Source organism: Pontibacter flavimaris (assembly GCF_001907195.1).
In the GTDB taxonomy this organism is placed as follows: domain Bacteria; phylum Bacteroidota; class Bacteroidia; order Cytophagales; family Hymenobacteraceae; genus Pontibacter; species Pontibacter flavimaris.
This window is the reverse complement of the sequence record NZ_LVWA01000002.1, coordinates 459045-516715: the sequence shown is the minus strand read 5'-3', so window position 1 is coordinate 516715 and position 57671 is coordinate 459045. Positions and strand designations below refer to the sequence as shown.

Annotated in this window: 51 protein-coding genes (2 of these 51 cut by a window edge); 22 read left to right on the top strand and 29 right to left on the bottom strand. The window is 54.8% G+C overall.

Translation table 11 applies throughout. The features are described 5' to 3' along the window. The 7 genes from A3841_RS02130 to A3841_RS02100 all read right to left on the bottom strand — a co-directional run. On the bottom strand, positions 1–1185 hold the 5' portion of the coding sequence (locus A3841_RS02130; protein WP_073850615.1) for a murein hydrolase activator EnvC family protein. 51 nt of this gene lie to the left of the window's left edge; the window shows 1185 of its 1236 coding nt (coding positions 1–1185); the start codon lies at positions 1183–1185; its stop codon lies beyond the left edge, outside the window. 77 nt (positions 1186–1262) lie between these two features. Then, the gene (locus A3841_RS02125; RefSeq protein WP_073850614.1) at positions 1263–2015 is read right to left on the bottom strand and encodes a DUF4292 domain-containing protein; all 753 of its coding nucleotides are present in this window, start codon (positions 2013–2015) and stop codon (positions 1263–1265) included. Continuing rightward, positions 2008–3777, bottom strand: coding sequence for a tetratricopeptide repeat protein (locus A3841_RS02120; RefSeq protein ID WP_235861256.1), 1770 nt, complete (start codon positions 3775–3777; stop codon positions 2008–2010). Before A3841_RS02120 ends, A3841_RS02125 begins: the two co-directional genes overlap by 8 nt. A 3-nt stretch (positions 3778–3780) precedes the next feature. Continuing rightward, a complete protein-coding gene (locus tag A3841_RS02115) occupies positions 3781–4788 on the bottom strand; it encodes a sugar phosphate nucleotidyltransferase (RefSeq protein ID WP_073850613.1) in 1008 nt (335 codons plus the stop codon). Positions 4789–4951: 163 nt separating this feature from the next. Next, positions 4952–5401: a dUTP diphosphatase gene (gene dut, locus A3841_RS02110; RefSeq protein WP_073850690.1), complete on the bottom strand. Its 450-nt coding sequence runs from the start codon at positions 5399–5401 to the stop codon at positions 4952–4954. Between the two features lie 17 nt (positions 5402–5418). After that, entirely contained in the window at positions 5419–6915 is a 1497-nt protein-coding gene (locus tag A3841_RS02105; protein WP_073850612.1) for a lipopolysaccharide biosynthesis protein, read from the bottom strand. Between the two features lie 37 nt (positions 6916–6952). Then, positions 6953–7735: an enoyl-CoA hydratase/isomerase family protein gene (locus A3841_RS02100; protein ID WP_073850611.1), complete on the bottom strand. Its 783-nt coding sequence runs from the start codon at positions 7733–7735 to the stop codon at positions 6953–6955. Positions 7736–7918: 183 nt separating this feature from the next. Between A3841_RS02100 and A3841_RS02095 the strand changes: the two genes are divergently transcribed. Beyond that, complete coding sequence (locus tag A3841_RS02095) at positions 7919–8977, top strand: DUF3078 domain-containing protein (RefSeq protein ID WP_083610140.1); 1059 nt, start codon at positions 7919–7921, stop codon at positions 8975–8977. Between the two features lie 92 nt (positions 8978–9069). Continuing rightward, positions 9070–9420, top strand: coding sequence for a hypothetical protein (locus tag A3841_RS02090; RefSeq protein ID WP_073850610.1), 351 nt, complete (start codon positions 9070–9072; stop codon positions 9418–9420). Positions 9421–9966: 546 nt separating this feature from the next. Here the strand turns inward: A3841_RS02090 and infB are convergent. The 3 genes from infB to A3841_RS02075 form a co-directional block, all read right to left on the bottom strand. Further along, positions 9967–13008 carry a translation initiation factor IF-2 gene (gene infB / locus A3841_RS02085; RefSeq protein WP_073850609.1) on the bottom strand — a complete coding sequence of 1014 codons (3042 nt, stop codon included), beginning with the start codon at positions 13006–13008 and terminating at the stop codon, positions 9967–9969. Positions 13009–13128: 120 nt separating this feature from the next. Beyond that, a complete protein-coding gene (gene nusA, locus A3841_RS02080) occupies positions 13129–14382 on the bottom strand; it encodes a transcription termination factor NusA (protein WP_073850608.1) in 1254 nt (417 codons plus the stop codon). Positions 14383–14389: 7 nt separating this feature from the next. Then, positions 14390–14863: a ribosome maturation factor RimP gene (locus tag A3841_RS02075; RefSeq protein WP_235861255.1), complete on the bottom strand. Its 474-nt coding sequence runs from the start codon at positions 14861–14863 to the stop codon at positions 14390–14392. Positions 14864–15210: 347 nt separating this feature from the next. Between A3841_RS02075 and A3841_RS02070 the strand changes: the two genes are divergently transcribed. From A3841_RS02070 to A3841_RS02060, 3 genes are all read left to right on the top strand, one after another. Continuing rightward, positions 15211–16344, top strand: coding sequence for an endonuclease/exonuclease/phosphatase family protein (locus A3841_RS02070; RefSeq protein ID WP_073850606.1), 1134 nt, complete (start codon positions 15211–15213; stop codon positions 16342–16344). A 104-nt stretch (positions 16345–16448) separates the two neighbouring features. Continuing rightward, positions 16449–17945 carry a cysteine--tRNA ligase gene (gene cysS / locus A3841_RS02065; RefSeq protein WP_073850605.1) on the top strand — a complete coding sequence of 499 codons (1497 nt, stop codon included), beginning with the start codon at positions 16449–16451 and terminating at the stop codon, positions 17943–17945. Then, positions 17935–18948: a M28 family peptidase gene (locus tag A3841_RS02060; RefSeq protein WP_073850604.1), complete on the top strand. Its 1014-nt coding sequence runs from the start codon at positions 17935–17937 to the stop codon at positions 18946–18948. The genes cysS and A3841_RS02060 overlap by 11 nt, the downstream gene beginning before the upstream one ends. 80 nt (positions 18949–19028) lie before the next feature. Here the strand turns inward: A3841_RS02060 and A3841_RS02055 are convergent, their stop codons facing one another. Further along, the gene (locus A3841_RS02055; protein ID WP_235861253.1) at positions 19029–19694 is read right to left on the bottom strand and encodes a hypothetical protein; all 666 of its coding nucleotides are present in this window, start codon (positions 19692–19694) and stop codon (positions 19029–19031) included. A 380-nt stretch (positions 19695–20074) separates the two neighbouring features. Between A3841_RS02055 and A3841_RS02050 the strand changes: the two genes are divergently transcribed. The 4 genes from A3841_RS02050 (at position 20075) to A3841_RS02035 (ending at position 24133) form a co-directional block, all read left to right on the top strand. After that, entirely contained in the window at positions 20075–21133 is a 1059-nt protein-coding gene (locus A3841_RS02050; protein ID WP_073850603.1) for a class I fructose-bisphosphate aldolase, read from the top strand. A 149-nt stretch (positions 21134–21282) separates the two neighbouring features. Then, complete coding sequence (gene accD, locus A3841_RS02045) at positions 21283–22179, top strand: acetyl-CoA carboxylase, carboxyltransferase subunit beta (protein ID WP_073850686.1); 897 nt, start codon at positions 21283–21285, stop codon at positions 22177–22179. 232 nt (positions 22180–22411) lie between these two features. Beyond that, positions 22412–23155 carry an OmpA family protein gene (locus A3841_RS02040; protein ID WP_235861251.1) on the top strand — a complete coding sequence of 248 codons (744 nt, stop codon included), beginning with the start codon at positions 22412–22414 and terminating at the stop codon, positions 23153–23155. 297 nt (positions 23156–23452) lie between these two features. After that, entirely contained in the window at positions 23453–24133 is a 681-nt protein-coding gene (locus A3841_RS02035) for an OmpA family protein (protein ID WP_073850601.1), read from the top strand. 773 nt (positions 24134–24906) lie between these two features. Here the strand turns inward: A3841_RS02035 and A3841_RS02025 are convergent. Together A3841_RS02025 and A3841_RS02020 are read right to left on the bottom strand one after the other, a co-directional pair. Beyond that, complete coding sequence (locus tag A3841_RS02025; protein ID WP_073850599.1) at positions 24907–25425, bottom strand: gamma carbonic anhydrase family protein; 519 nt, start codon at positions 25423–25425, stop codon at positions 24907–24909. A gap of 184 nt (positions 25426–25609) precedes the next feature. Then, entirely contained in the window at positions 25610–26590 is a 981-nt protein-coding gene (locus tag A3841_RS02020) for a radical SAM protein (RefSeq protein ID WP_073850598.1), read from the bottom strand. A 223-nt stretch (positions 26591–26813) separates the two neighbouring features. Here A3841_RS02020 and A3841_RS02015 point away from each other — a divergent pair, with 223 nt between their 5' ends. Together A3841_RS02015 and A3841_RS02010 are read left to right on the top strand one after the other, a co-directional pair. Next, entirely contained in the window at positions 26814–27218 is a 405-nt protein-coding gene (locus tag A3841_RS02015) for a RidA family protein (protein ID WP_073850597.1), read from the top strand. 397 nt (positions 27219–27615) lie between these two features. Continuing rightward, positions 27616–28224: a porin family protein gene (locus A3841_RS02010; protein ID WP_073850596.1), complete on the top strand. Its 609-nt coding sequence runs from the start codon at positions 27616–27618 to the stop codon at positions 28222–28224. Positions 28225–28336: 112 nt separating this feature from the next. Here the strand turns inward: A3841_RS02010 and A3841_RS02005 are convergent, their stop codons facing one another. Beyond that, entirely contained in the window at positions 28337–29863 is a 1527-nt protein-coding gene (locus A3841_RS02005) for an AbgT family transporter (RefSeq protein WP_073850595.1), read from the bottom strand. Positions 29864–30013: 150 nt separating this feature from the next. Between A3841_RS02005 and A3841_RS02000 the strand changes: the two genes are divergently transcribed. Together A3841_RS02000 and A3841_RS01995 are read left to right on the top strand one after the other, a co-directional pair. Next, positions 30014–30922, top strand: a complete 909-nt coding sequence (locus tag A3841_RS02000) for a S66 peptidase family protein (protein ID WP_073850594.1) — start codon at positions 30014–30016, stop codon at positions 30920–30922. A gap of 83 nt (positions 30923–31005) precedes the next feature. After that, positions 31006–31638: a hypothetical protein gene (locus A3841_RS01995; protein ID WP_073850593.1), complete on the top strand. Its 633-nt coding sequence runs from the start codon at positions 31006–31008 to the stop codon at positions 31636–31638. A gap of 103 nt (positions 31639–31741) precedes the next feature. On the opposite strand, the gene A3841_RS01990 is transcribed toward A3841_RS01995, so the two are convergent. Further along, positions 31742–32485 (bottom strand): endonuclease III domain-containing protein, encoded by a 744-nt coding sequence (locus tag A3841_RS01990; RefSeq protein WP_235861250.1) that lies wholly within the window; start codon positions 32483–32485, stop codon positions 31742–31744. Between the two features lie 173 nt (positions 32486–32658). On the opposite strand from A3841_RS01990, the gene A3841_RS01985 reads away from it, so the two are divergent. Together A3841_RS01985 and A3841_RS01980 are read left to right on the top strand one after the other, a co-directional pair. Next, positions 32659–33351 (top strand): MBL fold metallo-hydrolase, encoded by a 693-nt coding sequence (locus A3841_RS01985; RefSeq protein ID WP_073850592.1) that lies wholly within the window; start codon positions 32659–32661, stop codon positions 33349–33351. Between the two features lie 79 nt (positions 33352–33430). Beyond that, a complete protein-coding gene (locus tag A3841_RS01980; RefSeq protein WP_073850591.1) occupies positions 33431–34069 on the top strand; it encodes a DUF2238 domain-containing protein in 639 nt (212 codons plus the stop codon). Positions 34070–34827: 758 nt separating this feature from the next. On the opposite strand, the gene A3841_RS01975 is transcribed toward A3841_RS01980, so the two are convergent. Together A3841_RS01975 and A3841_RS01970 are read right to left on the bottom strand one after the other, a co-directional pair. Further along, positions 34828–35286 (bottom strand): hemerythrin domain-containing protein, encoded by a 459-nt coding sequence (locus tag A3841_RS01975; protein WP_073850590.1) that lies wholly within the window; start codon positions 35284–35286, stop codon positions 34828–34830. A 2-nt stretch (positions 35287–35288) separates the two neighbouring features. After that, positions 35289–36602, bottom strand: a complete 1314-nt coding sequence (locus tag A3841_RS01970) for a hemolysin family protein (protein WP_073850589.1) — start codon at positions 36600–36602, stop codon at positions 35289–35291. A 421-nt stretch (positions 36603–37023) separates the two neighbouring features. Between A3841_RS01970 and A3841_RS01965 the strand changes: the two genes are divergently transcribed. Beyond that, complete coding sequence (locus A3841_RS01965; RefSeq protein WP_073850588.1) at positions 37024–39288, top strand: protein-disulfide reductase DsbD family protein; 2265 nt, start codon at positions 37024–37026, stop codon at positions 39286–39288. Between the two features lie 263 nt (positions 39289–39551). Here A3841_RS01965 and A3841_RS01960 read toward each other — a convergent pair whose 3' ends face one another. Then, entirely contained in the window at positions 39552–40160 is a 609-nt protein-coding gene (locus A3841_RS01960) for a superoxide dismutase (protein ID WP_073850587.1), read from the bottom strand. A 76-nt stretch (positions 40161–40236) separates the two neighbouring features. After that, the gene (locus A3841_RS01955) at positions 40237–40692 is read right to left on the bottom strand and encodes a nucleoside deaminase (RefSeq protein ID WP_235861249.1); all 456 of its coding nucleotides are present in this window, start codon (positions 40690–40692) and stop codon (positions 40237–40239) included. A gap of 189 nt (positions 40693–40881) precedes the next feature. Between A3841_RS01955 and A3841_RS01950 the strand changes: the two genes are divergently transcribed. Beyond that, positions 40882–41529 (top strand): porin family protein, encoded by a 648-nt coding sequence (locus A3841_RS01950; protein WP_170866129.1) that lies wholly within the window; start codon positions 40882–40884, stop codon positions 41527–41529. An 87-nt stretch (positions 41530–41616) separates the two neighbouring features. Here the strand turns inward: A3841_RS01950 and A3841_RS01945 are convergent, their stop codons facing one another. After that, positions 41617–42171, bottom strand: a complete 555-nt coding sequence (locus A3841_RS01945; protein ID WP_073850585.1) for a DcrB/PsbP domain-containing protein — start codon at positions 42169–42171, stop codon at positions 41617–41619. A 257-nt stretch (positions 42172–42428) separates the two neighbouring features. Between A3841_RS01945 and A3841_RS01940 the strand changes: the two genes are divergently transcribed. Further along, a complete protein-coding gene (locus tag A3841_RS01940) occupies positions 42429–42851 on the top strand; it encodes a hypothetical protein (protein ID WP_073850682.1) in 423 nt (140 codons plus the stop codon). A 164-nt stretch (positions 42852–43015) separates the two neighbouring features. Next, on the top strand, positions 43016–43411 hold the full coding sequence (locus tag A3841_RS01935) for a GtrA family protein (RefSeq protein ID WP_073850584.1): 396 nt from the start codon (positions 43016–43018) through the stop codon (positions 43409–43411). A gap of 627 nt (positions 43412–44038) precedes the next feature. Here A3841_RS01935 and A3841_RS01925 read toward each other — a convergent pair. After that, on the bottom strand, positions 44039–45670 hold the full coding sequence (locus A3841_RS01925; RefSeq protein WP_083610153.1) for a glycosyltransferase family 39 protein: 1632 nt from the start codon (positions 45668–45670) through the stop codon (positions 44039–44041). 104 nt (positions 45671–45774) lie between these two features. Here A3841_RS01925 and A3841_RS01920 point away from each other — a divergent pair, with 104 nt between their 5' ends. Both A3841_RS01920 and aspS read left to right on the top strand, forming a co-directional pair. Then, a complete protein-coding gene (locus A3841_RS01920; protein WP_073850582.1) occupies positions 45775–46638 on the top strand; it encodes a glycerophosphodiester phosphodiesterase in 864 nt (287 codons plus the stop codon). Between the two features lie 73 nt (positions 46639–46711). Next, positions 46712–48472, top strand: a complete 1761-nt coding sequence (aspS, locus tag A3841_RS01915) for an aspartate--tRNA ligase (RefSeq protein ID WP_073850581.1) — start codon at positions 46712–46714, stop codon at positions 48470–48472. Between the two features lie 392 nt (positions 48473–48864). On the opposite strand, the gene A3841_RS01910 is transcribed toward aspS, so the two are convergent. Genes A3841_RS01910 through nuoK form a run of 4 tightly spaced genes read right to left on the bottom strand, consistent with a single transcriptional unit; the run spans position 48865 to position 54093 of the window. Beyond that, positions 48865–50253, bottom strand: coding sequence for an NADH-quinone oxidoreductase subunit N (locus A3841_RS01910; protein WP_073850580.1), 1389 nt, complete (start codon positions 50251–50253; stop codon positions 48865–48867). A gap of 41 nt (positions 50254–50294) precedes the next feature. Beyond that, complete coding sequence (locus A3841_RS01905; protein WP_073850579.1) at positions 50295–51746, bottom strand: complex I subunit 4 family protein; 1452 nt, start codon at positions 51744–51746, stop codon at positions 50295–50297. Positions 51747–51758: 12 nt separating this feature from the next. Further along, positions 51759–53723 (bottom strand): NADH-quinone oxidoreductase subunit L, encoded by a 1965-nt coding sequence (gene nuoL, locus A3841_RS01900; RefSeq protein ID WP_083610138.1) that lies wholly within the window; start codon positions 53721–53723, stop codon positions 51759–51761. Between the two features lie 40 nt (positions 53724–53763). Further along, on the bottom strand, positions 53764–54093 hold the full coding sequence (gene nuoK / locus A3841_RS01895; protein ID WP_073850578.1) for an NADH-quinone oxidoreductase subunit NuoK: 330 nt from the start codon (positions 54091–54093) through the stop codon (positions 53764–53766). A gap of 256 nt (positions 54094–54349) precedes the next feature. Between nuoK and A3841_RS01890 the strand changes: the two genes are divergently transcribed. Next, complete coding sequence (locus tag A3841_RS01890; protein ID WP_083610136.1) at positions 54350–55387, top strand: DUF6929 family protein; 1038 nt, start codon at positions 54350–54352, stop codon at positions 55385–55387. 81 nt (positions 55388–55468) lie between these two features. Here the strand turns inward: A3841_RS01890 and A3841_RS01885 are convergent, their stop codons facing one another. The 4 genes from A3841_RS01885 to A3841_RS01870 form a co-directional block, all read right to left on the bottom strand. Continuing rightward, entirely contained in the window at positions 55469–55987 is a 519-nt protein-coding gene (locus A3841_RS01885; protein WP_073850577.1) for an NADH-quinone oxidoreductase subunit J family protein, read from the bottom strand. 4 nt (positions 55988–55991) lie between these two features. Beyond that, positions 55992–56501 carry a NuoI/complex I 23 kDa subunit family protein gene (locus tag A3841_RS01880; protein WP_073850576.1) on the bottom strand — a complete coding sequence of 170 codons (510 nt, stop codon included), beginning with the start codon at positions 56499–56501 and terminating at the stop codon, positions 55992–55994. An 83-nt stretch (positions 56502–56584) separates the two neighbouring features. Beyond that, a complete protein-coding gene (gene nuoH, locus A3841_RS01875; protein WP_073850575.1) occupies positions 56585–57640 on the bottom strand; it encodes an NADH-quinone oxidoreductase subunit NuoH in 1056 nt (351 codons plus the stop codon). Between the two features lie 3 nt (positions 57641–57643). Continuing rightward, positions 57644–57671 carry the end of a 2Fe-2S iron-sulfur cluster-binding protein gene (locus A3841_RS01870; RefSeq protein WP_073850574.1) on the bottom strand. It continues 953 nt past the right edge of the window, so only the last 28 of its 981 coding nucleotides appear in the window; its start codon lies beyond the right edge, outside the window; it ends in the stop codon at positions 57644–57646.

Sequence of the window (57671 nt, the reverse complement as noted above, 5' to 3'; positions counted from 1 at the left end):
GATCTGAAACTGCAACTCGGTAGTGCCGTCGCTGTCGGTATACACGGTGCCTATTATGTCTTTCAGCTTGACGTCCTGCCCCGGCTTAACCGTTACCGTCTTTAGCTTGGCATACACGGTAAAGTACTCGCCATGCTGCACCATCACAATATTGTTCATGCCTGGTACGGAGGCCACCGTGAGTACCTTTCCTTCGAATATGGCGCGGGCGGCGGATCCCTGGGCGGTCTGTATGTCTACACCGCGATTCTCTACTACCACGCCTTTGAGCACCGGGTGGTTGTGGCGGCCAAACTTCTGTGAGATGAAGCCACGCTCCACAGGCCAGGCAAGCCGGCCTTTGTTTCCGGCGAAGGAGGAGGAAATGAGCGCCGCCTCCGGGGTAAGGGTTACCTTGTTAGGGCTGCCGCTGGTTTCCTTGCCCGCCGCGCGCGCTGCTCTGGCTGCCCGGGCAATTTCCTCGCGCACAATGTCGGCAATCAGGTTGTCGAGTTTCTTGACGGCCTGCTGCCGCTGTGCCACTTCTTTCTTTAGGCTGCTCTCCTGCTGGCTCAGGCGCGAGATCATGGTACTCTGTTGCTGCTGCAGGCCTTTCAGGTTCTTGTTTTCGGACAGTTGCTTGCTTAGCAGGCGCTGCTTCTGCTCCCGCTTGGTCTCCAGCACGGCCAGTTGCCCGTTCAGGGCGGCCTGCACCTTGCTTATCAGCTCCACCTGTTTCTTGCGGGCCTCGGAGTACTGCTGCAGGTAGCGCAGGCGCATCACAAACTGGTTAAAAGAGTCGGAGGCGAATAGAAACATGAGCTTGTTGTAGCTGTTGGCTGTCTTGGAGGCAGCGTATACCATGGTGGCGTATTCTTCCTTCAGCTTTTGCAGGTCGTTTTGCAGGGCTCCCACAATGCCCTCGGTCTCCTTTACATCAGACTCGAGCAGGTTGATCTCCCGGGAGATGTTCTCGATTACCCCTTGCTGCACCGTAATCTTCTCCTTGATGGCGTTGAGCTGGCCAATGGAAGCCTGCTTCTGCTTGGCGGTTTGCTGCAGAATGCGGTTTGCTTCTTTTATTCGGGTGAGGTTTTCCTTTTTCTCCTTCTCCAGCTGCGCCTTGGACTTTGCTTTTTGCGCCACAGAAACCAGTGGCAGGCTCAGCAGAAAAAAGAAAAAGGCTACTCTGTAAAGGGCCTTCATCAAAACGTATGGTTCTTCTACTCTCAGTTTACAAATATGGTGATTCTAAAACGGAAGAACCAACCGGGGCGGGAGATTTAATTAAAGCTGAGGTGGGTATAGTCGCCTGGCACGCCAAACGGAAAAGTGAGGGGCTCCTGAGAAACGGTAACGCGGCTGTGCTTCAGGGTGAAGTCGGACACCTGGCCCTGCTGCAGCACCTGTGCCACCAGCTCGTAGGCAAACGGCACCTGGCCGATCGGCGTGAAGTTGTTATACCTTACCGTGATGGTGTTGCCGGTGGTATTGTCTTTGGCGTTAAGCTGCTCCAGCTTGTTGTTCAGGGCACTGATGAAATAGTCGAGGGTGAGGTTCTGGCGCTGCTGCTGCACATGGTGGCGGTCCTCCAGGCTGATCACCTTCTCAGTGCCCATGGATTGGTAGTTGCCCAGCAGGATAGCCTGCAGCACATCGAAACTCACATCCACCTGCAGCTTGCTGCGCAGGAGGCGGTAATCGGTGGCCGCATACTCTTTCTTCAGGCGGTTCATAAAGTATACCGAGTCCTGCGTCAGCATCATGCGGGCGGCCTCAATGCCCAGGCCGGGCAGCACCGACACCCAGATCACGCTGTCTTTCTGCATGCGTATACTTACACCGGAGGAGAGGTTGTCGTTCCTGTCGTTGAGGGTGACCTGGCCCTTGCTGCTGAGGTAGGAGAAGTCGAGGTTGTCAACTTTTACGGCGCCAATGGTGGTGGTAGCGGCGGTGGCTGAGGTAGGGACAGTATCTTTCTTACAGCTTGCCAACAGTAGCAGGCCGCACACGAAAAGCAATAATTGCTTACTCATAAAGTTTCTTCTCTTTTATCTTTCGGTCGATAAAGGCGGAGGCTTCCCCTTTTAGCTTGGCTTTCTGCCACTGGCTCACAGCTTCTTCCTGCTTACCCAGCTTAAAGAGCACATCGCCGTAGTGTTCCACGATGGTGGCGTCGTCGGAGATGGCGACGGCCTGCTCCAGGTGCTTGCGGGCCTCGGTGTAGTTGCCCATCTTGTACAGCACCCAGGCATGGGTATCCAGGTAAGTGGGGTTGGTCGGGTGCTGCTTCACCAGCCGCTCCGACATCTGCCGGGCTTTGTCCAGGCTCTCGCCCCTCAGCGATAGGAAATAGCTGTAATTGTTGAGCACGTGCTCGTTATTCGCGTCCTGCGCCAGCACAGCCTCGTAAGCGGCATCCGATTTCTTGTAGTCCTTCAGGGAGTTGTAGCTGTCGCCCAACTGCATGTTAAACTGCATCACCAACTCCGGCTCACCCACCGAAAGGCGCTTGCCATACTCCAGGGCCTTTACGGCCTTCTCGAAATTCTTCTCGATCAGGTGGCCGGTGCCGCTGTAGAACCAGAAAACCGCCTGGTTCGGGAATAGCTCCAGCGCCTGCTCGGCGTGCTTCACCATGGCAGCCGGCTGCTCCAGTTCGGCATCCAGCAGCACGATCTGCTGCCAGATCTTAAAGTGGGAGTCATCCAGCTTCACGGCTTTCAAGTAGTTGTCGCGGGCAGCCTGCTTTTTGCCGACAATGGTCTGCAGGTCGGCGGCTACGGCGTAGGCCTTGGCTTCCTCCGGGTGCTTTTCGATGGTCATGTCCACCAGTTCCAGGGCCACGGGCTCTATCTGCGGGTTAGGCAGCTGGCGGATAAAGTCCACCAAAATGCGCACCTTCGTGTCGATGTCGAGCTCGCTGCTGGCAAAGGCCATTTTCACCTGCCGCTCCGACTCCTCCAGCTCGCCTTTCTGGCGGTGTAGGTCAGAGAGCATGAGGTGGGCAAACGGGTTCCCCGGCTCCAGGCGCAATGCTTTGTTTAGGGTATTGATGGCGTCGTCGGCGCGGCGGGAAGCGTTGTACAGCTCTGCCTGCGACAGGTAATAACGAATCTCGCTGGGGTAGGCCTTCAGCAGCTTTTCGCCCTCGGCAATGGCCTTGTCCACGTTCTTCTGGCGCAGGTATATCTGCTGGCGGTTTACCAGCAACTGCTCCATATCGCCAAATTCCTTCTCAATGCGGTCATACGTCTTCAGCGCATCCTCGTAGCGCGACTGCGACAAGTATAAATCAGCCAGGTTAAAGAGGTACTCGTTGGAGTTGGGGACGTTGGCCAAAAGCGCGTTGAAGGCTTGTGCGGCAGCGTCATACTGCTGCAGCTCGGTGTGCAGCTGGGCCAGCAACAGGTAATAATAGGCGTTTTTCTTCTCGAGGTTTACAGCTGCCTGGGCAAAGGGCATGGCCGATTTCGGCTCCTTCAGGTGCAGGTAGGTCTCGCCGATCTTATAGTTTAAAGCGGCGTTGTTGGGGGTTACGGTGTAGGCCTTCTGAAAAAGCTGGAGGGCTTGTTGGTAGTCCTCCAGCATAAAGTATCTCATCCCATCCAGAAACAGCGCCTCGCTTACCTGCCTGTCGCGCTCGCTGGGGGCCGGCACCTGTTGTACGGTTGGGGCCGGCGCCTCCTGGTTAGCCTTGGCTTTCTTCTTCCTTTTAGAGGATTGCGCCGTGCTTTCGCCAGTAGCTAGCAGGGCCAGGCAGCAGGTGGCAAGTATAAAGTTTCTGAATGTTGTCATGTGTTACTCCGCAAGTGTGTTGTAGTCGCCGAGGCTGAGGTCAGACGGACGCCCCTCGTACACAACAAAGTTGCCGAGCATTGAGTTTGCAACGTTGCCGTTTTTAAGGGTGGTGTTCTCCTGAATAATGGAGTTGCTCACCACGGAGTTGGTTACGTTTGTGCCGTTGCCTATGGAAACATGCGGGCCCACCACTGAGTTGGTGATCTGCGCGTTTTCGCCAATGTATACAGGCGGGATAATCACTGCGTTCTCCAGCTTCGCCGACGAGGCCACCAGGCCTTCCTCATCCTTTATATACTCTAAATAGCGTTGGTTAGTATAAACAGTTGCGTTTTTATTTCCGCAATCGAGCCACTCCGAGATAACGGCAGGTATAAACCGGGTGCCCTTGTTCTTCATGTTCTCCAGGGCGTTGGTGAGCTGGAACTCGCCTTTGTCCTTGATGTCGTTGTCGAGCAGGTACTGCAGCTCGTCGCGCAGGTAGGCGCCGTCGCGGAAGTAGTAGATGCCGATAATGGCCAGGTCGGATACAAAGTGCTCCGGCTTCTCCACAAAGTCGGTGATCTCATTGTTCTCGTTGAGCTTGATCACCCCGAATGGGCGCGGGTCCTCCACGCGCTGCACCCAGATGGTTCCGTCAGCATTGGTGTCTAACTGAAAATCGGCTTTGAAAAGCGTGTCGGCAAACGCCACCACCACCTTACCTTCCAGCGAGTCCTTCGCGCAAAGTATGGCGTGTGCCGTACCCAGGGCTTCCTCCTGGTACACAATAGTGCCTTTGGCGCCGATCTTTGTGGCGATCTCCCTCAGGTCGTTCTCCACTTCCTCTCCGAAGTGCCCGATAATGAAGGCCACCTCCTCAATCGGCTCGTGGCATACTTTGGCGATGTCCTCCACCAGGCGCTGCACAATCGGCTTGCCCGCGATGGGGATAAGGGGTTTGGGAACTGTAAGTGTGTGGGGGCGCATGCGCTTGCCCATTCCGGCCATCGGTATAATAATCCTCATAGCTGTTTTTTGTATATCTAGGTTTTATGTTGAGCCTACAGCTCTTTGCTGCAGTTATTAGGTTTTCGGTACTGGTTGCTCGTTATTCGTTGGTCGTTATTTGTTGTTCGTTAACCGGGTTTATACTTTGTGCGATTAACGAGCAACGATTATCGATCAACGATTACTTCACTCCCGTGCTGCCGTAGCCGCCTGCGCCGCGCTCGGTGTCGGTGAGGGCTTCGGCCTGCTGCCACGCCACGCGCTCATACGTTGCCACCACCATCTGGGCGATGCGCTCGCCGTCTTCCACCACAAAGTCCTGATCCGAGAGGTTCACCAGCAGTACTTTTATCTCCCCGCGGTAGTCGGCATCGATGGTGCCCGGGCTGTTCACGATGGAGATGCCGTGCTTGTAGGCCAGGCCGCTTCTGGGGCGGATCTGCGCCTCGTGCCCCTCCGGCAGCTCTATGAAAAGGCCTGTTGGGATGAGCGCGCGCTGCAGTGGCTTCAACGTAACGGGCGCCTCCAGGTTTGCCCGCAGGTCCATGCCGGCGGAATGTATGGTTTGGTAGTTCGGTAAATCGTGCCTTGATTGGTTAATGACGTTAACCGGCAGGTTCTTGTTGTTCATCATCTTTAAATTTAGCATTAAATTTTAAGGAGGCGGGAGCGCTCCCGCAGCCATACGACAACCAGAAAGGCTGCGCAGATGCCCAGGTGATAGGCGTGGCGCAGCCACCAGTTCTCTATCTCTACTCCTAACGCCAGCCACACCAGCCCCGCCGCCAGCGCCACATAAGCCAGTATGGTTTTTACCGGGTAGGGGATAGGGTAGTGGCGGTTACCAAGTATATAGCTGGCCGCAGCCATACTTGTATAGCAGATAAGCGTGGCGATGGCTGAGCCCATATAGCCAATAACGGGTATCAGCAGCAGGTTGAAAAGTATGGTGATGGCCGCGCCGCCGAAACTGATGTAGGTGCCATACTTGGTCTTGTCCGTGAGCTTGAACCACACCGAGAGGTTGTAGTACACGCCCAGAAAGAGGTTGGCCAGCAGCAGCACCGGCACGATCATGATGCCCTCGCGGTAAGCCGCGCTGCGCAAAAACAGGGCAAAGTCCTCCAGATTGGCGGAGATAAAGAGAAAGATAAACGCGCACACGATCACAAACCACTTCATGATGAGCGCAAAGGTATGGGGGGAGTTCTTGTCCTGGGCCTGCGAGAAGAAGAAGGGCTCGGCGGCATAGCGGAAGGCCTGTATGGCCAGCGTCATGAAGATGGAGAGCTTGTAGCAGGCGCTGTAGATACCCACCACGGCCTCGTTGCTGTGCTGCGGGTAAAAGCCCTCCGGCAGCCACTCCTCCAAAAGTATACGGTCGATCACCTCGTTCACCATGCCGGCCATGCCCATAAACAGCAGCGGGTAGGCATACGTGAGCATGGGGCGCAGCAGCTCTTTGTTAAACTCAAACCGGAAGATGCTGAACTCGCGCCACAGCAGGGGGATGAGCAGCGCGTTGGCCACCAAGTTGATGAGGAAAATGTAACCGATCCCCAGGTCCGGGTTGTAGATATACGACACCAGCGGCCGTAGCTCCTGCAGGTACTCCCCCTCGTAAATGCTGCGGCACACAACCAGAAAGAACAGGTTGGCGCCCACCGTGATCAGTATGTTGGCCAGTTTGATGGAGGCGAATTTCACGGCCTTGTTCTGCAGCCGGAGCCAGGCAAAGGGTATGGCCGCGATGGCATCGATGGCAAGTATGATTGCCAGCCAGATAACGTAGTTCTGCTCCTGCGGCGAGTAATCCTTATAATCGGCGATGGCCCCGGAGGCAAGTATAAGCAGGACCGAAAACAAGGTGCTGGAACCAATGATGAGGCTGAGCACCTGGTTGTAGAGCCTGCGCTGGTCGGCCCCCGGCTTGTTAGCAAACCGGAAGAAGGCCGTCTCCATACCATAGGTATAAAGTATGTTGAAGAAGCCCACGAAGGCGTACAGGTACGACACCACGCCATACTCCGCCGGCAGGAAAACGGCGGTATACACCGGCACGAGCAGGTAATTCAGCGCTCGGCCCACAATACTGCTTAAACCGTAGGCAGCAGTTTGCCCGACCAATTTCTTGGCTATACTCATGCGTTCTGTTTCGGGGTCGGGGAGGTTGTTTTTATACTTAGTTTCCGGTGAAGTCGGCCTTGCGCTTCTCTATGAAGGCGCTGGTGCCCTCCACAAAGTCCTCGGAGGTGCAGCAGCGGGCAAAGGCGTTGGCCTCCGTCTGGTAACCATCCTCGTCTTTCGTGTAGACGGCGTTCACGCACTCTATCACCAGCCCAACGGCCAGCGGCGCCTTGCTCATGATCTTCTCCATGATCTCCACGCACTTGCCCAGCAGTTGCTCCTGTGGCACCACGTGGTTTACCAGGCCAAGCTGCAGCGCGTCCTGTGCGTTCACCATGTCAGCGGTCATCATCAGTTCCATGGCCTTGCCTTTGCCCACCAGCTGCGTCAGGCGCTGCGTGCCGCCATAGCCCGGTATCAGGCCCAGGTTCACCTCCGGCTGGCCGAAGCGCGCGTTTTCTGAAGCCACGCGCAGGTGGCAGGCCATGGCCAGTTCGCAGCCTCCGCCCAGGGCAAAGCCGTTTACCGCGGCAATCACGGGCTTGTTGCTGCGCTCGATCATGGCGAACACATCCTGGCCGCGCTCGGCAAAGCTGCGGGCCGTCACCTCGCTCAGCTCGGCTATCTCGGTAATGTCGGCGCCAGCCACAAAAGCCTTTGGCCCTGCACCAGTGATAATGGCCCCTTTTATGGTGGCATCGTCGTACACCTGCTGCATCGCGTTCCTAATCTCCCGGATGGTCTCAATGTTCAGCGCGTTCAGTTTGTCGGCGCGGTTAATGGTAATGAACAGGATGCCGTTTTGCTGGTCGAGCAGCAGGTTTTCGTATATTGCCATAGTTCTAGGTTTCAATTCTTGTCAGAATCTATTTTCTTTGTCACAAATATAAGGATTTAGTTCAATCCGGAACAGCCGGGGCGCTTGCCGCCCGCAAGCGGACGAAAGTGCAGGGGGAATAGCCTCCTTGTTTATACTTGCTCCGCTTCTTCTAACAAATCGGATTAAGTATAGTTATCTACCATGCGCTTTCATTCCCACCGACTTTTCACAGTTCTTCTTACCCTTGTCCTTGCCTTCTCCTTCCTGAGCGCCGCGGCACAGCAACCAGCCCTTGTGCCCCCTGCCCTCAAACGGCCTGTGCTCCTGTTTCCCGCCAACACAACGCTTCCCGCCATACCCCCCGTTGCCAAGCGCCCCATTGCCAAATTGCCTGTCGCCGCAGCGGTTAACCTCTGGGATTTCGGGGGGATGGGGACCGTGAACTTCAGCCAGGTGAGCCTTTCCAACTGGGCGGCTGGCGGGCAGAACACGGTGTCGGTGTTGGGTAATGCCAACCTGTACGCTAACTACGAGCAGGGAAAAAGTACCTGGAACAACTCGCTGGACCTGACCTATGGCCTGGTGAAGCTGGAGGGCAAGCGTGTGCAGAAGAGCGATGACAAGCTGGAGCTGAACCTGAAGTATGGCTACCGCGCCTCCAAGCGCTGGTTCTACACGGCGCAGATGAACCTGAAAACGCAGCTCACCCCCACCTATACCATCACCCGCGACACCCTGCGCTCTAACTTCTTTGCTCCGGCGTCCATACTTGCCTCGCTGGGTATGGACTACAAGCCAAACGAGCGGCTGTCGGTGTTTATCTCTCCGTTTACGGGCAAGTTCACTGTCGTAGCCAACCAGATGCTGGCCGACAAGGGCGCCTTTGGCGTGGAAGCCGCCCGGAAGGATGCCGAGGGGAACAGGATTCCTGGCACGGGGAGTTACCTGCGCCGGGAGTTTGGGGGCTACGTGAACGTGCGCTACAAAAAGGAGGTGTTCAAGAACATCAACCTGCAGTCGAAGCTCGACCTTTTCTCCAATTACCTGCGCGAGCCGGAGAACGTGGACCTGAACTGGGAGAACGTCATCAACTTTAAAGTGAACAAAGTGGTGTCGGCAAGCTTCTTCGCCCACATGATCTATGACGACGACGTGAAGATTGATGTGGATCGCTCCGGCGATGACAAGACGGACGGTAGGGGCCCCCGCCTGCAGGTGAAGCAGACCCTGGGCATAGGGATATCGTACAAATTTAAATAGCAGGAATTTTCTATCGCCGCTTTGCGTTTAGCAAAAAATGTATACTTTTAGCACCTGTTTGCGTTGTATACATGAAACGTTAACAAGCTGTTATGAAAAGACTATTTCTGTTGTTGTTTTCTCTTGGAATTGTACTTTGTTTCTCAGAGGCCAAAGCCCAGTCCTCGCTGAGCAGTGAGAGTGGCAAGGATGCCTACTGGGGTACTGCCAAGGCTGAGACCAGAGCCGCTTCTGTAGATGCCGTAGGCCGCCGGGCCGAAGGGCTGGACGCCCGCTACAACACGTATGAGGGTGATACAAGGTCCAGCTTTGCCAAAAGGAGGATTGCCAACAGCAAGCGCATGAAGGAAATCCTGAAGAAGGAAGAGAAGATGATGAAAAAGCGCAAGCGCGACCGCGGCAGGTTAAAGCGCATGGGCCTGCTTAAAGGACCGAGCAACTAGCATTTCAGGAGAACATACAACGTAAGTATAGCATACAGGGCTGTTCCATCAGGGGCAGCCCTTTCGTTTTTATATACTTCCTGCTCGGTACTTTATACTTTACAGCTAGACTGAATGCAGCGGCAAGTATAAAATAGGGCGGAACGCGATAGCAAGAATTAGGCGTTTTTATACTTGCCTGGTTGTGGAGCTGCACCTATCGAACCTACCCCCAGCCTTTCGGGCTTGAGAGCGCCAAAACCAGAGATGAAGCTTTAGGTAAGTGGGGCTGGAGGATGAACGGGAGTTTGAAAGTATAGCTTGGTTTAAGCGGGCGGAAGCGGCGGCTATGCAAGTATAAACTGAAGTATAAAGTATAAGGCACAAGCGGACGCCCCGAAATGCTCCGGGACTTTCAGCTTGCGCCAGCAGGAGCTATGAAGTACAAATCAGCAAGTATAAAAGTATAGCCAAAGTATAAAGTATGGCGGGAGTAGGTATAAAACGAAACAGCCCCGGCGGCTGGTGGCTACCGGGGCTGTCCCTGATTTATACTTCCCGCTGAAGTTACAGCGTGCGTTTTACTTCTTTCTCCACGTAGGCCTCAATAATGTCGCCCTCCTGGATGTCGTTGTAGCCTTTCAGGCTGATACCGCACTCGTAGCCTTGTCTTACCTCAGCCACGTCGTCCTTGAAGCGTTTCAGGGCAAGTATCTCGCCGTCCAGCACCACAATACCGTCGCGTACCAGGCGTACTTTGGAGTTACGTTGGATAGAGCCATCCGTCACCATACAGCCGGCAATAGTACCCACCTTGCTGATCTTGAACACGTCGCGCACTTCCGCGTTACCCACGATCTCTTCCTTCAGCGTTGGGGCAAGCATGCCTTCCATGGCGTCCTTCACCTCGTTTATCGCGTCGTAGATGATGGAGTACAGGCGCACGTCGATCTGCTCCTGTTCTGCCAGCCTGCGCGCGTTCAGCGACGGACGAACCTGGAAGCCGATGATGATCGCATCAGAGGCCGAGGCAAGCAGCACGTCAGACTCAGAGATGGCACCTACGCCCTTGCCGATGATGTTCACCTGCACCTCGTTGGTAGAAAGCTTCAGCAACGAGTCAGACAGGGCTTCCACCGAGCCGTCCACGTCACCTTTCACGATCACGTTCAGCTCCTTAAACGTACCGATTGCCAAACGACGACCGATCTCATCCAGGGTAATGTGCTTGCGTGTACGAAGGCTCTGCTCACGCTGCACCTGCGATCTGTTAGAAGCGATCTCTCTGGCTTCACGCTCAGAATCCATCACCACGAACTTATCGCCGGCCTGCGGCGCTCCGTCCAGACCCAGCAACTGTATCGGGGTAGATGGGCCTGCCTCTTTCATTTTCTTGCCGCGGTGGTCGGTCATGGCTTTTACTCTACCGAAGTGAGAGCCGGCCAGCACCACGTCGCCAATCTGCAGGGTACCGGTCTGTACCAGCACAGTGGCTACATACCCGCGGCCTTTGTCCAGCGACGCCTCAATCACCGTACCGATAGCCTGGCGTTCAGGGTTCGCCTTAAGCTCCAGCAATTCGGCCTCCAGCAATACTTTCTCCAGCAGGTCTGCTATACCGAGTCCTGTTTTGGCAGAAACCTCCTGCGACTGGTACTTGCCGCCCCATTCTTCCACCAGGATGTTCATCTGGGCGAGTTCTTCACGCACCTTGTCCGGGTTGGCGGTCGGCTTGTCTATCTTGTTCAGGGCGATGATGATCGGCGCACCGGCTGCCTGAGCATGGTTGATTGCCTCTTTGGTCTGCGGCATCACCGAGTCGTCGGCAGCTACCACAATGATAACGACGTCCGTTACCTTGGCGCCACGGGCACGCATCGCCGTAAAGGCCTCGTGACCAGGCGTATCCAGGAACGTGATGGTTCGTCCGCTCTCTGTCTTCACCTTGTAGGCACCAATGTGCTGTGTGATACCACCGGCTTCACCGGCTGTCACGTTGGCGCGGCGGATGTAGTCGAGCAGGGATGTCTTACCGTGGTCCACGTGACCCATGATAGTCACCACCGGGGCACGCTCTTCCAGGTCCTCCTCATTCTCCTCTACAATGTCCTCCAGGCCTTGCTCTTCTTCGGATGTGATGAAATCAACGTTGTAACCGAATTCATCCGCAATAATGGTGATGGCCTCCGCATCCAGGCGCTGGTTGATGGACACGAACATGCCCAGTTGCATACACACCTTGATCACGTCGTTCACACTTACGTCCATCAGGGCCGCCAGGTCGTTTGCCGACACAAACTCCGTTACGCGCAGTGTCTTCGACTCTGCGGCCTCCATCATGCGGCGTTCTTCAGTCGCATCAGCGATGGCTGAGCGCTTCTCGCGGCGGTACTTGGCGCGGTTGCCACTGGCTCCCTTGCCACCACTCAGCTTGGCGAGCGTTGCCTTGATCTGCTCCTGGATTTCCTTGTCCGTAACCTCGGTTTTCTCAGCCCGTACTGGTCTGCCTTTGCCCGGTTTGCCTGGGCCTCCGCCTGGGCGAGGACCGCGGTCCGGCCGGCCACCATGCTGCTGGGCCGGCGTTATAGGGCGGTTCTGGCCCTGTCCTGGGCCCTGCTGGCCTCCGGCTGCCGGCTGGCCACCTTCTGTAGCCACCATAATGCGCTTGCGCTTCTTCTTTTTACCCTTGCGGTCGTCGGACGAGGCAACGGGCTTGGCGCCTTTTCTGCGCGACTCTACTGGCAGCTCGATTTTGCCAAGTACAGTAAGACCTTTTAGCTGGTCTGCTTTTGCTGTAATCGTTTCTATGTCTTCTTTTGTTTCTGTGCCTTTGTTTGCCTCTGCAGGTGCGGCCGGTTGCTGTGGCTCCTTCTCTGCGGCAGGCTCTTTTGGTGCTGGTGCGGCCGGTTGCGCGGCGGCAGGCGTGGCAGGCTGCTCTTGCTGCTTAGGCGCTTCCGGCTGCTGAGGCGTGGCAGGCGCCTCAGGTGCTTTCGCGGCTGGTGCAGCAGGGGCTTCCGGCTGTTTGGCCGGCTCCTCGGCCTTTGGTGTCTCCACCGGCTTGGCCGGCTGTGCAGGCGCTTCTGCCTTAGGAGCCTCCGGTGCCGGGGCTGGGGCAGGAGCCGGAGGCGGAGTTGGCTTCTCTTCTGCTTTTGGCGCCTCCGGTTTTGGCTCCGGCTGCTTGGCTACTGGCCTGCCTTTGGCATCCAGCTCAATTTTGCCCAGCACTTTAATGCCCGGCAACTTAGCGGCAGGCTCTGCGGCCGGCTCCTCTTTTTTAGGCGCCGCAGGGGCCTCTGGCTTCTTCGCGTTCTTAATCAGGATCTCCTCCTCTGGCTCACTTGCCTTCCTTGGCTCGTGGGCAGGCTCCGACTCTATCACCTGGTTGCTCTGCGGCTTTTTGCCAATATAGATCTCATCCGCCTCCTGCTTTTCTTGCATAGACGCGGCGAACTCCTTAGCCAGCATATTGAACTGCTCTGCCGTGATCTTGGTGGTTGGCTTGTTTTCCACCTCAAACCCTTTAGCAGAGAGGTAATCCACAATCGTGGATGTACCAATGTTTAAAGTAGTCGCAACCTGTTTAAGCCTCCTTGTTTTTTCTTCTGCCATTTTGTTCTAATATGCTGTCTTGTTATTCGTATTATAAAGTATAGTTGCCTTACCTAGAAGGAATAAGCTGTGCCCCGCGCAATCTTTTTCAAAATTAGCCTAACCGAGTACAACTCACAACTATTGATTGTCTTCTTCTTCCAACTCTTCCCGAAGTATGGAGAGCACATCGTCAATCGTCTCTTCCTCCAGCTCCGTGCGGCGCAGCAGGTCTTCCTTGGTTACGGCCAGCACGCTCTTGGCGGTGTCCAGGCCGATGCGGCGCAGTTCTGCGATCACCCAATCCTCGATCTCATCGGAGAATTCCTCCAGGCTGATGTCTTCCTCATAGCTTTCAGACTCACGGAACACGTCGATCTCCATATCCACCAAACGGCTGGCCAGCTTGATGTTCTGGCCGCCCTTACCAATGGCCAGGGATACCTGGTCTGGCTTCAGGAACACGGATACGCGCTTGTTCTCGTCGTCTATCTTCATGCTGCTGATCTTAGCCGGGCTAAGGGCACGCTGAATGTAGAGCTCCAGGTTCTCGGTGAAGTTAATCACGTCGATGTTCTCGTTCTCCAGCTCGCGCACGATGCTGTGGATACGGGAGCCCTTCATGCCTACGCAGGCGCCTACCGGGTCGATGCGGTCGTCAAAGGATTCTACGGCAACTTTGGCGCGCTCGCCCGGCTCACGCACGATTTTCTTGATGGCGATCAGGCCGTCGAAGATCTCCGGCACCTCGTTCTCGAACAGGCGCTCCAGGAAAGCGGGGGAGGTGCGGGAAAGGATGATCTTCGGGTTACCGTTCACGATCTCCACGCGCTGCACCACCGCTCTTACTACGTCGCCTTTGCGGTAACGGTCTTTCGGGATCTGCTCCACCTTCGGGATCAGCAGCTCGTTCTCCTCCTGGTCCAGCAGCAGCACCTCGCGGTTCCATACCTGGTACACCTCGCCGGAGATGATCTCACCCACCAGGTCCTTATACTTTTGGAACAGCAGTTCCTTCTCCATATCCTTGATGCGCTGGATCAGCGTCTGGCGGGCTGTCAGTACGGCGCGGCGGCCAAAGTCCTCCAGCTTCACCTCCTCCGATACTTCCTCGCCTACCTCAAAGTCAGGCTCAATCTTACGGGCATCCGTAAGGCTGATCTTGTCTGTCTCCCAGATGTCCTCGGAGTTGTCGTCCACGATCTCGCGGTTGCGCCAGATCTCCAGGTCTCCCTTCTCCACGTTGAGGATGATGTCGAAGTTCTCATCGGTGCCCCACTTTTTGCGGATCATGGTGCGGAATACATCCTCGAGGATGCGCATCATGGTCGGGCGGTCTATGTTCTTGAATTTCGCAAATTCGGCGAACGACTCGATCAGGACTGAACTGTTCATTATCTTATCATTTAAATGAGATTACAACATTTGCTTTTACAATGTCCCCGAAGGGTATCTGCACAGGCACATACGTTACCTTTTTTCCTTTTTGTTTTACTTCCTCCGCCAGGTTAAGGCCGGTATCGGTCACTTCCTCCAGCTTGCCTGTCTTCTCGGTGCCGTCCTGCAGTTTCACCTTCAGGCTGCGGCCGGTGTGGCGCTTAAACTGCTGGGGCTGCGTGAGCGGGAAGTCCACGCCCGGCGAGCTCACTTCGATCGTATAGCTCAACTCTTCGCCAAATGCCTCCTCTATCTTTTTGCTGATGCGGCGGCTAAGCGTAGCACACTGGTCTATCGTGATGCCCTGCTCGCCATCGGCCAGCACGGTAACCTTTGGCCTGGCCGTAGAGTCCGACACGGCCACATCTACGATAAACAGCTCGCCCTCCGGCAGGCTCGCCTCCGCCATCGCTCTTATATTCTTTGCGGTTAGTGCCATAACAAACGGTTAAGAAATAAAGAAGGGGACTTCGTGTCCCCTCAGCTCCTTGGAAATATTGCTGCAAATTTACTACAAATTCATTATATACACAAATATTGTGCACCAATGGCTTGTATTAAATATTTACGGGCATATTGAAAAGCAAATTCGGGTAAAAATATTCTTCCCGACAAAGGCGCGACAGTCCGGGCCTTGTAGCATAACAGGCAGGGCAATATTTTAGTTCGCCTATAGTTACAGGGTGCCGGCACGGGCGGATGGGTGCTTATACGGCTTCTCAGATATTCAGATATTATGAGAGGCGGCTTGGAATAGATAGGTGCAGAATTCGTAAGTTTGCTTTTGTGGCAGGAACATTCAAAAATATACGCAGACGGGTATGGCTCATTCTGAACACCCTGGTGGTGCTCTGGATGCTGGTGGGCGTGCTGTGCCTGCAGGTGCCGCCCAGCACGTTCTGGCCAGCTGGCTTTGTGGCCTTCTCGCTGCCGGGCGCGCTGGTGCTTAATTTCCTGTTCCTGCTCTACTGGGTGCTGCGCCGCTCGTGGCTGCTGGTGCTGCCGCTCTCCGCGTTCATGCTTGCCTGGAGCTACTACGCCCGCCTGGTAACCATCAACTTTGGAGAGGAAGTGCCGGAGGGCGCCAAGACGCTGCAGGTGATGAGCTACAACGTGCACGTGTTCAATGCCTACGATAAGATTGTGGAGGGCGTGCCGCAGGTATCTACCGACATGATAGACTGGGTGGCCGAGCACCCGGCCGATGTGTTCTGCCTGCAGGAGTTCTATAGCCGCGTTAACTCACTGGAGTATAATAACTTTAACCGCATCGGGACCCGCTACGGCAAGTATAAGTATGTTTCTACACTTGAAACAGATAAGGTCAAAGCTAACTTAGGGGTTGTGATTTTCTCGAAGTATCCAATTTTGATAGGGGGCACAATTCATTTTAATAATTCGTATAGACAGAGCGCCAACCGGGCCGCCTGGGCCGACATCAACGTGAAAGGCGACACGGTGCGGGTCTACGCGGTGCACCTGCAGTCGATGAGCATCAAGTCGGAGGACATTGAGAATACCTACTCTGCGATAGGCGACGAGGCAAGCTTTAAGAAGGAAAGCCGCAACCTGGCGCGGCGCCTGCGGAGTGGCTTCATCTCCCGCGCCGCCCAGGTGCAGCAGTTGCTGGAGCATGTGCAGGCATCGCCTTACCCCGTCATTGTGTGTGGAGACTTCAACGACATCCCCTTCAGTTATACTTACAACGAGCTGGCGAAGGCGCTGCAGAACGCGCATGAGAAGGCGGGTAATGGGGTGGGGGCCACCTACAACGGCCCGCTTCCTTTCCTGCGCATCGACAACCAATTCTACAGTCAGGGGCTGGAGGCCTACAACTTCCAGACGCATTACGAAATGGGCCTTTCAGATCACTTCCCGATCTCAGCAACCTATGTGCTGCAGCCAAAGGCCACGGAATAGCGTTAGGAGAAGGAGGGCAATATTTTTAGTTTTGCACCACCATCGGCCTGAGAAGCTGAGATTTTAAAAGTACGGCCTTTTAGTGGCCCATACTTAATGTTACTATGCAACAGAAACTGAACCTGTATAATACGCTGACGCGAAAGAAAGAGGAGTTTGAACCGCTGCACGCCCCGTTTGTGGGGATGTACGTGTGCGGGCCGACCGTTTACGGAGAGCCGCACCTGGGCCACGCCCGCAGCGCCGTTACCTTCGATGTGCTGTACCGTTACCTGAAGTACCAGGGGTATAAGGTTCGTTACGTGCGGAACATCACCGACGTGGGCCACCTGCAGAACGATGCTGACGAAGGCGAAGATAAGATCCAGAAAATTGCCAAAGCACAACAGATAGAGCCGATGGAAGTGGTGCAGCACTATACCAATGTGTACCACCGCGACCTTGAAAAACTGAACACGCTTTCTCCGGATATCGAGCCACGCGCATCAGGCCACATCATCGAGCAGATAGAGATGATACAGGAAATTCTGGAAAATGGCTTTGCTTACGAAGTGAATGGCTCTGTTTACTTTGATGTGCCGGCATACAACAAGGACCATAACTATGGCAAGCTGTCAGGCAGAATTATAGAAGACCTGCTGAGCAACACCCGCGAAACAGAAGGGCACGACGAAAAGCGCTCGCCACTGGACTTTGCGCTCTGGAAAAAAGCTTCGCCGTCGCATATCATGCGCTGGCCTTCGCCGTGGAGCGATGGCTTCCCGGGATGGCACCTGGAGTGCTCGGCCATGAGCCGCAAATACTTGGGTACTAATTTTGACATACATGGCGGCGGACTGGACCTGATGTTCCCGCACCACGAGTGCGAGATTGCCCAGAGCCAGGCCAGCTGCAACCACACCGACGGTGCCAAGTACTGGGTACACAACAACATGATCACGGTGAACGGGCAGAAGATGGGCAAGTCGCTGGGGAACTTCATTAACCTGAGCGAGCTTTTCAGCGGCAACCACGAGATGCTGGAGCAGGCTTACACGCCCATGACGATCCGCTTCTTTATATTGCAGGCGCACTACCGCAGCACCCTCGACTTCAGCAACGAGGCGCTGCAGGCGGCGCGCAAAGGCTACACCAAGCTGATGAACGGCCTGCGCGTGCTCGAAAAACTGCGTTACCCGGAGGCAGAGACGCAGATCGTGCCGGACGAGAAGCTGAACGAGGAGCTGCAGAAACTCACCCAAGACTGCTTCCGTGGCCTGAACGACGACCTGAACACGGCCAAGACCATCGCCTCGCTGTTTAACCTGCTCAAGAAGATCAACAGCATCTACCTGGGGCAGATAGATGTGGCGCAGCTGACCAGGGGCACGCTTGACCTGGTGCGTGATACTTACCAGGAACTGGTGCTGCACGTGCTGGGGCTGCAGGAGGAGACCCTAGGCGATATGGAGGAAATGCTGCACCTGGTGCTGTCGTTCTACAAAGAGGCCAAGGAAAACAAGGCCTACGACAAGGTGGATGCCATCCGGGCGGAGCTGAAGCGGCAGGGCATCGTGATCAAGGACATGAAAACCGGAATTGACTGGGCTTATGAAGAATAAAATGAACATGCTGGCGCTGATCTTATGCGGAACCCTTTGCTTTGCCAGCTGCGACTCGGCTGAGAAAAGCGGCAACAAGGTAGCCACAGTAGAGGAGGAGGCTCCGGCAGCCGTGCAGGCCCCCGCCTTTAACCCTGATTCGGCCTACGCCTTTGTGGAGAAACAAGTAGCCTTTGGCCCGCGCGTGCCCAACACAGGCCCGCACTTCCAGACCGGCGAGTGGATCGTGGCGAAGCTGAAGGAGTACGGCGCACAGGTGCAGGAGCAGAAGTTTCAGGCCAGAGCTTACGACGGCACCATGCTGAACCTACGCAATGTCATCGCCTCCTACAACCCCGGCGCCGCCAACCGCATACTGCTGGCCGCGCACTGGGACACCCGCCCTGTGGCCGATAAGGACGAGGAAAACCCCGACAAACCCATAGACGGAGCCAACGACGGCGGCAGTGGCGTGGGGGTGCTGCTGGAGATAGCCCGAACCATACATGCGGCGCAGCAGAAACCGGATGTGGGCGTGGACCTGATCTTTTTCGACGGGGAGGACTACGGACAGCCGGAGAGCAGTGCAGGCCCATACGTGCAGGACTCCTGGTGCCTGGGCTCGCAGTACTGGAGCCGGAACAAGCACGTGCCGAACTACCGCGCCAACTATGGCATCCTGCTGGATATGGTGGGGGGCGAGAACGCCCGCTTCCCCCGTGAAGGGTACTCCAGGCAGTTTGCCAAGGATATCGTGGACAAAGTATGGAAGGCCGGCAACAGCATCGGTTATTCGGATTTCTTCAAGTACCAGAACGCCCCGGCCATTACCGACGACCATTACTATGTGAACACCCTGGCCAAGATCCGGATGATCGATATCGTGGAGCTGCATCCGAATGCCGGCAACGGGGATATCTTCGGGGCATACCACCACCGCCACACCGACACAATGGATATCATCAGCAAAAACACGCTGAAGGCCGTGGGGCAGACGGTGCTGCACGTGGTGTACAACGAGTAGAGTGATTTATACTTTCAGCAGAAATGCCGCTGGCTTCTCATACGTAGAAACCAGCGGCATTTCTTTTTTCATCCCTCCCCTTACTGCAGCAACCCCTCCTGCACCATACTGTTTACGGTTAGCTCAGCCAGCGTTATGGAGGCTTTGCGGAGGCTGGCCGGGCTGTGCGATTCCGTTTGGGCGGACCATTGCAGCTGCTCCGTCTTCACGTCGTAGAGGTTGGTTTCCAGGAAATAGGTTTTCTCCTCGGTGTAGTAGCCGGGATCGTAGACGGTGGGGTACCAGTACGTGTAATATCCCCGAAACCGGCCATACCATCCAAAGCGCGTGATGGGGGTGTAGCCATAGGCGCCCGGTACGTAGCGGGTTTCCGTTTCCTGGTCCAGCAGCGCCACCGTCAGGATAGCGTCGTAGCCCTGCTCCCGCGCCTTAGCCAGTATCTGGTTCACGTCGGGGCCGCCTTTCTCCGACATAGTGGGCGGGAACATGTCCAGGCTTCTGGCGGCATCGAGGCCCCGCTGCTGTAGCTGCGCCTTCATGTCGGTTTCCACTGTTTGCCTGGCGCGCACGTTGTCCGAGAGAGCCACCACCATCACCTTGCTATACTTCTGGGCACTTATCTCCGGGTTTTTCCAGGTGCCCGTTATGCGGGTAGTGGGCGTGCAGCCCCATACTGCCAGGCCAAGTATAAACATAATCAGGAATTTATACTTCTCAGCTGATTTTGTGACACCTAACTCCATCATAGTTAATTTGTTATGCTTATACTTTACTAACGAATTAACTATGTGTTTTGATGCTTGCGGGGAAAGTAGTTAGAACGGAAAAGGATATTTACAATTCACGATATTTTATACTTTTGCAACGAGCCCCGACACCTCGGCATGCGGTGGGAGGCGGCTTTTTATAGGGGTTGCGGGCACAACTTTTTCGGCTGGTTAAAGTATAGTTTGGGGCAAGCCTTTGCGCCTGCATCACCGTTACGGTGCCTGCCATGCTATAGAAAACGCTGCGGTATAAAGCCTGAAAGGGCTTTGCCGCTTTGGTAGATGACGATAATCTGAGTTTAAGACAACCCATACTTTTTACTTCATTTTACACGCTACCCAAAAACTATCAAAACAAAATGAGTTACGAGAAAATCGTTTCGTTGCTTGGCTCCGACGCAGAAAACCTGCTGCAGTACCAGAGCCAGACCATTTCCAAAGAGCAGCTGCATGCGCCGGGCCCCGATTTCGTGGACCGCATCTTTGCCCAGTCGAGCCGCTCGCCGCAGGTGCTGCGCAACCTACAACAGCTGTTCGACCACGGCCGCCTGGCGGGCACAGGCTACCTTTCCATTCTGCCAGTGGACCAGGGCATCGAGCACACCGCCGGCGCCTCTTTTGCCCCGAACCCGATTTACTTCGATCCGGAGAACATCATTAAACTGGCCCTGGAGGGCGGCTGCAACGCGGTGGCTACCACCTTCGGCAACCTGGCCATGATGTCCAGGAAGTATGCGCACAAGATCCCGTTTGTGGTGAAGATCAACCACAACGAACTGATGACCTACCCCAACAAGTATGATCAGATCATGTTCGGCTCCGTGGATGATGCCTGGAACCTGGGCGCTGCAGCCGTAGGGGCCACTATCTACTTCGGTTCCCAAGAGTCTTCGCGCCAGATCATAGAGGTGGCCGAGGCCTTTGAACGGGCGCATCAGCTGGGCATGGCTACCATCCTGTGGTGCTACACCCGCAACAACGCCTTCAAGAAAGACGGCGTGGACTACCACGTGGCCGCCGACCTGACCGGGCAGGCCAACCACCTGGGCGTTACCATCCAGGCCGACATCATCAAGCAGAAACTGCCGGAGAATAACGGCGGCTTTAAGGCCATCGGTTTTGGCAAGACAAACGAGAAGATGTACACCGAGCTCACGACCGACAACCCCATCGACCTGACGCGCTACCAGGTGGCCAACTGCTACATGGGCCGCGCCGGCCTCATCAACTCCGGTGGCGAGTCGAAAGGCGAGTCCGACCTGGTGGATGCGGTGCGCACGGCTGTTATCAACAAGCGGGCGGGCGGCATGGGCCTGATCTCCGGCCGCAAGGCGTTTCAGAAAGACATGGGCGCCGGCGTGGAGCTGCTGAACGCCATCCAGGACGTGTACCTGGCAAATGAGATTACACTGGCGTAATTTGTAGCAGAACTGCCGATTATTACATATTTTTGTGGCCTGCCTTTGCGTACCCCCTGAGGGTGACCGGGGCAGGCCACCTTGATTTTATACTTTGCTGTAAAGTATAGCCATAACTTTAAAGTGCGGAAGCACGCTGTTTAACTATGATGCCTTGGTTTAAAAGAGCAGATAAAGGAATCCAGACGCCAACAGAGCAAAAGAAGGAGACCCCGGACGGATTGTGGTACAAGTGCCCTACCTGCAAAACCGTGACGAGCACCGCCGAGCACCGCAAGAACCTGAACACCTGCGTGCAGTGCAACCACCACGACCGCATCGGTTCCAAAGAGTACTTTGCCATTTTATTTGACGACAACGAGTTTACCGAGCTCGACGGGAACCTGACTTCAGGCGACCCGCTCCACTTCGTGGACTCCAAGCCTTACCCGCAGCGCATTGCCTCCACGCAGAAGGCCACCGGCCTGAAGGATGCGGTACGCTCAGCCTACGGCAAGATAAACGGCCAGAGCATTACCATCGCCTGCATGGACTTCTCCTTTATCGGCGGCTCGATGGGCTCGGTGGTGGGCGAGAAGATTGCCCGCGCCATAGACCACGCCCGCAAAACCCGCACCCCATTCCTGATGATTTCCAAATCGGGCGGTGCGCGGATGATGGAGGCCGGTTTCTCGCTGATGCAGATGGCCAAGACCTCAGCCAGGCTTGCCCTGCTGAGCGAGGAGAAGCTGCCCTACATCTCCCTGCTCACAGACCCAACCACCGGTGGCGTAACGGCCTCTTATGCCATGCTGGGCGACTTTAACATCGCCGAGCCGGGCGCCCTGATCGGTTTTGCCGGCCCGCGCGTGATTAAGGAGACGATCGGCAAAGACCTGCCGAAGGGCTTCCAGAGCGCTGAGTTCGTGCTGGAGCACGGCTTCCTGGATTTCATCATCGACCGCAAGCAACTCAAGAACCGACTGAGCGAGCTGCTGAGCATGGTGCTGCTGCCAGAGGACGTGACCACCACACCGAAGGCAAGGAAAGTTGCCAAAGCATCCTGAGCAAACGTATAAACTGCCTGTGAAAAACCTGTTGGCCTGGTGCCAACGGGTTTTTTTATAGGTGGCTACCTAAAGTATAGTATTATAGAATATATCCTTGATGAAATATTTTAGCGAGGTAAAACACGATTTGGCACAGGACTTGCGTTTGCAGGTGTAAGAACTTTGAATCCTATTACAGTACACTCAAACTAAAAGAACAACAACACACATTTACCAAACCCTGATTAACATGAAATTTGTAAAACTATCCCTTAGCTCGATGCTGGCTGTTACATTGCTGTTTACGTCTTGCAAGAGCACCGCGCCAGTAGCTGGCTCTGATAACACCGAGACCACCACGCAGACCAAGCCTGCAGAGGAGAAAAAAGGTATGAGCAAAACCACCAAAGGCGGCCTGATTGGAGCCGGTGGCGGCGCCGTGATCGGTGGCCTGATCGGTAACAGACTGGGCAACACGGCTGCCGGTGCCATTGTGGGTGCCGCCGTGGGGGGCGCAACAGGTGCCGTTATCGGTCGCCGAATGGATAAGCAGGCCGAGGAACTGGAGAAATCGATGGAGAACGCCAACGTAGAGCGCGTGGGCGAGGCTATCCGCGTGAACTTCGACTCCGGTATACTTTTCGCCGTGAACTCCGCCGAACTGAGCGCCTCTGCTAAGCAGGATATCCAGAAGCTGGCCAAGACGCTGCAGGAGTACCAGGGTACCGATGTGATCATTGAAGGCCACACCGATAACACAGGCTCTTATGAACTGAACCAGAAGCTATCGGAGCGCCGCGCCGCGTCGGTGGCTGCTTATGCCCGCAGCCTGGGCGTTGATGGTGCGCGTCTGCAGGCCAAAGGCTATAGCTACGACCAGCCAATTGCCGACAACAGCACGGTGGAAGGACGCAAGCAGAACCGCCGCGTGGAGATCATCATTGTGGCAAACGAGGAGCTGAAAGAAGCTGCCGAGAGCGGTGAGATCAAGTAATTAGCTATACGAAAGTATAGAAAGTATAAAGCAAGGCGTCTGCCTCCTTAAAGGGGCAGGCGCCTTGCTTTTTATGGGAAAGCAGGTATCCAAAGGGCTTTTTAAAACCAGAATAAGGAAAAGGCGTTTAAGTTTTATACCTGTAGCCATAGCCCGCCTGTGGAAGTATAAGGGCAGGGGGCTGCAGGATGACTCTGGTGAAAAATATTTCGCCAAAGTTTATATAACATTTAAGGTATATAGTCAGTAAAAGGGTCAGGATCTTGAAAACCTGATCTGGAATTAAAAAAGAAAACCATGAAGAACTTCAGAATAAACCTTTCCATACTAGCCATTATCGCCATCATACTTTCATCCTGCGCCTCAGGCGGCGGCGGTATGAGCAAGACGGCTAAAGGTGGTATTATTGGTGCCGGCTCCGGTGCCGTGGTAGGTGGTGTGGTTGGTAGAGTGGCTGGCAACACGGCCGCAGGCGCCATTATTGGTGCTGCCGTGGGTGGCACGGCCGGTGCCCTGATCGGCAGAAGAATGGACAAGCAGGCCGAGGAACTGCAGCGTGACCTGGAGAACGCCAAGGTAGAGCGTGTGGGCGAGGGTATTAAGATCACCTTCGACTCAGGCATCCTGTTCGCTACCAGCTCTGCCGAGCTTCAGTCTGGCGCTAAGACCGAGATCTCGCAGCTGGCCCAGACCCTGCAGAAGTACCCGGACACGAACATCCTGATTGAAGGCCACACAGACAATACCGGTAACAGAAGCATTAACCAGCCGCTTTCGGAGCGCCGTGCCGAGTCGGTGGCCAGCTACCTGACATCTACCGGGGTAGACCGCAGCCGCATGACCACACAAGGCTATGCCGATGACCAGCCAATTGCCGATAACAGCACAGCCGCTGGCCGCCAGCAGAACCGCCGCGTGGAGATTGCCATCTACGCCAACGAGAAAATGAAGAAAGCCGCCGAGCGCGGAGAGCTATAAAAGATTAAGTAGTAGTAGATTGATTGGATAATTGGTGATTAACCAGCCGCACGGGGGTGCGGCTGGTTTTTTTATGCCTTTTATACTTGCTGCTATACTTATACTCTGGCTATACTTTTATACTTGCTGTTCCGGATATACTTGTCCGGAGCTACTCTGCTGCGGATTCCCGAATCCACGTAAGCCATACTTTATACTTTATATCATACTTTCCCTTAGCCAACGCTTCATGCAACTGGAAACAAGCTATCGTTTCTAGCTTCCGCTGATCCTCCAGACTTACAAACCTATCGTTTCATTTCCTGCTTTGGCTCCCTCTAGCCCGGGAGGGCTCGTCCTCGGGCATCGCGCTGTGTTCCCTTCCTTTGCTACCCTTCGGTCGCAATGCCCTTACGGGCACCGGAATCTCACAAGGCGCTCAACCCAAGGACTGGGTATCATTCGATAGCTGCGGCTTTTGTCATCTCGAATGAAATGAGAGATCCCTTTAGAATTCCCGTTAGATCTCTCGCGCTGCTCAAGATGACAATAAAGTATAGCAAAAAGTATAAATTCCCCTCTTTTGGGAGGAGCAGGTTTATACTTTGTAGGGGCAGGTCGCGACCTGTCCGCGTGAGGACAGCAGCTACAAAACTTATACTTCAGCCAAAGCAACTACAGATTCCCCGCCTTAGACAAGTCTTGGATCCCGAACTTGTTCCGGGGGAGGGGTAGGGGTGGTTGGACCCGGTATGGCGTAGAACTGGGGGCAAGAGCAGATGGTTTTCCGGAAGCTATACTTTCCCGCTGAACCAGCTGCTGTACATCACGTAATTATTGGCCGTCTTAGCCAATCCCTCTACCTGCTCCTGGCTCAGCTGCTTAACCTTACGGGCCGGTATCCCGGCATAGATCCACCCCGACTCACAAACCGTGTTCTCCAGCACAATGGCCCCCGCGGCAATGATGCATTTCTCCTGCACCACGGCGTTGTCCATCACAATCGAGCCCATTCCCACCAGCGAGTTATCGTGCACGGTGCAGCCATGCACAATGGCGTTGTGGCCGATTGATACGTTGTTACCAATGGTGGTGGCCGCCCGCTCGTAGGTACAGTGGATCACAGCCCCGTCCTGGATGTTGGTTCTGTTGCCAATGCGGATGCTGTTCACGTCGCCACGGATGACGGCATTGAACCAGATGGAGCACTCATCCCCCATCACCACATCGCCCACAATAGTGGCGTTTTCGGCAATCCAGCAGCCCTCGCCCATTTGCGGCCGCACACCCTTCACCGGAAGTATAACTGGCATATGTTTCGTTATTCGTTGTTAGTTATTCGTTATTCGGTAAAGATAGGGGGTTATACTTCTACAGAAGCGAAATAGTAGCACTTCTACCATCAATTATACTTCTCGGCAGCTCCCTATACTTTTCCAGGGAGCAAAGCAGTATACTTTCCAATGACTCTTCCCAACAACGAATAACGAACAACTACTAACGAACTAACCGCTTCCACGTCCCTTTCAGGTAGTTATACTTTAGCGTGCTGGGCAGGGCTTTCCAGAAGTAGGTGTTCAGCTCCACGGCGAAGCTGGGTTGCATGTAGCAGTTGATGGTGCAGCCTTCGCAGGCCGGCAGCCTGCCCTCCTGCCGCTTCAGCTCCTCTACCTCCTGGCTTAAGTATAAATCATAGAGATTGCCGTTTATCGGGAAGCTCTTGGTGCCCAGGTGGTAGCAGGGAAGTATGAGCTCATTCTCCGGGGAGATGACCAGGGTGGTGCTGGCGGCTTTGCAAACCGGTTTGGCAGTTTTGTTGCCTCCGTCCAGGCGCAGCTGCACGAACCCCTCGTTCAGGTATACTTGCCTGCGCTTGCCAAAGTCACTGAGGTAGCGCAGCTCCTCCTCTGTCAGCTGCTCGCCGGTCTCCACCTGGTTATACTCGAAGGCCGGGTTAAGTATGAGCACGAGCTTGTTCGGAAGTATAATGTTCTGGTACACCTCCTCCAGCTGGTGCAGGTTGTGCCGGAACACCGTGAAAAGTATGTCCGGCCGCTCGCCCAGCTCCCGCGCCACCTTAATCGACTCCATCACGAAGTCGAAGCAGGCCACGCCCCGGCCGCGGTCGTGCTCCTCCTTGTCGGCGGAGTCGAGGGAGAAGTGCAGCATGTCCACCTTGCCCTTTAGCCGCTCGGCCAGTTTGGGGTAGAGCATGGCGTTGGTGGTGAGCGTGGTGATAAAGCCCATGTCGTGCGCCATGCCCAGCATTTCATCGATCTGGCGGTGCAGCAGCGGCTCGCCGCCGGTAAAATCGACCACCTGCACCCCCAGCCGCTTCAGGTCGCGCAGGTTCTGCGCCACATCCTCCAGCGTAATGTAAGGCGAAGGGCGCTCCCAGATATCACAGAACGAGCACTTTGCGTTACACCGATAGGTGACGTAGTAATTACAAAGTACCGGTTTAGACCTTAGGCGCATCTTTTGTGGAATGATGAGATCAAAAGTATAAATTATGAACGAAGTATACGGTATACAGGTCCGGATGAATTTGCCAAGCCTTTTGTATGCGTTGCTACATTGCTGAATGGCTGCATGTTCAAAGTATAAATTTGCTGTTGTCCCTTTGCAGGAAGTAATGTCACAGCGGTCTCTTGTAAACTTTCTAACTTTTTAACTCTCTAACTTTCTAACTTCAAAGGCCATGGAAAGAACACGAATATCATCGGGGGCGGTATGGGAGGATATGGTTGGCTACAGCCGTGCCGTGCGCGTGGGCAATATAGTTGAGGTAGCCGGCACCACCGCCACCGACGGTGAAAGTATAGTAGGCAAAGGCAGTCCCTACGAGCAGACGAAGTATATCCTGGAAAAGATCGGGCAGGCCCTGGAGCAGGCGGGTGCAAGTATAAATGATGTGGTGCGCACGCGCATCTATGTAACCCATATAGAGCACTGGCAGGAGATCGGCCGCGCCCACCAGGAGGTGTTCAAAGGCATCAGGCCTGCCTGCAGCATGGTGCAGGTAGCCGCCCTGATAAACCCGGATCACCTGGTAGAGATCGAGGCCACTGCCATCCTTAGCCCCGCATCCGCTCCTTTGGCGTAAGCCATAGCCCCCGACCCCAAAAGTATAGGCAGGCTAAAGTAGCTGTATCCTAAGTATTTATACCACACAAATAACAGGCGCCCGCAGCCGGTGCAATCCGGTGTTGGTCGGACCAAAGGGGATGTTTGTCTAAGAAAAAGCGCTTGTGGGATATTAATGTAAGCAGTTCGTATAAATCTGGTAGATAGGTACAGATAATGTACTTATCTTTGTAACAGAAAGCCAAAAGGAATATTTGTTTAAGGTGAGATGTAAATAAGATTCCAACACTATCAACTACTACAGATGATATTGGCCTAAGCCGCTCCTCAAAAGGGAGCGGCTTTTTTTATGCACTAACGTATACCATTAGTTCGTTAGAACATGTGCTGGCACCCAACTTATACTTTTTTTACCTATGAGAAAACTTGCATTAACCTTGATAACCGTGCTGGCTATTAGCATTACAGCCCAGGCACAGATGCTGCAGGCCGGCGTTAAGGCCGGCGTGAGCTCCTCCAAAGTGCGCCTGAACGACGTACAGAACGATCCGCAGCAGTATGCCTCTGCCGACAATATAACCGGTTACCACGCCGGCGCCTTTGCCCGCCTGCAACTGCTGGGGCTGCTGTTTCAGCCGGAGGCCATCCTGTCTACCTCTGGCGGCAACGTGGAGGTGAAGGACGACCCCAACAGCACCATGGTGCGGGTAGAGAAGTTTAAGTTCGACCGGCTGGACGTGCCGCTGCTGGTAGGCTTTAACTTTCTGCGGGTGGCGCGGGTGCAGGCAGGCCCGGTGGCTTCCATGCTCCTGACAGCCCGGCAGGAGGGCCGAACCGTTAAAGACTACTACGACAACTCCGACTGGGGCTACCAGGCCGGACTGGGCGTCGACATCGGTGCCCTGACCGTGGACGTGCGTTACGAGCGCATCAACCGCGACTTTACCAACACCAGCCAACAGACAGACGGCAAAGTGCGCAACGAGCAGTTCCTGGTGAGCCTGGGCCTGAAGCTGATCAAGTAGCAAAGGCAGTATAAAACAGCAAATCCGCAGGAATTGATGCTCCTGCGGATTTGCTGTTTTATACTTTAAGGGCAAGTCTTTTGTCCTTTGTCAATTAATCCTTTGTCTAAAATTACGGCATGTACAGTTCAGCGCCAGGACCCACAGGCAGGCCCAGCAGAATCCAGATGATGAACAGGGTGATCCAGCCGATGAGGAAGACAATGGAGTAGGGCAGCATGGTAGAGATGACCGTACCGATACCGGCTTTCTTGTCGTAGCGCTGAATAAAGGCCACAATCAGGGCGAAGTAAGACATCATGGGCGAGATAATGTTGGTCACGCTGTCGCCGATGCGGTAGGCCGTCTGCGTGAACTCGGGCGTGTAGCCCAGCAACATGAACATCGGGATGAAAACCGGCGCCATGATGGCCCACTTGGCCGAGGCAGAGCCCATGATCATGTTAATGGAGGCCGACACAAGTATAAACATGATCATCAGCGGAATACCGCTCAGGCCCAGCGTTTTCAGGGTATCGGCACCGTTAATGGCCAGTATAAGCCCCAGGTTGGTCCAGTTAAAGTACGCCACGAACTGCGCCGCGAAGAACACCAGCACGATGTAAGAGCCCAGTGTCTCCATGGATTTGGACATGCCGCGCATCACGTCGCTGTCGTTTTTGATGGTTCTGGCCCCGATTCCATAGGCAATACCGGCCACCGCGGAAAGTATAAAGATAAAGGCCACGATACCCGACATGAACGGCGAGTTGAGGATGCCGCCTGTCTCCGGGTCGCGCAGGTAACCGTTTTCCGGCAGCAGGCCGCCAAGTATAAAGGCAGTCATCAGAAGTACGGCAATCGTGGCGTAAAGCAGGCCGCGCTTTTCCTGTGTGTTCAGGCGATCTATACTTTCCGGCTTCTCCTCGCCCTCATACTCTCCCAGCCTCGGGATCACGATCTTCTCCGTCACCCAGGTACCCAGGCCGGCCACGATAAATGTAGACACGAACATGAAGTAGTAGTTGGCGGCCGGGTTAACCATATAAGTAGGGTCGATGATGCGCGCAGCCTCCGTGGAAAGACCAGCCAGCAGCGGATCGATGGTGCCCAGCAGCAGGTTGGCGCTGTAGCCCCCTGACACACCGGCAAAAGCCGCCGCCAGGCCAGCCAGCGGATGGCGGCCGGCCGCCAGAAAGATAACCGCCGCCAGCGGCACCAGCAGCACATAACCCACCTCAGAGGCAGTGTTAGACAACACCCCGGCAAAAACGATTACGAAGGTAAGCAGGCGCTTGGGCGAAGCCAGCACTACCAGGCGCAGCACCGTGCCGATCAGGCCGGTGCCCTCGGCAATGCCTATACCCAGCAGCGACACCAGCACCGTGCCTAGTGGGGCAAAATCGGTGAAGTTGGTCACCATGCGCGTCAGGATCATGTGGAGCCCCTCTGCCGAGAGCAGGTTTACCGGCGTTACGGTCTGGCCTGTTCCGGGGTGCACAACGGCCATATCAAACTGGCTGGCTACCCATGATAGGATAACCACCAGCAAAGCAAAGCCGGCAAAAAGCGTGGCAGGGTGCGGCAGGGCGTTACCGATGCGCTCCACCACCGACAGGAATTTGTCCACGCCTGATTTCTTGTTCTGTACTTGTGCCATATAAGGGTTGAGGTTGATTAGCTTCTCGCACAGGCTGGCTGCGTGAGGTGTTGGCTGAAAAAAAGTTTTCGAAGATGGCTAAAAAATGGGGTGCTCGCAAATTTTAATGAAAAGCCATACCTTCGCTCTGACACAAAAACCTGAACAAGTATGATCACACCCCTTCAGCCCGGCGATAAAGTCGCCATCATCGCCACTGCCCGTAAGATAGACCGCGAAGCCGTAGAACAGGCCATCCAGGTGCTGCAGGAGTGGGGGCTGGAGGTAGAGGTTGGCCCTACGGTGGGCGCCAAGTATGGCGTGTTTGCCGGCCACGATGCCCTGCGCCTACAGGACCTGCAACAGGCTCTGGACCGCCCTGACATCAAGGCCATTATCTGCGCCCGCGGCGGCTACGGCACCACCCGTATCCTTGATCAGGTAGACTTCAGCCGGTTTCAGCAGCAGCCTAAGTGGGTGGTAGGCTTCAGCGATATCACCTCGCTGCTCTGCCACATCCACAGCCTGGGCATCGAAAGTATACATGGCATCATGCCCCTGCTCTTCCCCTCCGGCACCGACAAAGCACTAGACAGTTTGCGTCGCGTACTGTTTGGGGAGGAAGTATACTACGAGGTAGGGCCACACCCCTTTAACCGCTCCGGCACCGGGCAAGGCCAACTGATAGGCGGCAACCTGGCGCTGCTGCATAACGTGTCCGGCACCCGCTCCGACTTTACAACCAAGGGCAAGATCCTGTTCCTGGAGGATGTGGATGAGTACCTTTACAACATCGATCGCATGATGGTGCACCTCTCCCGGGCCGGCAAGCTCCGCGACCTGGCAGGGCTGATCATTGGCCACTTCAGCGACATGAAGGACAACGCCGATCCTTTCGGTAAAACCGTGTATGAGATCATTGCGGAGCACACAGCCAAGTATAACTACCCCGTCTGCTACGGCTTCCCGACCGGCCACGAGCCCGACAACCTAGCGCTGGTGTGTGGCCGTGAGGCAAAGCTGGAGGTGAGTGAGTTGGGGGTTAACCTGGCGTATACTTTGAACAGCAACAAAGCATAAAGTATAGCACTGGTTTAGTTATTAATATAGGGCGGATAAGCGCAGGTTTACGTTTATACCTTAGTTGTGCGGCATAAGAAAGTATGAATTGGAAGAATAACCATATCAAGTTTGAAGAGATTCCTCTTGGAGAATACATAAACTTCAACTGGAAAGAAGCTGATATTGCTTCCATTGATTTCTCTAACTGCAAGTACTTAATTGTTTGGCATCACCAGAGTAAAGAAAAAGATTTCTCCAACCTCCCCGATATTTCAAACTTACTCTATTTAGAAGTTAACTGGTCAAACTCAACTTCTTTGAATGGGCTTTCTAAATTTAAGAATCTTAAAAGACTTGAACTTCACTACTGTACAAAGCTGGAAACCTTGGATGGAATAGAGTCTTTGAATAAAGAAATTGAACATATTCACATAAGCCAGTCAAAGAAACTAACCAGTCATGAAAGGATTACTCTCCTGAAACAACTAAGGATATTGTGCTTGAATGAATGTGGTGTTATTGAGAACCTAAAGTTCTTGAATGAATTGCCACAGTTAGAAGACTTTAGGTTTGTGAATAGTAATGTATTGGATGGAGACTTATCTCCCATTCTACAACATCCTAAGTTGGAAAATGCAGCCCTTCTGAACAAGAGACACTATTCTCATAAAGACACCTTTATAGAAGATTACCTAAAAAGAAGAAAAATTACGAACGCACAACAAAACCTATAGTGCATAAACGCACCATAGCCAAGTCCGTTGGCAGTAACGACAAACTCCAAAACGGGTATGGTATAATCAGAAAGCTGGGATTTAATTTATACTATACCTTCCCTCACGCCGCCCTGTCAATTCCCTTCTGCCGCACATCCTGGTAATAATTGCAGATGCCGTTTAGCACGCACTGCTCGCACCTGGGGCTAAAAAAGGTGCAGATACGCTGGCCGTGGCGCAGCATGTGGATGTGGAAATTATAAAGCTCCTCCGGCTCCGGGGGCAACATCTGCAGCAGAATAGCATGGGCCTTGTTGGCCGTTACCTTCGCCCCAATCAGCCCCACACGCTGGCTGATGCGGAATACGTGCGTATCCACGGGCATCACTGGCTTTTTGAAGTTGAAGAGCAGCAGCAAAGTGGCTGTCTTCACCCCCACACCGGGCAGTCTGGTAAGCCAGGCCATGGCTTCCTCCACCGGCAGCTCCTCCAGGAAATCAATATTGAACTCCCCGCGCTCCTCTTTTATCAGCCGCAGCGTTTGCTGTATCTGCGGCGCCTTCTGGCCGGGGTAGCGGGTGGTTTGTATGGCATCAGCCAGTTCGTCCACGTCTGCGTTCATTACGCCCTGCCAGTCGCCGAAGCGGTCCAGCATAGTATAAAAGGCCTTCTCCTCGTCCTTGTGGGTGGTGCGGTGCGAGAGCATGGTAGAGATTAGCTCGTGCATATGGCTGCGGCGCGGCTCCAGTTTGCGGTGTTTATACTCCTGGTTCAGCAACGCGTGCGTGAGCTGCGTTTTCTCTTCTGCAGGGATTTGGTGGGCATCCATGGCGTTGGTTTTGGTCTGGATAATTTTACGGGCCAACACCGGTTCTGTTGAGCAGTTTTTTTGAGGTATGATAGTACAAAACCCATTGTGCTGTGGTATCTTGTATAGCTGCTGGAAAACCGATATTGTTTAAACCACAACTATTTTTATTTCCAGACGCTATACTTGTTGGTTACTCGCTTTACGCCCTTGTGGCATGCTTTCTCTCTATGGATATAAAGTTTTTAGGAACTGGCGGCGCCTTCGACACCGATTACCTGAACTCTGCGGCCGTGCTAAACTTCCGGGGCATACACCTGCTGATAGACTGCGGCTTCACCGTTTTCCCGGCGCTGGTGCAGAAGAACCTGGTGCAGAAGGTAGACCACATCATACTTACCCACCTGCACAACGACCACTGCGGCAGCCTGCCTAACCTGCTGCTCTACAAAAGCATCATAGAGAAAGCCCCCAAGCCGATTATCTTTTACGCATCCGAGCAATTTAAACAGCAGCTGTGCCTGCTCCTGGAGATACAACTGAAGGAGCCCGACAAGTATGCCGAGTTCGTGCCGTTGGAGAATTTTGAGGGCATTGGCTGTATAGATACCTACGGCAAGCACTCCGAGGGCCTGCAGACCTATGCCTATATTTTTGAGGAGGATGAGGAGCGCTTCGTGTACTCCGGCGACCTGGCCAAACCCGAGGTGCTCTTCGACCGGCTGCAGCGCATGACGCAGAAACGCACCTCCGTCTTCCACGATATCACCTTTAGCCCCGAAAACACGGGCCATACGTACTACAAGAAGCTGCTGCCCTACCTCAACGGCGTGGACATGTACGGCTACCATTGCGACCCCACCAAAAGCCCCCTGGATAACCCTATCCGGCTGGTGTTCTTTCAGCAGGACATGATGGCGTAGGCCGCCCTGCCACGAAACAAAGTATACTTTACCGGGTTTAATGGCTTAATAGTTTATACATACCGGAACGCACCGCGCTATGCCTGCCACACGTAAACCCAGACAACGCCTCTGGCAACAGCCTCTGCACCTGACGTACAGTGCACTGTTCCTGATCTTTTGGGTTTACACCGGCCTTACCACCCCCGACCTGAAGAACTGGCTGATGGAGAACGTGCTCACGCTCTCGCTTATCATCTTCCTGGTAGCCTTTTACAACATCTTCCGCTTCTCAGACGCCAGTTATACTTTAATTTTCCTGTTTCTGCTGCTGCATGTGTATGGCAGCCAGTACCAGTACGCCGACAATCCGTTCGGGGAGTGGCTGAAGGGGCAGTTTGGCTTTACGCGCAACCACTACGACCGTCTGGTGCACCTCGGCTACGGGCTGCTGCTGACCTACCCCATGCACGAGGTGCTGGCCTATGGTTTTAGGCTGCGGCCCATTCTAACCTACCTGCTGCCCGTGGAGCTTATACTTTCCACGAGTGCGCTGTACGAGTTGGTGGAGTGGATGGTGGCCGATTGGGTTTACGGCGGCGGTGAGCAGGGGATGGTTTTTCTGGGGATGCAGGGCGATATCTGGGATGCCCAGAAAGACGTGGCCATGGCCTTTGTTGGGAGCCTAGTAGCCATGGCCGTGGCGTTTGCCTTTATCAGAAAGCGGCAGGAAGTATGATGCAAGTATGAATACCCATAAACCCACTCTGCGAAGAAGGGGAGGGAGCCTCAGCGGTGCTGGGTTCCCCCTGCCCCTCATCACCTCACCCCTCTCCTAAGAACAAGGGAAGGAGCTTCAGCGGTACTGGGTCCAACCACCCCTAACCCCTCCTTAGCCAAGGAGGGGAGCTTGGTCTTAGCTTCACCTCAAGGTATAAGTTTCATAGTCAAAGTATAAACACCCCTATAGTCCCCTCAAGGGGACAGTTGTAAGCAGCTATCGAACTGACACCCAGTCCTTGGGTTGAGCGCCTATGCGAGTTTTTCCGGTGCCGAACGCCAGTGAGGCATTGCGACGCAGGAGCAAAGGAAAAGCTCCCAGCGCGATGCCCGAAGGCGAGGCCTCCCGGCCTAGGAGGGCACCAAGGTATGAAATGAAACTGTAGGTTTGTGGGAACTACAGGATAAGCGGCAGCTACAAAGTATAGCTTGTATCAAATTGGAGGAAGCGGCAGCTAGAAAGGATAGCCTGGCTCAGGTTGCAGGAGGCAGGGGCTAAGAGAGGCACAAGCGGACGCTTGCGCCAGGAAAAGTATGGCTCTGCTAGCCAGTCAAGTTATAAACTTGAACTCAACATAGAATGCAAGTCTTCAGACTTGCATCATGAAAGATAAGTATAAAAGTATAGCCCAGGTATAAAGTATAACAAGGACACAGGCCGCAAGCCCGCGCCAGCGAGGGGCCGGCAAGAGATAGGAATAAAATCCAAGTATAGAGTTACAGCGTCAGATGTTCCAGCACCCGCTGCTGCAGCAACTCAAGCTTCTCATCCGGCAGCTTTTCCTGTACGATCTCGAAAAAAACACGCTCTTCCTGGCGGATGTGCTGCTCCAGCAGTTTGCCTACAGCATCTAACCTCTCCGGCAGCGCGGCTTCCTCAGCACCGGGCAGGGCAAGTATAAGCCGCTCCAGTTGCCGGTGCTCTGCCTGCAGCGCCTGGGCCTGCTGCTTTAGCTCTTCCGAATAGTCTGCGGCAAGTATAAACACCGTTTCCTCCTCCAGTTTGAAATGGGGCAGCAGGTGCTCCTGCAGAAAGTCCACCACATAGTCGCGCTTGGCGGTGAGAGCGGTGGGCATGCCTTTGTAGGCGGGGGCGCCGTGCTGCAGCAGCCTGGCCGTGAGCAAGCCGCCGTGGTGCTGGCGGGAGATGGGTATGAGGCTTTCGTGTCGTTTCATGGCTAGTTTATTGCCTCCCTGTCCTCTTCGCGCACGGTCAGCAGCACCGACTCCACGCGGCGGTCCGATTTCTCCAGGATGCGCACGTTGTACTGGTTAAAAGTGGTTGTCTCGTTCAGGTTCTCCGGAATCTGGCCATAGATCACGTTCAGCAGCCCGCCCACGGTTTCGTAATCCTCGCCCTCCGGCAGCGGGTAGGGCAGGTAATCGTTGGCGTCGGATACGGCGGCAGAGCCGTTTACCTTGTACTCAAAGTCGTTGATGCGCTCCACAATCGGGGCCTCCTCATCGTACTCATCCTGTATCTCGCCCACCAGTTCCTCAATAATGTCCTCGATGGTCACGATGCCCGACACGCCGCCAAACTCGTCGGTGGCGATGGCCATGTGCAGGTGGCGGCGCTGGAACTGCTTCAGGAGGCGATTGATCTTCTTCGTCTCCGGCACAAAGTAGGCAGGGCGCATCAGCTCCTCCACTAAGATGGGCTTGCCCAGGCGCACGATGCTCAGGATATCCTTCACGTAAAGGATGCCCACGATATTATCGATGTTGCCGCTGTACACCGGCAGGCGGGAGTACCCTTCTGTAAAGACGATCTCGAGGAGTTCCTCCTCCGGCACGTTCACGTCAACGGCCACCACCTTGGTGCGCGGCACCAGGATCTGCTTCACCATGCGCTCATTAAACAGGAACACGTTCTCGATAAGCTCGTGGTGGGAGTCCTGGATGGCGCCGCCCTCCGCGCTCTGCTCAAACAGCAGGCGCAGTTCCTCGGCCGTATGCACCTCGGCCCCGTGCATGGGCTGTATGCCCATCCCGCGCAAAACCAGGTTAGCCAGGCCATTGAGCAGCCAGATGAACGGGCTGAAGAGAAGGTAGAAAAAGCGCAGCGGGTAGGCTATCGCCAGCGTGGTAGACTCAGAGCGCTGGATAGCCAGCGATTTTGGGGCCAGCTCGCCGAAAACGATGTGCAGCACGGTGATAATGGCAAACGAGATAGGCAGGGCAATCGTATGGGCCAGTTCCTCGCCTCCCTGAAAGCCAAAGGTATGCATCACGTTGATCACCAGCTGCGATACCACGCTCTCGCCAATCCAGCCCAGGCCCAGCGAGGCCAGCGTAATGCCCAGCTGCGTGGCCGACAGGTAAGCGTCGAGGTGGGTGAGCATGTGCTGGGCCAGCTTTGCCGGCGCGCTTCCGGTCTGCGCCCGCAGCTCTATCTGCGAGGACCTCACCTTTACAATGGCAAACTCGGCTGCCACAAAGAAGCCGTTGAGCAGTACCAGGAATATGGTTAAGAATATATCGAAAATCATAGCTTGTGTTGTTGCCGTGTTACCTCAGCAAAGATGTAAAAATAGTAAAATACGTGGTCGTTTTACATGTGTATATGCTGCACGCACTATATTTTACGACCAACAGCACCTACAGGGCCACAAATGCACTTTATGTGTAGGGGTTGCCCGGAATAAAAGTATACCCGCCAAAGAGTTTATACTTGTCTGGAGAAAAAACAGCCTGCCAAGTGTTATAGAGAATAGCACAAATAAAGTGTGGCCTGTCCTTTGGGGTGGAGTAGCTAGCGTTGAGGGAGCCAAACCGGTTGTTTAGCAAACATATGCGCTGCCCCGCGTCGCCTCAAGTATAAATTGCCTATTTTTGCAGTGCTTCAGGTTAACACAAAACCGGGAAGAGGGCAGCTCACACTGTGCTGCCATAAAGTATAATGCTTGATCTATGAACAAATACATCACCCCGAAACAGCTGCTGGCCACGTGGCTGTTGTTTATGATGGCCTTTGTGGCACAGGCGCAGGTGCTCAAGCCCGCGTCGTGGAGCTACGAAGTGTCTAAAAAGGAGGTGGCCGTGGGCGAGGAGGTGGAGCTGATCTTTAACGCAAAAATAGACAAAGACTGGTACCTCTACTCCTCCGACTTCGACCCGGATCTGGGTCCGATGGTCACGACCTTCACGTTTCAGAAGCACCCGTCCTACGAGTTGGTGGGCGACATCAAGCCCGTTAAGCCAAAGAAAAAGTATGACGAGCTGTGGGAGGGAGAGTATACCTACTTTGTGGGTACAGGCCAGTTCCGCCAGAAAATCCGCGTGCTGCAACCCGACCTGCAGGTAAAGGGCGAGTATGAGTACCAGGTCTGCACCGACGTAACCGGCCAGTGCATTCCGTTTGATCACACGTTTTCCTTTACCAACAAGCAGATAAAGGTAAGCGGCGTGGCCGCAAAGCCTGCTGCCCCGGAAGCCAATACGAAAGCCGCCGCGCAACAGCAGCCGCAGCAAAAGCAGCCACAAGCGCAACAGCAGCCGCAGCAAAAGCAGCCACAAACGCAACAGCAGCCTGAGCAGGAATTAGCTGCGGCCAAAGTCCCGGACCTGGCAACGGCCGCTGCAGCCGCTGCCTCAGCTGATACGAACACAGCCGCAGCTCCTGTAGCATCTACTGCTGATGAGGACACTGATGCTGCCGAAACCATTTCTGCCATACCTGATGCGGAGCCTGCCACTACCGATGACGGCCTGTGGGCTTTCATGCTGGTGGCCTTTGGCTCGGGGCTGATCGCGCTGCTAACGCCCTGCGTGTTCCCGATGGTGCCCATGACCGTGAGCTTTTTCACCAACAGCGGCGGCAGCAGGACACAGGGCATCCTCAAGGCGGTTGTTTACGGGTTGTCCATCATCGCGATTTATACTTTGATCGGCACGATCGTGGCCAAGCTTTTCGGAGCCGACGGAGCCAACTTCCTGAGCACGCACTGGCTGCCCAACGTACTGTTCTTCCTCATCTTCGTGGTGTTTGCCATGTCTTTTTTCGGGATGTTCGAGATCACGCTGCCCAGCTCGTGGCTTAACAAGATCGACGCCAAGGCCGACCAAGGCGGCTGGATAGGCGTGTTCTTTATGGCCTTTACGCTGGTGCTGGTGTCCTTCTCCTGCACCGGCCCGATTGTGGGCAGTATACTGGTGGCCTCTGCCGGTGGCGAGACCATTCGTCCTATTGCCGGCATGCTCGGCTTCTCGCTGGCCTTTGCGCTGCCCTTCTCGCTGTTTGCTGTATTCCCCTCGTGGCTGAGCAGTTTGCCCAAGTCCGGTGGCTGGCTCAACTCCGTGAAGGTGGTGCTGGGCTTTATAGAACTGGCACTGGCCCTTAAGTTCCTGAGCATTGCCGACCAGGTATACCACTGGGGCCTGCTGGACCGGGAAGTATACCTGGCCCTGTGGATCGTGATCTTCACGCTGATGGGCTTTTACCTGCTGGGCAAACTCAAGTTCTCTCACGACTCGGAGGTGAAGTTCATCAGCGTGCCGCGCCTGTTCTTTGCTATCATCACTTTTGGCTTTGTGGTTTACCTGATCCCGGGCCTGTTCGGTGCCCCGCTGAAGGCGCTGTCGGGTTACCTGCCGCCCCAAACCACCCAGGACTTTGACATCAACAAGATTGTAAGGCAGAGCAACGGTGGCAGTGCGGCTGTGGCTGCCGTAAGCAGCGAACTCTGCGAGCCGCCCAAGTATGGCGACTTCCTGCACTTGCCGCACGGCCTGCAGGGCTACTTCGACCTGGAGCAGGCTAAGAAATGCGCCGCTGAGCAAGGCAAGCCGATCTTCATCGACTTTACCGGCCATGGCTGCGTAAACTGCCGGGAGATGGAGCAGAACGTATGGTCGGACCCGGAGGTGCTGAAGCGCCTGCGCGAGAACTACGTAATCGCCGCTCTTTACGTGGACGACCGCACCGAGCTGCCGGAAAGCGAGCAGTATACGAGCTCGTATGACGGCAAGGTGAAGAAAACGATCGGCAGGAAGTATGCCGATTACCAGATCACCAAGTTCAACGTGAATGCCCAGCCCTATTATGTGCTGATGGATGAGAGCGAGAACGTGCTGGTAAAGCCCATCGCCTATGACCTGAGCGTGGACAACTTCGTGAAGTTCCTGGACGCCGGCGTGGAGGCCTATAACAACAAGCAGCAGGTGGCCAGGAAGTAAGTATAAAGTATAGTTTAAAGCTAAGTGTAAGTATAAAAATCCCTGTTGCGGCCATGTGCTGCGGCAGGGATTTATACTTTAGGACTGATTTTGGGAGCTTTTTTAAAGGCAAGCAAGCCTCTCGCGTCACTCCTATACCTTGCCAGACACTCGCAGGGACTTTGCGCACCGCGAGGTCAAAAACAAAAAGCCCGACCAGTTACGGTCGGGCTTTTTGTTTATAGTCGTGCTACTTGATACGTGCGTCGTGCTACGTTAGCAAACTACTTTGCCTCGTTGTAGCGGCGGGTTACCTCTTCCCAGTTCACCACGTTCCAGAAGGCGCTGATGTAGTCCGGGCGGCGGTTCTGGTAGTTCAGGTAGTAAGCGTGCTCCCATACGTCCAGGCCCAGGATAGGCTTGCCACCGCAGCCTTCTGCAAATGGCATCAGGGTGTTATCCTGGTTCGGGGTAGAGCATACTTCCAGCTTGTCGCCTTTTACGCACAGCCAGGCCCAGCCAGAGCCGAAACGTGTGGCCGCAGCCGCGTTGAATTTTTCCTTGAACTGATCGAAGGAACCGAAAGTGGCGTTGATCGCATCTGCCAGCTCGCCAGTAGGCTGGCCGCCGCTGTTTGGAGAAAGCACTGTCCAGAACAGGTTGTGGTTATAGTAACCGCCGCCGTTGTTACGAACGGCCTTGTTCTCGCCATCAATGCTGGTCAGGATCTCCTCGATCGACTTGCCATCCAGCTCCGTGCCTGCAATAGCCTTGTTCAGGTTATCGGTGTAGGCCTGGTGGTGTTTGGTATGGTGGATCTCCATGGTGCGCGCATCGATGTGCGGCTCCAGTGCGTCGTAGGCATAAGGTAGTTTCGGAAGTTCGAAAGCCATAGTTTTATATAGATTTATGTTAGAAATATTTTACTTGTACATGCAATGGTGATGTACGGCATCCCTCCAAAGTTAGTTAATTTCTTTTAGCCGCAAAGAAGGAGGCCATCAGGTCGGCGCACTCCTGCGCCATAATGCCGCTCACCATCTCGGTTTTAGGGTGCAGCAGATTCCCTACCCTTCTATAACCGCGCTTGGGCTCGTTTGTTCCGAACACCACCCTTTTTAGCTGTGCCCAGTAGCTGGCCCCGGCGCACATCACGCAGGGCTCCACCGTAACATAGAGGGTGCAGTCGTGCAGGTACTTGTTGCCCATGTACTCAGAGGCGGCGGTCAGGGCCAGCATCTCGGCGTGGGCCGTCACGTCGTTCAGCTTCTCGGTCTGGTTATAGGCCCTGGCGATAACCCGGTTGTTAGCCACCACCACGGCCCCGATCGGAACCTCGCCCTCCTCATAGGCATACTGCGCCTGCAGGTATGCCTGCTGCATAAAATGCTCATCGCTGTGGATGGATAAAAAATCTGTTGCCATAAAGTAAAGATGGGCACATCAGGGATAAAATACAAGTATGGCCTAACGGTAGGCCAGGTGGAGGGAGCCATCGTAAACCTAAAAAGAAGAATCGCCAGCTATGTTTACCCGACATATATTTATACCTTACCTGAGGTTGATGCAGCTGGTGGGCAGGCAAAGTATACCATCCAAAACAAACTTTACAGGATGAAAAAGGTCTTTCTCGCATTATTCGTACTACTCATCGCTTGGCAGGCGCAGGCGCAGGATAACTTTGTGCCGGAGCTAAGCGTTGGGCTGAAAGGAGGGGTAAACTATTCACGCTTTAACTTCGACCCTGAAATAGACCAGGAGTTTCTGCAGGGCTACACCGCAGGGGTGGTGCTGCGGCATGTGGCGCACCCGAGGGTGGGCATACAGGTGGAGGTAAACTATGTGGAGCGGGGCTGGAGGGCGCTTTCGGATACCGGAGGCTCTTACACCCGCAACCTGAACTACCTGGAGCTGCCCTTCCTGACGCATGTAACCATCGGGAACAGGAACACGCGCTTTATCATCAACTTCGGTCCTTACGCTTCCTACCTGTTATCGGGAGACGAGGGGAATGAGCAGCAGGGAGTTGATGAAGAGCCGGACTTTCAGTACCGGAGCCTGGACAGCGAGTTTCTGTATGGGCTGAGCATGGGCCTCGGCATGGTGCAGAAAACCTCGTTTGGCTCCTTCCAGCTGGAGGGGAGGCTGACACACAGCCTGAACAATGTTTTCGAGCGGAATTTAGCTGCCATATCCTCCAAAAGCCAAAGCATCAGTATCACCCTGAGCTACCTGCGGGACTTCAAGCTAAAGAAAAAGTAGCTCCTCTCTTAACCTGAGTTAGCGGCACAAAAAAAGCCCCTCCAACCTGGAGGGGCTTTTGCGTAGTAGATAGTTAGGTAGTAGTGGTTATTTTATCGTGATGGAGCCCATCATATCGCGGGCTGTCTGCTGCCAATCGTTCTTCATAGAGAAAGGCACGTGTAGGGTAAAAATGTAAAGCTGGCCATCCTTTATCGTGTACTGCATAATGCTGTACTTCTGCACCGGCGCCAGGTTAGAGGTGCCGCGCTCGTCGGCCAGGTTGCTCACAAACTCAAACACCAGGTAGTCTTTGCCCTTTACCTGCGTTACCTCCTGCCGGATAAAATCCACCTGCGTGAAGCGCTCCAGCAGGTTGGCTTTGTAAAACTCGCGCAGCATGTCCAGATCCTGCTCCTTAAACTGCGACGGCTTCTGCGTTACGCTAAAGTCTATCTGGCCATTGGGGCTGGTGTACACGGCGAGCGGGCGGGTAGCGGCGGGGTATTTACGGGCAATGCCATCATCAGGCATCGGCATAAAATCCTGCGGCAGCAGCACGCTTACTTCTTTGCTGATCTGGGTTTTCTTCAGTTTAGACTGTGCAAAGGTGGCTCCGGCTATCAGAATAATGGCTAAAAAGGCAAGGTATCGCATGTTCATGTGTTTGTGGGGGCAAAGCTATTAAATATTAGGGAAAAGGGCTCGTACTATATATGCAAGAATGCTGCCAAAACAGCTTACTGCACAGGTATTGGGCCGAAAATATCTTTGTGCGCCCGTTGCCGTTATACTTTTTAGAAGCAGACCCGGGGCCGCCTGAAGAACAACCTTTCTGAAAGTATAGTTTGGCTCCACCCGTTTTTGATGCCTTGTTTTCCAACAAGAACCTGATAATAAACCATTTAAAGTATAAAGCTATGATCGAGAACATCATTAACACCATTAAGGGCCAGCTGACCGGAGAGCTGCAAAGCAAGTATAACCTGGAGCCCGAGAAAGCCAACCAGTCTGTGGACCTGGCTAAGGACAATGTGGTGAACGAACTGAAGCAACGCGCGGGCAGCGGCGACATGGGCGGCCTGATGGATGTGTTCAAGGGCAACAAGGCACCTGCAGACAGCAGCGCCACCAACAGCATCATCAACAAGTATGTGGGAGACCTTACCAGCAAACTGGGCATCCCCGCCGGCGTTGCCAACCAGGTGGCGCCCTTTGTGATCAATTTTATCATGCAGAAGATACAGGGGCAGGCGAGTGCCGGCAACCTGAACGAGACCGACCTGCTGGGCGGTTTGACGGGCGGCGGGCTGAAGGACAAGTTGGGCGGCCTGTTTAAATAGACCTGAAGCAGACGCTCTCCGCTCATCCTGTACGAGGAGCCGTGCTTGTTTATACTTGCCTCCGGTATGGTAGCAGAAAAGTAGGGTTGGTAGCCTGCGGTAAGTCTATTACTTTTGTAGCCCCTGTGCTGTGACCGGCGCAGGAGCTGCAAAGTATAAACCGGATGTCAGAAAGTATACAGAGCCTTTTCTTTAAGTTCCTGAAGTTTGGCCTGGTGGGCTTCTCTGGACTGCTGCTGGATTTTGGGGCCACGTTTCTGGCTAAGGAGGTGCTGCGCTGGAACAAGTACATGGCCAACAGCCTGGGGTTTCTGCTGGCCAGCGCCAGCAACTATTACCTCAACCGCATCTGGACTTTCCACAGCCACGACCCCGAGATCGGCTGGCAGTTCTCCAAGTTCCTGGCCGCGGCCCTGGTGGGCCTGCTGCTCAACAACCTCATCATCTACCTCCTCACCGAGCGCGTTAAACTCAATTTCTACGTTTCCAAGTTCATCGCCGTGGTGCTGGTCTTCTTCTGGAATTTCTTTATCAACTACCTGTATACGTTTACGAGATAGTTAATTTTTCTGCTAGGGTCAGGGTTTCAGGCAATGCAGGGTATAACCCCACCCCACCCGCCCCTAAAAACAGGGGAGGGGGCTTCAGCAGCCGATTACACCCCTGTTGAGCTATGCTCGCAAGTTTCGAGCTCCTGCTCTCACTTGTCCTCGAGGGGACAGCTTGTACTTGTTGCATGGCAATGGCCGTAGCTATCGAATCTGTTCCCAGTCCTTGGGTTGAGCGGCTTGTGAGATCCGGTGCCCTGCAAGGGCAGCGCCCTGGCGCAGGAGGGAACACAGCGCGATGCCAAAGGACGAGCCCTCTCGGGCTGGAGAGCGCCAAAGCTGGAGATGCAACTGTAGGTTTGTGGGAACTAGAGGATCAGCGGAAGCTAGCAAGTATAGCTTGTATCGAATTACAGGAAGCGGTGGCTAAGAAAGTATAGCTCAAGTATAAAAAGGCACAAGCGGACGCCCCGAAATGCTCCGGGACTTTAAGCTTGCGCCAGAGAAGTATAAAGTATGAGCCGGCAAGTATAAAAGTTTGGCTGAAGTATAAGTATGACTTTTCAAGCCAATCAAGTCAGAGACTCATCATCATAGTAAAACATTAGTTTAGAAATGAGCTTGCCGGAAGCAACTCCATTACCTCACCTCATAAATCTGCACATGCTCATCCTTATGCACACGCGGGTTTAGCAGGTGCAATAGCCTGTCGTAGAGCGAGGGGTTGATGGTGTGGTCCAGCTCCAGGTTCGGGAAAAGCTGCTGCAGGCGGGCCATGCGTTCCTCCATGTCCTTCGTCCCTACCACCACTACAAAATCCGGCTTATAAGGCGAGGCATTTATCTCCTGCTGCAGCTCCTGCGGCGTTTTATCTTTGTTTAAAGTATAAGCCATCACAAAGTCCTCAGGAAGCTGCTTTTGCCCCTGCAGGTACTCCTCCCATACCATGTCTTCATCAATAATGTACTTATCGTACACGGCGCTGGTACGGCCCAGGTAGAAGAGCGGCGGCTTTTTAACGCTGTGGTTGCCAAACTCCAGCACCACGCCGTCCATTTCCTGCTTCTGGGAGAGGTATACCAACGGAGCCACACGGCTCTTCTTGGTGTAGGTAAGGGCCATGCCCACGGTAGCCAGCAGGTTCAGCACCCAGAAGAATATCCAGGAGGCAGCCAACAGCTTGCGGCGGTTTTGCCAGAACGTAGAGCCTCTGACAAACTGTTGCCAACCGATTACGCCCAGGATCATGATGAGGGGGAGCAGCGGAAGTATAAAGCGCTCCTGCTTGTTGGGGAACAGCGAGTGCGCTACAAAGAAGATCAACCCGCCCCAGAAAAGGGCAGGGGCCAGCCTGGCCGTGCGCGTGTAGCCCACCACCAGGAAAGCGCTTACCGGCGGCACCAGGAAACCAAGTATGGTCAGGGCAAAACGGTACACAGGGCCCGAGCTGAAGTCGTTGGCGTGCGCGGAATTATACTGGTAGTAAGCCACGAGGGAGTGGAAGGGATAGTCGAAGAAAATGATGTCGATCACGCCTTGCACCAGGAACGCCGCCACCAGAAAGCCCAGCAGCACCGCCACCGCCTCGCGCCACTTATGCTGGTAGAGCAGCACCAGCCCGGCCCCGGCCCCGAACAGCACCGTGTGGTAGCGGAACACGAAGGCCAGGGCAAACAATGCGCCGGCCCAGAAGTAGGGCAGCCAGCGTTTCTGCCCTTCCTGTTCCTCCTTCACCATCAGGTAAAAAGCAGCCAGGTACGGCGGAATGCACACCATCTCCACCAGGTTGCGCACGCTCATGAAGGGCATAAACCACACCAGCGCCAGCATCAGCCCCACCATGCGCGCGTTCGCCTTGTTAGAGAGCCGCTCCGTGAGTTTATAACCAAAGTATACCACCAGCAGCGAGTACAACGCATGCGCCAAGCGCACCACCGTCATTTTCACCTCTGGGCTAAAAATGCCCATGGCCTCCAAGGTATAAAATATGGTATAGTGAATGAGCACGTACAGCATGCTGTGGCGTGGCGGCATCGGCTCGTTCAGCCACAGCGGGAAACCGTCCAGCCAGCCCTGCGCAATCGTGATCACGTCGAAATGGTCATCGCTGAAGGCAAAACCCTTGGAGAAGAAAGCGGCCACCAGGCGTATGGCCAGCGCGATGAGAAGAATTGTGGAAAGCGGGATAAGGTAACGCTCCTGCGGTTGTCCCAGCGTCTCGGCATCGGCGGTAAAGGCCTTGGCTACGGTAGTTCTCGTGGTGTTTTGCATGCGGCGGGGTATGTGCGGGTGCAAATTTAACGGTATTTATACTTTATCTGTATTACCTTCGCTTTTTAATCCGATTATTCTAAATCAAGGCCCCTTTATACCACATGCTGAAGCGGAGAATCCGGCTGTTTATACTTGCGTTTGTGCTGCTAGGCCTGGCCACTACCGTATGGCTGATGCGCCGCCACGACAGAGTAGAGTATCAGGATGTGCTGGTGCTGGGCCACGCCGGCTCCGGTTTCCTGTCGCCCCTGAACCCGTTTAACCCGCTGCCCTCCAACAGCATGGCCTCTATTGTAAAGGCGATGGAGGAGAACGGCGCCGACGGCGTGGAGGTGGACGTGCAGCTGAGCCAGGACGGCGTGCCTATACTTTACCACGACGTCACGCTGGAGAGTATGACCAGGGCGGAGGGCATTATCGATGACCTGCCGGCTGCCGGGGTGGTGGGCCTGAAGTATAGGGGCGGCTTTTTCTACGACCTTTTCCACCAGGAGGAGATCATCACGCTGGAGGCGCTGCTACAGCGCTTTGCCGCTTACCCCGAGCTGCCTTACCTGCACCTGGACCTGCGCAACCAGAACCCGGGCCGCCATTTGTATTATGCTCAGACACTGATGGCCTTGTTGCGTAAGTATGATTATCCTTTGGAACGAATGACGTTCATCTCGCCCAGCCCTGCTTTCCTGAAAGCTTTCCGGGAGGTGGAGCCCCAGGCACAACTGATGATCGACACCGCCGGGGACTTCGAGCAGGCGCTCCGGGAGGCGCAGCACAACCAATTGCAGGGCATCTGCGCCAACGGGCGCGACATCTCGGCCGGGCAGGTGCAGCGGGCAAAGGAGCAGGGGCTGCAAGTGGCGCTCTTCGGTGGCAAGTCGCGCTCCCGCATCGCCCGCATGATCAACATGCAGCCCGACGCCATCCAAGTGGATAACGTGGCCGCCGCGCGCCAGATGCTGGAGTAACATTTGCGGCGGATAAGGCAAACCAAGGCTAAGATTATTACATTTGCATAAAACTATAGAAGTAGATCATACTATGTTCCGAACACATACTTGCGGCGAGCTTCGCCTGGACAACGTTGGCGAAGAGGTAATATTAACGGGTTGGGTGCAGCGCCTCCGCGACAAGGGCGGCATGCTGTGGGTAGACCTGCGCGACCGCTACGGCATCACGCAGCTGACCATGGAAGAGGGCTTTACGCCGGCCGCCATTATGGAGCAGGCGCGTAACCTGGGCCGGGAGTATGTGGTGAAGGTGATCGGCAGGGTAGTGGAGCGCTACTCCAAGAACGACAAGATCCCTACCGGTGACATTGAGCTGCACGTCTCCAAGATTGTGGTGCTGAACCCCTCTAAACTTCCGCCTTTTCTGATCGAGGACGAGACGGACGGCGGCGACGACCTGCGCATGAAGTACCGGTACCTGGACCTGCGCCGCGCCCCGGTGCGCCGCAACCTGGAGCTGCGCCACCGCATGATGCGCGCCACCCGCGACTACCTCAACGGCATTGATTTTATAGAGGTGGAAACCCCTGTGCTGATCAAGTCCACGCCGGAGGGTGCCCGCGACTTCGTGGTGCCCAGCCGCATGAACCCGGGCGAGTTCTATGCCCTGCCCCAGTCGCCCCAAACGTTTAAGCAGCTGCTGATGGTATCGGGCTTCGACAAGTACTTCCAGATCGTGAAGTGCTTCCGCGACGAGGACCTGCGCGCCGACCGCCAGCCGGAGTTCACCCAGATAGACTGCGAAATGTCTTTCGTGACGCAGGAGGACATCCTTCATACCTTTGAGGGTTTTATCACCTATCTCTTTGAGAAGGTAAAAGGCGTTCACATTGGTAAGCTGCCGCGCATGACCTACGCCGACGCCATGAAGTTCTACGGCTCCGATAAGCCGGATACGCGCTTCGAGATGCGTTTTGTGGAGCTCAACCCGCTGGTGAAGAACAAGGGCTTTAAGGTGTTTGACGATGCCGAACTGGTAGTAGGGATCTGCGCCCAGGGAGCCGCCGGCTACACCCGCAAGCAGGTGGATGAGCTGACGGACTTTGTGAAGCGCCCGCAGATCGGTGCCACCGGCTTGGTATATGCCCGCGTGAACGAGGATGGCAGCGTTAAGTCATCAGTTGATAAATTCTATTCTCCCGAGGATCTGGAGGCATGGGCCGCGGCCTTTAACGCCAAACCCGGCGACCTTATCCTTATACTGGCCGGCGATGCCGACAGAACCCGCAAGGCCCTGAATGAGCTGCGCCTGGAGATGGGCACCCGCCTGGGCCTGCGCGACAAGAACGTGTTTGCGCCGCTGTGGGTAGTGGACTTCCCGCTATTGGAGTGGGACGAGGATAGCAAGCGCTACCATGCCATGCACCATCCGTTCACCTCGCCGAAGCTGGAGGACATCGAACTCATCGACGACCGCCCAGGCGATATCCGTGCCAATGCCTATGACATGGTGATCAACGGGGTAGAGGTAGGAGGCGGCTCTATCCGTATCCACAACCGCCGTTTGCAGGAGCAGATGTTCCGTTTGCTGGGCTTCTCCAAGGCAGAGGCCGAGGCGCAGTTTGGCTTCCTGATGAGCGCGTTTGAGTATGGCGCGCCGCCGCACGGGGGCATCGCCTTCGGTTTCGACCGCCTGTGCTCGCTCTTCGGCGGCTCCGACTCCATCCGCGACTACATTGCCTTCCCGAAGAACAACTCCGGCCGCGACGTAATGATCGATGCCCCGGCCCCGATCGCTGACGCACAGCTCGACGAGTTACACATAAACATGAAACAGCTGCCGCACAAGTAACAGTTGTTTCGCCACAGCTTATAGAAGGCCTGCCGCTATTTTCAGTGGCAGGCCTTTTTTTTACCCTCAATTCATACTTTAGAGTATCGATAATGTGGATAACTGTGTGGATTAGAGTATAAAATCAGCCTTTATCCACCCTCTAAAGTATAAATGGCCATAGGAGTGTGGATATGTGGATAACTGGTGTTGAAAGGTGTTTGTGTAACCGCCGTGTCGGGCTTTACGGATTTTACACTTCGTTGAGCAGTTAAAAAGCTTCAGTACACTTTGTGGCGGTGCAGTGTATGAGCGCGGATAGGAAGCTTCTTTGATTGCCTGCTACCGCTCATTAAAAACAAAAAAGGCTGCCCTATGCAGGCAGCCTTTCCTTATAAAGTATAAATCTTGTACTAGAGCAGCTCGCTAACCAGCGCAGGGGCTATACCTAGTAGTATGGTCAGGATAGTTAAAACGATGAGCGTGAAAGCGGTGAAGCTCTCGACACGTACGGGTTTCTGGTTTGCGGCCGGCTGCATGTACATGGCAATCACCACACGGAAGTAGTAGTAGATACCTACTGCGGCAAGTATAACGGCCAGCACCACCAGCCACAGCATGTCTGGGTTCTGCAGCAGGGCGGAGAACACGAAGAACTTTCCGAAGAAACCAGCCGTGAGCGGGATACCACCTAGGGAGAGCATCGATACCGTCATGGAGAAAGCCAGCAGCGGGTTTGTCTTGCCCAGTCCGTTAAAGGCCTCATAGTCGGCGCTTCTCTGCTGGTCCTGCACCAGTTTCAGCACCCCAAAGGCGGCGATGGTGGCCGCGGAGTAAGCCGCGGAGTAGAACAGGATGGAAGTGTCGGAAGACTCGTTGAAGGCTACCAGCGCCATGAGCATGTAGCCGGCATGCGAGATACTGGAGTAAGCCAGCATGCGCTTAAAGCTCGTCTGTATTACGGCACCGATGTTGCCCACCACCAGCGTGAGCACGGTAATGGCCACCAGCGTGGGGAACCAGGCGGCATAGGAAGCCGCAAAGGCAGCCGCCATTAACTTGTAGAACGCTGCCACGCCAGCGGTTTTCACCACGGTGGACATGAAGGCGGTAAAGAAGGTCGGGGTACCATCGTACACATCAGGTGCCCAGAAGTGAAACGGGGCAGCGGAGATCTTGAAGGAGATACCAATCACCAGAACCAGGATGCCCAGCACAAACATGCTGTCCATCACACCGTCGGCTCCGAGTCCGGCCTGCGCAGCGCCAATCTCGGTGATGTTGAACGTGCCGGTGGCGCCGTAGATCATCGCGATGCCAAACAGCATGATGCCGGTAAAGAAAGAGCCCATCAGGAAGTACTTCAGGGCCGCCTCGTTAGAGCGCAGGCTGCTTTTGTCGCTTCCGGCCAGCACATACATGGCGATAGAGAGGATCTCCACACCGATAAAGAGCATGATCAGGTTCTCGTAGCCCACCATCATCACGGCGCCCACCAACGAAAAGAGCAGCAGCGAGTAGTACTCGGCCAGGTTCGAGTCGCCTTTATCGATGTAGCGCTGCGAGAAGGGCAGCAGCAGCAGCGTGGTCAGGGTCATGATGCCGGTGAAAGCCACGGCATAGTTGTCCACGGTCAGCATGTTGCTGAAGTAGGTCTGCGTATCGTTCCAGTCCAGCAGGTTCACGCCAAACACCACTGCTAAAAACACCAGCACCAGCGGCAGCAGCACCTGCTTGTTCTTTGCAAACCCTGCAAAGAGGTTAATGATACCAAACACAGATAGAAGTATGATCGAGGTCATGTCGTCGTATTTCTGTAAAACGCTTTATTCTTAAGAGCCGCTTAGCGGTTAATGATGCTCAGCAGGTTGTTCACGGCAGGCTCCGAGATGCTCAGGAACGTGTTAGGGAACAGGCCGATCCAGAAAACCATCACCACCAGCGGAATCAGCACCGCCTTCTCGTTCAGGGTCAGGTCCGTGAAGCTGGCCGTCAACTCAGACTTCGTGCCGAACATCACCCCCTGGAACATGCGCAGCATGTACACGGCGGCAAGTATGATCGTCAGGCCGGCCACACCGCCAAACCAGGCATTGTACTGGAACACGCCCGACAGCAGCAGGAACTCACCCACAAAGCCGTTTGTCAGCGGAAGTCCGATGGCGCCAAGCAGCAAGACCATAAAGAAGATGGACAGCAGTTTGGCATTCTGCGTGATGCCGCCCAGGCTGGTGATCTCCCGGGTGTTGGTGCGGCTGAAGATGATGTCGATGATGAAGAACAGGCCCACCACGTTGACACCGTGGCTCAGCATCTGGATAACGCCGCCCTGCAGGCCCTGCTCGTTCAGGGTGAAGATACCGGCGGCGATCAGGCCCACGTGCGCAATCGAGGAGTAGGCCACCAGGCGCTTCAGGTCACGCTGGCGAATGGCAATGATAGAGCCGTACACGATGCCGATAATAGCCAGCACTAGCACTACCTCATCCCACTGGCTTACGCCGTAGGGCACCACAGGCAGCAACCAGCGCAGCACGCCGTAGATGCCCATTTTCAACATGATGCCTGAAAGCAGCATGGTGCCCTGCGCAGGCGACTCCGTGTAGGTGTCCGGCTGCCAGGTATGGAACGGGAACACCGGCATCTTGATAGCAAAGGCGACGAAGAGGAACCAGAAGATCCAGCTCTGCGACTCGCTTGAGAGAGATAACTGGTAGAACGCGTTTACATCAGAGGAATGCGTGCCCGGGGTTTGCAGGTACAGGTACACGAAGGCAGCCAGCATGAACAGCGAGCCTAGGATCGTATACACGAAGAACTTGATCGTAACGCGGATGCGGTTGGCACTGCCCCAAACCGCAGCGATAAAGTAGATCGGGATAAGCGCCACCTCCCACATAAAGTAGAACAGGAAGGCATCCATGGCCACAAACACACCGATCAGGCCGGTTTGCATGAACAGGATGAGCGCGTAGAACGCGTTCGGGTTCTTATAGGCGTGCTTGTAGGACGAAAGTATGATCAGCGGCACCAGGAAGGTCGTGAGCAGGACCATCAGCAGGCTGATGCCGTCCATACCAATGCTGAAGCTGATGCCGGCACTTTCAATCCAGGGTAAGCTAAGGGCGAGCTGGGTGGCACCGCTTTGGGTGTCGAATGCTGAGAGAGCGAAAAGTGACAACGCAAATTCTACGAGCGCTGCTACAAAAGCCACTTTCTTGGCACCCTGTCCCTTTATAAGCAGCACCAGAAGCGCGGCAAGGGCAGGCCAGAAAAGTAATAGAGCTGTAATCATCTTCTAAGAACCTTATCCGATAAAGAAGTTTAAAAATAAAATCAGGACGATGCTGAGCACCATTACCATCAGGTAGAAGCCGGTGGCGCCGCTTTGTACGTAGCGCAATGTGCGGCCGCTGTACATGGTCAGCTTTCCGAAACCGTTCACTATGCCGTCTACCACCTGCACGTCCAGCACACGGTGGAACACGGACGATAGCCACATCAGCGGACGCACGATGATAGCATCGTATACTTCGTCAATGTAGTATTTGTGGTAGATCAGGTTGTGGAGAGGAGACAGGCGCTCGCCTTCCGGCGCGGGAACTGTCTTTTTGCTCACATACATGGTGTAAGCGATACCAGCCGCTACCAGGGCTGCCACCACCGATACAGCCATCAGCAGCCATTCAGTGGCATGATCCAGGTGCATTGGCGCTACTGCAGCCGGGTTCGCTACGCTGGCGAACTGGTAAATCGGGGCCAGGTAGTTCTGCAGCACGTGCATGTTCTCGCCAAACACAGGCGGAATTCCCAGGAAACCACCCACAGTGGAAAGTATGGCCAGCACGATCAGTGGCAGCGTCATGGACATCGGCGACTCGTGCAGGTGGCTTTTCTGCGCCTCCGTGCCTCTGAAAGATCCGAAGAAAGTCAGGAACACCAGGCGGAACATGTAGAAGGACGTCATAAACGAGGTGAGCACGCCCAGACCCCACAGCAGTTTGCTATGCTCCCATACATGTGCCAGCAGCTCGTCTTTAGAGAAGAAACCGGCGAAAGGCGGAATACCGGCAATGGCCAGCGTACCGATCAGGAAGGTGACAAACGTGATAGGCAGGTACTTACGCAGGCCACCCATGTAGCGGATGTCCTGCTCGTTGCTCATGGCGTGGATCACGGAGCCCGCACCCAGGAACAGCAGCGCCTTGAAGAACGCGTGCGTGAGCACGTGGAAGATCGAAGAAGAGAAGGCCATCACTCCCAGCGCCAGGAACATGTAGCCCAGCTGCGATACGGTGGAGTAAGCCAGCACCTTCTTGATATCATTCTGCGCCAGGCCGATGGTGGCGGCCACTAATGCTGTCACTACACCCACCACCGCGATAATTTCCATAGTAGTAGGGGCCAGCACGTACAGTACGTTCGAGCGGAGCACCATGTAGATACCGGCCGTTACCATGGTGGCAGCGTGGATCAGGGCCGAAACCGGCGTAGGACCCGCCATCGCATCGGGCAGCCAGGTAAACAGCGGAATCTGTGCACTTTTACCCATGGCACCCACAAACAGCAGCAGCGTAATAGCGATCATTACCGTAGAGTCGATGCCGCCTGTATACTGTGCCGCCTCGGCGAACACCTGCGGGTAAGAAACGGAGCCGAAGGTAACAAAGATCAGGAAAACGCCCAGCAGGAAGCCCAGGTCACCGATGCGGTTCATCACAAAGGCTTTCTTGGCGGCGTTGTTGTAGCTGTTGTTCTTGTTCCAGAAGCCGATCAGCAGGTAGGAGCAAAGGCCCACGCCTTCCCAGCCCACGAACATCATCACGTAGTTGGAGCCCATCACCAGCAGCAGCATCGAGAACATGAACAGGTTGATGAAGGCGAAAAATTTTCCGAAGTTCTCATCGTGGCTCATGTAGCCGGCCGAGTACAGGTGGATCAGGAAACCGATGCCGGTCACCATCAGCATCATCAGCAGCGTCAGCTGGTCGATCAGGAACGAGAAGCCAACCTGCATGCCGCCCACCGAGATCCAGTCGTAGTAATCCACGATGTAGGCGCGGCTGCCGTTGGCCCTGAAGTCAATGAACAGGTAGACCGTGATCAGGAAAGAAGCCAGCACGGTGCCGCTACCAATAAAGCTCACCAGGCCCTTCGCTATGCTGCGGTTGCCCAGTCCGTTGATCAGGAAGCCGGCCAGCGGCAGCAACGGAATAAGCAGACAAAGCAGTGCCATCCCCTGGTTGTTAATCGGCATTACAATCTCTTGCATCAGTATAAAAGTTAAAGCTATTCAGCGTATGTTAGGGCTGTTACCACTTCAGGTAGTTCAGCAGTTGTACATCGGTAGAGCGGATGTTGCGGTAGGTCATCACGATGATGGCCAGGCCAACGGTTACTTCCGCGGCGGCAACCGCCATGATAAAGAAGACGAACACCTGCGCGTTGGTGTCGCCCCGGTACGAGGCCATGGCCGTGAGCAGCAGGTTCACCGAATTCAGCATCAGCTCGATACACATGAAGATCACGATGGCGTTGCGGCGTGTGAGCACTCCGATGACACCGATAACGAAAAGAGCCGCGCTGAAATAAAGGTAATAGTCTAATGGAATGGTCCGGATGACCTCAGGTATATTGTTCATTTTCTGTGTGACTGAACGTATTACTCTTAAAATTCGATCCTAAAATCAAGTCGCAAAGTTATCCCCATTTTTGTAAAAACCATAACATATTTCCTATTCTTATTGGCCCTGCAGGGGCATTGCTACACAGTATTTTCCCATTTCTCAGGCAATCCTTTCATATTCCCTGAAATTACCTTTTCTGGTTCCGGATGAGGCGGCGGATTATACTTTTGGGTACTGTTTGCGTAGCTATGGGAGTTATACTTTATACTTTATGAAGCACCGCTACCTTTTATACTTTCTGATGCCGCTGCTCCTCCTGCAGGCCTGCAAATCCGGGCCGCCTGAGGCAAGCGCCGGCCCCAGTGAAGCCGTTGAGCACATGAAAGAACTGAAACTGACCGCCAGTACCACGCGCACCTTTTTTTACGAGGAGCTGCCCTCCGCCTCCGGGCTGGCGCACGTGCCGGGCGCTTTCTTCGTCCTCGGCGACGACTCCCCCTTCCTCTACCAGCTCAACGAGAAGTATGAGTTGGTGCAGCGCTACCCGCTCTTCGATACCACGGGCGTTGTGAAGGGGCGCATCCCGAAGGATGTGAAACCCGACCTGGAAAGTATGGCCCTCTTTACGTATGGCCGCGACGAGTTGCTGCTGCTGCTGGGCTCGGGCGCCAGCGCGGCCCGCACGAAAGGATACCTGGTTAACCTGTCTGACAAGATGCAGGTGCAGGAGCTGGATCTGAGCCGTTTTTATACTTTCCTCAGGCAGGTGCTGCGCCTGGAGCGGGAGGGCCAGCTAAACCTGGAGGGCCTGGCCATGGATGAAGTATACGTTTACCTGCTGCAGCGGCCGCTCGGGGCTGGCACCAACACGCTTCTCCGTTTCGAGGCCGATGCGTTCAAGGATTTTATACTTGGACGGGGAGAGATGCCCGCTGTTGCCCTGTACCATTTCGCGCTGCCGCAGCTGGGGCAGGTGCGCGCCGGCTTTTCGGGCGCAAGCTCGCTGGAAGGAAAGCTTTTCTTCACGGCCTCTGTGGAGGATACGCCCAATGCCATTGAGGACGGGGAGGTGCACGGGAGCTTTATTGGTGCGATTGATCTGAAGGCCCTGCCTTATGCCTCCGATGCCGCTAACCCGCTGCCGGTGCCGGTCGTGCAGCTCACCAACGAAGACGGCTCCCCCTACAGGGGCAAGGCAGAATCTCTGGTGGTGCTGAAAGGGGAGGAACGAACGTATAAGGTGGTGGTGGTGTCGGATGATGATAAAGGGCACTCGGAGCTGCTGGAGGTGCAACTGGAGGTGGAGTAAGTATAACCAAAGTATAAAAGCAGAAGCCCGGAGTTTATACTTCCGGGCTTCTGCTTTTATACTTGTAAAGTATGGTTTGGCTTAGAAATGGCTCTCGCCGACTTCCCGCTTGCCGATCATCACTGCACCCACCATGGCCACCAGGAACAGCACCGAGGTAAGCTCAAATGGCAACAGGTAGTCCGTGTACAGCACGTAGCCCAAGTTCTCCACCATGCCCACCTGCGAGTCGTAGGTGTCGGGGTTGTAGCCTGCCACGGTAACATCCTTCAGGGCAGAAATCAGCACGATAAAAAGCAGTCCCCCGGCGATGGCACCGGCGAATTTGCTGATGGTAGAGGCTTTCATGGCATTGTCCCCGCCCGTCTTTTTCACATTCAGGAACATGATCACGAAGAGGAAAAGCACCATGATGGCACCGGCGTAGACGATGATGTTCACCACCGCCAGGAACTGTGCGTTAAGCAGCACGTAATGGCCAGAGATGGTAAAGAACGTGATGATCAGGAACAGCACACTATGCACCGGGTTTTTGGATATCACTACCATCAGGGCGCACAGCAGCGTTAGCGAAGCAAGGAAAAAGAACAGGCTCTCCATCAGGCTATTTCGTTTCAGTGGTCTTATTTGGCTCAACCAGGCGGTCTTTGCCGTAAATGAATTCGTCGCGCTCGAAGCGGGCAGGGGCAAGCTTGTCGTCCTGCAGGAAGATGGCCGCCTTCGGACAGGCCTCCTCGCAAAGGCCGCAGAAAATGCAGCGCAGCATGTTCACCTCGTAGGTAACGGCATACTTTTCCTCCCGGTAGAGATGCTCCTCGCCAGCCTTACGCTCGCCAGCCGTCATCGTGATGGCCTCGGCCGGGCAGGCCACGGCGCACAGGCCGCATGCCGTGCAACGCTCAGCGCCATTCTCATCACGCTTCAGCACGTGCAGGCCACGCCACACCGAGCTGCGCTCGCGCGTTTGCTCCGGGTACTGTACGGTCGCTTTCTTCTTGAAGAAGTGCTTTAACGTGATGCCAAGACCCTGGGCAATGGCAGGAAGGTAGGCGCGTTCTGCGAACGTCATCTCCTTCTGTGCCACTTCCTTTCTTCTATTTGATAGTGGTTCCATTTCTAGTCAGTTCTGAGTGTTGTGCAGGCAAGTATACTTTAACAGGCTACCTGCCGCTAACATTCAAATTTCGATACTATAGTTTAAAAAAAGTAGTCTTTCAGCAGAATTCCGCCCGCTGTCAGCAGGATGTTCAGGATCGCCAGCGGGAACAGGATATTCCAGCCCAGCTTCATCAGTTGGTCGTAGCGGAAGCGTGGTAGCGTCCAGCGTACCCACATAAAGAAGAAGATGAACAGGAAGATCTTAATGAACATCGCCACCACCCCTACAATCGTCACTACGTTGTTGGCCAGTACCGGGTCGCTGATGGCCTGGCGCAGGTTCTCCATGAACGGGAAGTTGTAGGCGCCAAAGTATAAAGTCGACATCACCGCTGATACCACGAAGATGTTGATATACTCGGCAAACAGGTACATGCCCAGTTTCATGGAGCCATACTCGGTGTGGTATCCCCCGATCAGCTCGGCCTCAGACTCCGGTAAGTCGAAAGGGGTACGGTTCGTCTCGGCAAAGGCGCAGACCAGAAAGATCAGAAAGCCCAGCGGCTGGTACCAGATGTTCCAGTTAAAGCCTGCCTGCTGCGCTGCTATCTCGCGCAGCGAAAGCGATCCTGTCAGCATCAGCACCGCGATGAGGGAAAGGCCCATGGCTAGTTCGTAGCTGATGTTCTGCGAGGCGGCACGGATGGCGCCCAGCAGCGAGAACTTGTTGTTGGAGGCCCAGCCACCGATCATCAGACCATACACTCCCAGCGATACCACACCAAAAATGTACAGCACCCCGATGTTTACCTCAATGGCCTGCAGGTATACCTCGCGGCCACCCACAATCAGCATATCGCCAAACGGAATAACCGCGCTCGACATGGTAGCCACCAGCATGGCCACGCCCGGACCAAGTATAAACAGCGCCTTGTTGGCCTTGGCAGGGATAAAGTCCTCTTTAAAGAAGAGCTTGCCGGCATCGGCCAGCGGCTGCAGCAAACCCGCCGGACCGGCACGGTTCGGGCCCACGCGGTCCTGGATAAAGGCTGCTATCTTACGCTCAAAGTATGTCGAGTAGGTGGCTATCAGCAGGGTGATGCCGAAGATAACCAGGATGTAAATCGCTTTGTATAGTAGGTCTACAGACTCCATTGCTTATTCCTGTGGCAGGTTTTTCTTGGTG

Coding starts and splice junctions, on each gene's coding strand:
- A3841_RS02125 (WP_073850614.1), bottom strand. CDS start 2,015: ATGAGTAAGCAATTATTGCTTTTCGTGTGCGGCCTGCTACTGTTGGCA.
- A3841_RS02120 (WP_235861256.1), bottom strand. CDS start 3,777: ATGACAACATTCAGAAACTTTATACTTGCCACCTGCTGCCTGGCCCTG.
- A3841_RS02115 (WP_073850613.1), bottom strand. CDS start 4,788: ATGAGGATTATTATACCGATGGCCGGAATGGGCAAGCGCATGCGCCCC.
- dut (WP_073850690.1), bottom strand. CDS start 5,401: ATGAACAACAAGAACCTGCCGGTTAACGTCATTAACCAATCAAGGCAC.
- A3841_RS02105 (WP_073850612.1), bottom strand. CDS start 6,915: ATGAGTATAGCCAAGAAATTGGTCGGGCAAACTGCTGCCTACGGTTTA.
- A3841_RS02100 (WP_073850611.1), bottom strand. CDS start 7,735: ATGGCAATATACGAAAACCTGCTGCTCGACCAGCAAAACGGCATCCTG.
- A3841_RS02095 (WP_083610140.1), top strand. CDS start 7,919: ATGCGCTTTCATTCCCACCGACTTTTCACAGTTCTTCTTACCCTTGTC.
- A3841_RS02090 (WP_073850610.1), top strand. CDS start 9,070: ATGAAAAGACTATTTCTGTTGTTGTTTTCTCTTGGAATTGTACTTTGT.
- infB (WP_073850609.1), bottom strand. CDS start 13,008: ATGGCAGAAGAAAAAACAAGGAGGCTTAAACAGGTTGCGACTACTTTA.
- nusA (WP_073850608.1), bottom strand. CDS start 14,382: ATGAACAGTTCAGTCCTGATCGAGTCGTTCGCCGAATTTGCGAAATTC.
- A3841_RS02075 (WP_235861255.1), bottom strand. CDS start 14,863: ATGGCACTAACCGCAAAGAATATAAGAGCGATGGCGGAGGCGAGCCTG.
- cysS (WP_073850605.1), top strand. CDS start 16,449: ATGCAACAGAAACTGAACCTGTATAATACGCTGACGCGAAAGAAAGAG.
- A3841_RS02060 (WP_073850604.1), top strand. CDS start 17,935: ATGAAGAATAAAATGAACATGCTGGCGCTGATCTTATGCGGAACCCTT.
- A3841_RS02055 (WP_235861253.1), bottom strand. CDS start 19,694: ATGATGGAGTTAGGTGTCACAAAATCAGCTGAGAAGTATAAATTCCTG.
- A3841_RS02050 (WP_073850603.1), top strand. CDS start 20,075: ATGAGTTACGAGAAAATCGTTTCGTTGCTTGGCTCCGACGCAGAAAAC.
- accD (WP_073850686.1), top strand. CDS start 21,283: ATGCCTTGGTTTAAAAGAGCAGATAAAGGAATCCAGACGCCAACAGAG.
- A3841_RS02040 (WP_235861251.1), top strand. CDS start 22,412: ATGAAATTTGTAAAACTATCCCTTAGCTCGATGCTGGCTGTTACATTG.
- A3841_RS02035 (WP_073850601.1), top strand. CDS start 23,453: ATGAAGAACTTCAGAATAAACCTTTCCATACTAGCCATTATCGCCATC.
- A3841_RS02025 (WP_073850599.1), bottom strand. CDS start 25,425: ATGCCAGTTATACTTCCGGTGAAGGGTGTGCGGCCGCAAATGGGCGAG.
- A3841_RS02020 (WP_073850598.1), bottom strand. CDS start 26,590: ATGCGCCTAAGGTCTAAACCGGTACTTTGTAATTACTACGTCACCTAT.
- A3841_RS02015 (WP_073850597.1), top strand. CDS start 26,814: ATGGAAAGAACACGAATATCATCGGGGGCGGTATGGGAGGATATGGTT.
- A3841_RS02010 (WP_073850596.1), top strand. CDS start 27,616: ATGAGAAAACTTGCATTAACCTTGATAACCGTGCTGGCTATTAGCATT.
- A3841_RS02005 (WP_073850595.1), bottom strand. CDS start 29,863: ATGGCACAAGTACAGAACAAGAAATCAGGCGTGGACAAATTCCTGTCG.
- A3841_RS02000 (WP_073850594.1), top strand. CDS start 30,014: ATGATCACACCCCTTCAGCCCGGCGATAAAGTCGCCATCATCGCCACT.
- A3841_RS01995 (WP_073850593.1), top strand. CDS start 31,006: ATGAATTGGAAGAATAACCATATCAAGTTTGAAGAGATTCCTCTTGGA.
- A3841_RS01985 (WP_073850592.1), top strand. CDS start 32,659: ATGGATATAAAGTTTTTAGGAACTGGCGGCGCCTTCGACACCGATTAC.
- A3841_RS01980 (WP_073850591.1), top strand. CDS start 33,431: ATGCCTGCCACACGTAAACCCAGACAACGCCTCTGGCAACAGCCTCTG.
- A3841_RS01975 (WP_073850590.1), bottom strand. CDS start 35,286: ATGAAACGACACGAAAGCCTCATACCCATCTCCCGCCAGCACCACGGC.
- A3841_RS01970 (WP_073850589.1), bottom strand. CDS start 36,602: ATGATTTTCGATATATTCTTAACCATATTCCTGGTACTGCTCAACGGC.
- A3841_RS01965 (WP_073850588.1), top strand. CDS start 37,024: ATGAACAAATACATCACCCCGAAACAGCTGCTGGCCACGTGGCTGTTG.
- A3841_RS01960 (WP_073850587.1), bottom strand. CDS start 40,160: ATGGCTTTCGAACTTCCGAAACTACCTTATGCCTACGACGCACTGGAG.
- A3841_RS01955 (WP_235861249.1), bottom strand. CDS start 40,692: ATGGCAACAGATTTTTTATCCATCCACAGCGATGAGCATTTTATGCAG.
- A3841_RS01950 (WP_170866129.1), top strand. CDS start 40,882: ATGAAAAAGGTCTTTCTCGCATTATTCGTACTACTCATCGCTTGGCAG.
- A3841_RS01945 (WP_073850585.1), bottom strand. CDS start 42,171: ATGAACATGCGATACCTTGCCTTTTTAGCCATTATTCTGATAGCCGGA.
- A3841_RS01940 (WP_073850682.1), top strand. CDS start 42,429: ATGATCGAGAACATCATTAACACCATTAAGGGCCAGCTGACCGGAGAG.
- A3841_RS01935 (WP_073850584.1), top strand. CDS start 43,016: ATGTCAGAAAGTATACAGAGCCTTTTCTTTAAGTTCCTGAAGTTTGGC.
- A3841_RS01925 (WP_083610153.1), bottom strand. CDS start 45,670: ATGCAAAACACCACGAGAACTACCGTAGCCAAGGCCTTTACCGCCGAT.
- A3841_RS01920 (WP_073850582.1), top strand. CDS start 45,775: ATGCTGAAGCGGAGAATCCGGCTGTTTATACTTGCGTTTGTGCTGCTA.
- aspS (WP_073850581.1), top strand. CDS start 46,712: ATGTTCCGAACACATACTTGCGGCGAGCTTCGCCTGGACAACGTTGGC.
- A3841_RS01910 (WP_073850580.1), bottom strand. CDS start 50,253: ATGACCTCGATCATACTTCTATCTGTGTTTGGTATCATTAACCTCTTT.
- A3841_RS01905 (WP_073850579.1), bottom strand. CDS start 51,746: ATGATTACAGCTCTATTACTTTTCTGGCCTGCCCTTGCCGCGCTTCTG.
- nuoL (WP_083610138.1), bottom strand. CDS start 53,723: ATGCAAGAGATTGTAATGCCGATTAACAACCAGGGGATGGCACTGCTT.
- nuoK (WP_073850578.1), bottom strand. CDS start 54,093: ATGAACAATATACCTGAGGTCATCCGGACCATTCCATTAGACTATTAC.
- A3841_RS01890 (WP_083610136.1), top strand. CDS start 54,350: ATGAAGCACCGCTACCTTTTATACTTTCTGATGCCGCTGCTCCTCCTG.
- A3841_RS01885 (WP_073850577.1), bottom strand. CDS start 55,987: ATGGAGAGCCTGTTCTTTTTCCTTGCTTCGCTAACGCTGCTGTGCGCC.
- A3841_RS01880 (WP_073850576.1), bottom strand. CDS start 56,501: ATGGAACCACTATCAAATAGAAGAAAGGAAGTGGCACAGAAGGAGATG.
- nuoH (WP_073850575.1), bottom strand. CDS start 57,640: ATGGAGTCTGTAGACCTACTATACAAAGCGATTTACATCCTGGTTATC.